Source organism: Anaerosporobacter mobilis DSM 15930 (genome assembly GCF_900142955.1).
Taxonomy (GTDB): domain Bacteria; phylum Bacillota; class Clostridia; order Lachnospirales; family Lachnospiraceae; genus Anaerosporobacter; species Anaerosporobacter mobilis.
Genome location: NZ_FRCP01000020.1, coordinates 57,672 through 115,342, shown reverse-complemented (window position 1 = coordinate 115,342; position 57,671 = coordinate 57,672). Strand labels below are relative to the sequence as shown.

General features: G+C 34.6%; 45 protein-coding genes and 1 pseudogene (2 of these 46 cut by a window edge). 12 read left to right on the top strand and 34 right to left on the bottom strand.

What is annotated here, in order from left to right:
- From glgB to BUB90_RS18505, 3 genes are all read right to left on the bottom strand, one after another.
- Nucleotides 1-1,572 carry the 5' portion of a 1,4-alpha-glucan branching protein GlgB gene (glgB, locus tag BUB90_RS18515; RefSeq protein ID WP_073290148.1) on the bottom strand. The gene continues 645 nt to the left of window position 1, outside the view, so 1,572 of the gene's 2,217 nt are visible here — the first part of the coding sequence; the start codon lies at nt 1,570-1,572; its stop codon lies beyond the left edge, outside the window.
- Between the two features lie 57 nt (nt 1,573-1,629).
- A complete protein-coding gene (locus tag BUB90_RS18510; protein ID WP_242952573.1) occupies nt 1,630-3,003 on the bottom strand; it encodes an alpha-amylase family glycosyl hydrolase in 1,374 nt (457 codons plus the stop codon).
- Nucleotides 3,004-3,092: 89 nt separating this feature from the next.
- Nucleotides 3,093-3,689, bottom strand: coding sequence for a TetR/AcrR family transcriptional regulator (locus BUB90_RS18505; protein ID WP_073290146.1), 597 nt, complete (start codon nt 3,687-3,689; stop codon nt 3,093-3,095).
- Between the two features lie 222 nt (nt 3,690-3,911).
- Between BUB90_RS18505 and BUB90_RS18500 the strand changes: the two genes are divergently transcribed.
- The 6 genes from BUB90_RS18500 (at nt 3,912) to BUB90_RS18475 (ending at nt 11,180) form a co-directional block, all read left to right on the top strand.
- Nucleotides 3,912-4,274 carry an ArsR/SmtB family transcription factor gene (locus BUB90_RS18500; RefSeq protein WP_073290144.1) on the top strand — a complete coding sequence of 121 codons (363 nt, stop codon included), beginning with the start codon at nt 3,912-3,914 and terminating at the stop codon, nt 4,272-4,274.
- 64 nt (nt 4,275-4,338) lie between these two features.
- Nucleotides 4,339-6,687 (top strand): heavy metal translocating P-type ATPase, encoded by a 2,349-nt coding sequence (locus BUB90_RS18495; RefSeq protein WP_073290142.1) that lies wholly within the window; start codon nt 4,339-4,341, stop codon nt 6,685-6,687.
- A gap of 33 nt (nt 6,688-6,720) precedes the next feature.
- Nucleotides 6,721-6,873 (top strand): cold-shock protein, encoded by a 153-nt coding sequence (locus BUB90_RS23820; RefSeq protein WP_073290229.1) that lies wholly within the window; start codon nt 6,721-6,723, stop codon nt 6,871-6,873.
- Between the two features lie 542 nt (nt 6,874-7,415).
- Nucleotides 7,416-7,655, top strand: a complete 240-nt coding sequence (locus tag BUB90_RS24465) for a VanZ family protein (RefSeq protein WP_207650256.1) — start codon at nt 7,416-7,418, stop codon at nt 7,653-7,655.
- Between the two features lie 194 nt (nt 7,656-7,849).
- A complete protein-coding gene (locus BUB90_RS18480; RefSeq protein WP_073290140.1) occupies nt 7,850-8,053 on the top strand; it encodes a cold-shock protein in 204 nt (67 codons plus the stop codon).
- 451 nt (nt 8,054-8,504) lie between these two features.
- Nucleotides 8,505-11,180, top strand: a complete 2,676-nt coding sequence (locus BUB90_RS18475; RefSeq protein WP_073290138.1) for a carbohydrate binding domain-containing protein — start codon at nt 8,505-8,507, stop codon at nt 11,178-11,180.
- Nucleotides 11,181-11,242: 62 nt separating this feature from the next.
- On the opposite strand, the gene BUB90_RS23625 is transcribed toward BUB90_RS18475, so the two are convergent.
- The gene (locus BUB90_RS23625) at nt 11,243-11,770 is read right to left on the bottom strand and encodes a hypothetical protein (RefSeq protein WP_073290136.1); all 528 of its coding nucleotides are present in this window, start codon (nt 11,768-11,770) and stop codon (nt 11,243-11,245) included.
- 378 nt (nt 11,771-12,148) lie between these two features.
- Nucleotides 12,149-12,862 (bottom strand): NUDIX domain-containing protein, encoded by a 714-nt coding sequence (locus tag BUB90_RS18460; protein WP_073290132.1) that lies wholly within the window; start codon nt 12,860-12,862, stop codon nt 12,149-12,151.
- Between the two features lie 232 nt (nt 12,863-13,094).
- On the opposite strand from BUB90_RS18460, the gene BUB90_RS18455 reads away from it, so the two are divergent.
- Both BUB90_RS18455 and BUB90_RS18450 read left to right on the top strand, forming a co-directional pair.
- Nucleotides 13,095-13,523 carry a bacteriohemerythrin gene (locus BUB90_RS18455; RefSeq protein ID WP_073290130.1) on the top strand — a complete coding sequence of 143 codons (429 nt, stop codon included), beginning with the start codon at nt 13,095-13,097 and terminating at the stop codon, nt 13,521-13,523.
- 181 nt (nt 13,524-13,704) lie between these two features.
- Nucleotides 13,705-14,655, top strand: a complete 951-nt coding sequence (locus tag BUB90_RS18450; RefSeq protein ID WP_073290128.1) for a 30S ribosomal protein S1 — start codon at nt 13,705-13,707, stop codon at nt 14,653-14,655.
- Nucleotides 14,656-14,795: 140 nt separating this feature from the next.
- Here BUB90_RS18450 and BUB90_RS23810 read toward each other — a convergent pair whose 3' ends face one another.
- The 4 genes and pseudogenes from BUB90_RS23810 to BUB90_RS18430 all read right to left on the bottom strand — a co-directional run.
- Entirely contained in the window at nt 14,796-15,689 is an 894-nt protein-coding gene (locus tag BUB90_RS23810; RefSeq protein ID WP_278277310.1) for an IS3 family transposase, read from the bottom strand.
- On the bottom strand, nt 15,689-16,375 hold the full coding sequence (locus tag BUB90_RS23805; protein WP_073290126.1) for a helix-turn-helix domain-containing protein: 687 nt from the start codon (nt 16,373-16,375) through the stop codon (nt 15,689-15,691). Before BUB90_RS23805 ends, BUB90_RS23810 begins: the two co-directional genes overlap by 1 nt.
- A 156-nt stretch (nt 16,376-16,531) precedes the next feature.
- Entirely contained in the window at nt 16,532-17,263 is a 732-nt protein-coding gene (locus BUB90_RS18435) for an MBL fold metallo-hydrolase (protein WP_073290123.1), read from the bottom strand.
- A 334-nt stretch (nt 17,264-17,597) separates the two neighbouring features.
- Nucleotides 17,598-18,210: pseudogene (locus BUB90_RS18430) on the bottom strand (GTP pyrophosphokinase); the annotation flags it as partial.
- An 821-nt stretch (nt 18,211-19,031) separates the two neighbouring features.
- Here BUB90_RS18430 and BUB90_RS18425 point away from each other — a divergent pair.
- Nucleotides 19,032-20,774 (top strand): ABC transporter ATP-binding protein, encoded by a 1,743-nt coding sequence (locus BUB90_RS18425; RefSeq protein ID WP_073290119.1) that lies wholly within the window; start codon nt 19,032-19,034, stop codon nt 20,772-20,774.
- Nucleotides 20,774-22,549, top strand: coding sequence for an ABC transporter ATP-binding protein (locus BUB90_RS18420; RefSeq protein ID WP_073290116.1), 1,776 nt, complete (start codon nt 20,774-20,776; stop codon nt 22,547-22,549). The genes BUB90_RS18425 and BUB90_RS18420 overlap by 1 nt, the downstream gene beginning before the upstream one ends.
- A 196-nt stretch (nt 22,550-22,745) precedes the next feature.
- Here the strand turns inward: BUB90_RS18420 and BUB90_RS18415 are convergent, their stop codons facing one another.
- The 5 genes from BUB90_RS18415 to BUB90_RS18395 all read right to left on the bottom strand — a co-directional run bounded on the left by BUB90_RS18415 (nt 22,746) and on the right by BUB90_RS18395 (nt 29,098).
- The gene (locus BUB90_RS18415; protein WP_073290114.1) at nt 22,746-24,518 is read right to left on the bottom strand and encodes a glycoside hydrolase family 2 protein; all 1,773 of its coding nucleotides are present in this window, start codon (nt 24,516-24,518) and stop codon (nt 22,746-22,748) included.
- Nucleotides 24,515-25,522, bottom strand: coding sequence for an ABC transporter permease (locus BUB90_RS18410; protein WP_073290111.1), 1,008 nt, complete (start codon nt 25,520-25,522; stop codon nt 24,515-24,517). The genes BUB90_RS18415 and BUB90_RS18410 overlap by 4 nt, the downstream gene beginning before the upstream one ends.
- A 13-nt stretch (nt 25,523-25,535) precedes the next feature.
- Nucleotides 25,536-26,489: an ABC transporter permease gene (locus BUB90_RS18405; protein WP_073290109.1), complete on the bottom strand. Its 954-nt coding sequence runs from the start codon at nt 26,487-26,489 to the stop codon at nt 25,536-25,538.
- The gene (locus BUB90_RS18400; protein ID WP_073290107.1) at nt 26,476-28,005 is read right to left on the bottom strand and encodes a sugar ABC transporter ATP-binding protein; all 1,530 of its coding nucleotides are present in this window, start codon (nt 28,003-28,005) and stop codon (nt 26,476-26,478) included. Before BUB90_RS18400 ends, BUB90_RS18405 begins: the two co-directional genes overlap by 14 nt.
- Nucleotides 28,006-28,072: 67 nt before the next feature.
- Nucleotides 28,073-29,098: an ABC transporter substrate-binding protein gene (locus BUB90_RS18395; RefSeq protein ID WP_242952572.1), complete on the bottom strand. Its 1,026-nt coding sequence runs from the start codon at nt 29,096-29,098 to the stop codon at nt 28,073-28,075.
- Between the two features lie 282 nt (nt 29,099-29,380).
- Between BUB90_RS18395 and BUB90_RS18390 the strand changes: the two genes are divergently transcribed.
- Entirely contained in the window at nt 29,381-30,352 is a 972-nt protein-coding gene (locus BUB90_RS18390) for an ArsR/SmtB family transcription factor (protein ID WP_073290104.1), read from the top strand.
- Between the two features lie 623 nt (nt 30,353-30,975).
- Nucleotides 30,976-34,113, top strand: a complete 3,138-nt coding sequence (locus tag BUB90_RS18385; RefSeq protein ID WP_073290102.1) for a X2-like carbohydrate binding domain-containing protein — start codon at nt 30,976-30,978, stop codon at nt 34,111-34,113.
- 261 nt (nt 34,114-34,374) lie between these two features.
- Here the strand turns inward: BUB90_RS18385 and BUB90_RS18380 are convergent, their stop codons facing one another.
- The 20 genes from BUB90_RS18380 to BUB90_RS18270 all read right to left on the bottom strand — a co-directional run.
- Nucleotides 34,375-35,076 carry a hypothetical protein gene (locus BUB90_RS18380; protein ID WP_073290100.1) on the bottom strand — a complete coding sequence of 234 codons (702 nt, stop codon included), beginning with the start codon at nt 35,074-35,076 and terminating at the stop codon, nt 34,375-34,377.
- Between the two features lie 52 nt (nt 35,077-35,128).
- Nucleotides 35,129-35,845, bottom strand: a complete 717-nt coding sequence (locus BUB90_RS18375) for a hypothetical protein (RefSeq protein WP_073290098.1) — start codon at nt 35,843-35,845, stop codon at nt 35,129-35,131.
- A gap of 157 nt (nt 35,846-36,002) precedes the next feature.
- Nucleotides 36,003-37,703 (bottom strand): RHS repeat domain-containing protein, encoded by a 1,701-nt coding sequence (locus BUB90_RS18370; RefSeq protein WP_073290095.1) that lies wholly within the window; start codon nt 37,701-37,703, stop codon nt 36,003-36,005.
- A gap of 236 nt (nt 37,704-37,939) precedes the next feature.
- Nucleotides 37,940-38,338 carry a hypothetical protein gene (locus BUB90_RS18360; RefSeq protein WP_139241804.1) on the bottom strand — a complete coding sequence of 133 codons (399 nt, stop codon included), beginning with the start codon at nt 38,336-38,338 and terminating at the stop codon, nt 37,940-37,942.
- Between the two features lie 19 nt (nt 38,339-38,357).
- Nucleotides 38,358-38,534: a hypothetical protein gene (locus tag BUB90_RS23620; protein ID WP_170865531.1), complete on the bottom strand. Its 177-nt coding sequence runs from the start codon at nt 38,532-38,534 to the stop codon at nt 38,358-38,360.
- Between the two features lie 185 nt (nt 38,535-38,719).
- On the bottom strand, nt 38,720-38,935 hold the full coding sequence (locus tag BUB90_RS18355; protein WP_084139365.1) for a hypothetical protein: 216 nt from the start codon (nt 38,933-38,935) through the stop codon (nt 38,720-38,722).
- Between the two features lie 412 nt (nt 38,936-39,347).
- Nucleotides 39,348-39,662 carry a hypothetical protein gene (locus BUB90_RS18350; RefSeq protein WP_139241803.1) on the bottom strand — a complete coding sequence of 105 codons (315 nt, stop codon included), beginning with the start codon at nt 39,660-39,662 and terminating at the stop codon, nt 39,348-39,350.
- A gap of 80 nt (nt 39,663-39,742) precedes the next feature.
- Complete coding sequence (locus tag BUB90_RS18345) at nt 39,743-40,042, bottom strand: hypothetical protein (protein WP_073290087.1); 300 nt, start codon at nt 40,040-40,042, stop codon at nt 39,743-39,745.
- A 263-nt stretch (nt 40,043-40,305) separates the two neighbouring features.
- Nucleotides 40,306-42,030, bottom strand: a complete 1,725-nt coding sequence (locus BUB90_RS18340) for an RHS repeat-associated core domain-containing protein (RefSeq protein ID WP_073290085.1) — start codon at nt 42,028-42,030, stop codon at nt 40,306-40,308.
- 38 nt (nt 42,031-42,068) lie between these two features.
- Nucleotides 42,069-42,467, bottom strand: a complete 399-nt coding sequence (locus BUB90_RS18335) for a hypothetical protein (RefSeq protein ID WP_073290083.1) — start codon at nt 42,465-42,467, stop codon at nt 42,069-42,071.
- 6 nt (nt 42,468-42,473) lie between these two features.
- Nucleotides 42,474-45,725: an RHS repeat-associated core domain-containing protein gene (locus tag BUB90_RS18330; RefSeq protein ID WP_073290081.1), complete on the bottom strand. Its 3,252-nt coding sequence runs from the start codon at nt 45,723-45,725 to the stop codon at nt 42,474-42,476.
- 45 nt (nt 45,726-45,770) lie between these two features.
- The gene (locus BUB90_RS18325; RefSeq protein WP_139241802.1) at nt 45,771-46,265 is read right to left on the bottom strand and encodes an RHS repeat protein; all 495 of its coding nucleotides are present in this window, start codon (nt 46,263-46,265) and stop codon (nt 45,771-45,773) included.
- A gap of 906 nt (nt 46,266-47,171) precedes the next feature.
- Nucleotides 47,172-47,924 (bottom strand): hypothetical protein, encoded by a 753-nt coding sequence (locus tag BUB90_RS18310; protein WP_073290073.1) that lies wholly within the window; start codon nt 47,922-47,924, stop codon nt 47,172-47,174.
- 20 nt (nt 47,925-47,944) lie between these two features.
- Nucleotides 47,945-50,014, bottom strand: a complete 2,070-nt coding sequence (locus BUB90_RS18305) for an RHS repeat-associated core domain-containing protein (RefSeq protein ID WP_073290071.1) — start codon at nt 50,012-50,014, stop codon at nt 47,945-47,947.
- A 293-nt stretch (nt 50,015-50,307) separates the two neighbouring features.
- On the bottom strand, nt 50,308-50,748 hold the full coding sequence (locus tag BUB90_RS18300) for a hypothetical protein (RefSeq protein WP_073290069.1): 441 nt from the start codon (nt 50,746-50,748) through the stop codon (nt 50,308-50,310).
- A 445-nt stretch (nt 50,749-51,193) separates the two neighbouring features.
- On the bottom strand, nt 51,194-51,715 hold the full coding sequence (locus tag BUB90_RS18295; RefSeq protein WP_073290067.1) for a hypothetical protein: 522 nt from the start codon (nt 51,713-51,715) through the stop codon (nt 51,194-51,196).
- A 1-nt stretch (nt 51,716) separates the two neighbouring features.
- Nucleotides 51,717-51,932, bottom strand: a complete 216-nt coding sequence (locus BUB90_RS18290) for a toxin C-terminal domain-containing protein (protein WP_073290065.1) — start codon at nt 51,930-51,932, stop codon at nt 51,717-51,719.
- Nucleotides 51,933-51,970: 38 nt separating this feature from the next.
- Complete coding sequence (locus tag BUB90_RS18285) at nt 51,971-52,237, bottom strand: hypothetical protein (protein ID WP_073290063.1); 267 nt, start codon at nt 52,235-52,237, stop codon at nt 51,971-51,973.
- 533 nt (nt 52,238-52,770) lie between these two features.
- Nucleotides 52,771-53,316 (bottom strand): hypothetical protein, encoded by a 546-nt coding sequence (locus BUB90_RS18275; protein WP_073290060.1) that lies wholly within the window; start codon nt 53,314-53,316, stop codon nt 52,771-52,773.
- 11 nt (nt 53,317-53,327) lie between these two features.
- A protein-coding gene (locus BUB90_RS18270; RefSeq protein ID WP_073290058.1) for a cellulose binding domain-containing protein crosses the window boundary here: on the bottom strand, nt 53,328-57,671 show its 3' portion. 3,192 nt of this gene lie beyond the right edge of the window; 4,344 of the gene's 7,536 nt are visible here — the last part of the coding sequence; its start codon lies off the right edge, out of view — the gene reads right to left on this strand; the stop codon is at nt 53,328-53,330.

Genomic DNA, 57,671 nt, shown 5'->3' with positions numbered 1-57,671 from the left:
CATCAAACTAAATGTTAACTTGTGGTGATTAAACTGTCTAAAGTAAGGGTCTAACTTCATATATTCTAAAAAATCGTTCATCCATCCCATATTCCACTTATAAAGAAATCCAAGACCATTCGTCTTTGCTGGCGCTGTAACCCCTTCCCAGGAGGTAGATTCTTCTGCGATCATCATAGCCCATGGTAACTTTTCTTGAATAATTGCGTTCATATGGCGGAAGAATTCGACAACGTCTAAGTTTTCTCTACCACCGTTCTTATTCGGAATCCATTCCCCAGGATTCTTGCCATAATCAAGATATAGCATCGAGGCTACTGCATCCACACGTAGCCCATCTAGATGAAATTCTTTCAACCAAAACAAAGCATTGGCAAGTAAGAAGTTAATAACCTCTTTCTTTGAGTAATTGAATATATATGTTCCCCATTCTGGGTGTTCTCCCATCTTAGGGTTCGGATATTCATATAGAGGTTCTCCATCAAATCTACTTAGACCAAAATCATCCTTAGGAAAATGCGCTGGTACCCAATCAAGAATAACACCAATTCCCTTTCTATGAAGATAATCTACAAAAAACATGAAGTCTTCTGGTTTTCCATATCGTCTTGTTGGGGCATAATATCCTGTTACTTGATACCCCCATGACCCATCAAAAGGGTGCTCTGCTATTCCAAGTAGTTCAACGTGAGTATACCCCATGTTGCTCACATAGTCCGCTACTTCTACTGCCAACTCACGATAATTATAAAACCCGTCTTCTGTTCCATTATTATGCTTTCTCCATGACCCTAGATGCATCTCATATATTGACATCGCTTCTTTTCTCAAAGAGTTACGATCCTTCTTATACTTTTTCTTCTGCCATACCTTATCTTCCCATCTATAATTGGTTAAGTCTGCAACAACAGAGGCATTCCTTGGTCTCAGCTCTGATGAATTCGCATAGGGATCTGCCTTGTATAATACTCTATCATCTCTAGTCCTTATCTGATATTTATATATTGCCCCCTCTTCTACGCCCGGGATAAACAATTCATGTATACCACAGCTTTCTAACAGACGCATCGGATGAAGTCTGGCATCCCAACAATTGAACTCACCAACTACACTAACTTTTCTAGCATTCGGTGCCCATACCGCAAAATAGGTTCCCCTTACACCATTAATCGTAATCACATGTGCCCCTAATTTTTTGTAGATTTCATAATGTGTTCCATGACGAAAAAGATGTGTATCAAGATCACCAATCATAGGATCAAAAGAATACGGATCTACGACTGTAATTGTAGTATTATCTAGATATCTGGTACGTATTTCGTATGATCTAATTGCTTCCCCATCAACTAATACCACATACAATCCTCTATCCTCATAGGGTAACATAGAGTATTCTGTATTGGTTGCTTTATCAATAATAGTTACTTCACTGGCATTAATGCGATATGTAATAAATAACTGTCCTTCTTCCACCTTATGTGGTCCTAGTAATTTGTGTGGGCAATTATTGATTTCTCTATAGAGTTCCTCTAATTGAATCGGATTAATATACTTACTTACCTTCTCGATCATAGTGTAAACCTCCCCTTTTTATTCTGCTTCTGTAATGCTACAGTAGCTTAACGGTGCCTATTTCACACTTTGTAAGACAAGTCCATTATTAGGAGGTATTGTTATCTCTAATCTTCTTTTGTTAACCGGATGCTTCTCCTCCGTTATTAGATTACATACCGCTTCACAAGATACCGGTATCGGTATATTAATGGTTGCTTCTTTGTCATCATTATTAACAAGTATTACAGTTGCATCTTCCTTATATATTCTAGCAAAAGAATACTGACGGTTTGTAAGAAACAACTCCTTATATTCCCCTTGTTGTAATGTCTGTTTATCTTTTCTAATTGATGCTAGTGCTACAAGGAGTTTTATTAATTCTTCCGTTAACTTACTGGGTTTCTCTATAGTATCCGATAAAACCAATTTTGGCCTGACTCCATCATCTGAATTATTTTCTTTCTTACCCTCGATACCAAATTCCGATCCATAATAAATCGATGGAATGCCTGGTAAGGTATATAACATTATGTATACTGGTATAAGATGCGCTTTGTCCGTTAATTTGTTATAGATTCTATCTACATCATGATTGTCTACAAAGCTATAAAGATTAGCATTCTTAACGATTCCTCCATTCGAATCGAATAGTCTCTTAACAGTATGCGCTATCTCAAAGTAATTGTGATCATTGTGCCCTGAATAGAGCCCTTTATGTAATTCATAATCCGTCACACTATGTAATGTCTCCTCATTAACCCATCTGCTATAATCGCCATGGATTACTTCTCCCATTAACCAAAAATCTTCTTTCACCGTATTGCAAAAAGAACGCATCTCTTTCATAAAATCAAGATTAAGTACATCCGCACAATCTAAGCGAATTCCATCAATATCAAATTCATCCACCCAATACCTTATTACATCAAATATATATTGCTTCACCTCAGGGTTTGTTTGATTTAATCTGGCAAGTAACTGATATCCTCTCCAACCTTCATATGAAAATCCATCATTATATTCTGTGTTTGAATTAAAATTCACATTACAATACCAATCACGGTACTCTGAACTCTCCCTTTTTTCTCTTAAGTCCTTGAAAGCAAAGAATTCTCTACCCGTATGATTAAAAACCCCATCCACTACAACTTTAATTCCATGTTCATGACATTCCTTAACGAATTGAATAAAATCAGCATTATCTCCTAATCTACGGTCAACTAATCGGTAATCTGTGGTCTCATAGCCGTGCCCTACAGACTCAAACAAAGGTCCAATGTATAAAGCATTACAACCTAGTTGTTCCATATGGGGAATCCATTCTTCTAGCTCTTTCATTCTGTGGGTCATGGTAAACCCATCATTCAATTTCTCTGCTCCGCACAAACCAAGTGGATATATGTGATAAAAAACTGCCTTGTCATACCATTTTAACATTCTAACAATCATGCCCCTCTCCAAAGACCTCTTTTTCAAACGGATATATATAATACGCTACGCTATTAACGCTTAAACAATAACCTTCTCCATCTGTGTTGTTATACTACAATGCCGTGCATAAACTGGTGGACAAGCGAATAGATTGTCTTGTCATCTTCTAGCTGACCTGTAGTATCCTCTCTCTCAAAATATACGAGTATATAGTTGTTTAATATTCCGGAAAAACCTACGGCAAACTGCTCTTGCCTTCCATTCATATTACCAAGATATCCTGCTGCTTGTTCGAAGATTCCTCGGATAATAGCAAATTGCTCTTTCATGTAAGGTATAATTGCTTTATACGTTTCATTCTCCCTAGCCGAATAGAATAATGAAAGAGTGAGGTAATAGAAGCGCAAATCGGATTCTGCTATAGCAAACATAGTTTTAGCATAACGTTCTAATGTGTATACCAAGTCTCCGTTATAAAAAGCAGCCTCTCGCAATTGTTCATTCATCTTACTGCACCGTTCATGCAAAAGTGCCTCTAATAGACCATATTTACTTTTAAAATAATAATACATTGTAGGCTTCGTTATTCCAGCTAATGTAACTATTTCTTGTACCCCTACTGCATCATATCCTTTCTGATAGAACAGATTCAACGCACATTCTAATATCTTCTCCCTGTTATCTAGTTCTTGTAATTCTTCCACCACACACCTCCCATATTCCTTATAAAATCCAGTATACCAATCGGTATATAAACTGTCAATAGGTTGATAGTAATATTTGTAATTATGTAAACAAAAATCATAAAATATCTATTGACAATTAAAATTGTATCGATTATGATAAACATATGAACAATTATTCATATGTTTGTTTGAACAAGTATTTTTCTTAACATATACTATATAGTAAAAGGAGAGTTATCTATGAGCGATAATAAACACGCAGAAACCTGCTTATGTAATTGCGTACATGAAGATCTTTTGAATTCTGTTAAACCAATAATGCCCGATGAAGAGATATTATATGATTTAGCTGAGCTTTTTAAGATATTTGGTGACACTACACGGATAAAAATCCTATGTGCACTTTTTGAATCCGAAATGTGTGTATGTGATATTGCTGAGCTTCTTAACATGACACAATCTGCAATCTCTCACCAACTTCGTGTTCTTAAATCAGCCAAACTAGTTAAGAACCGAAAAGCCGGAAAAGTTGTATTCTATTCCTTAGCAGATGAACATGTAAAACGAATCTTTGACCAAGGGCTTTCACATATTCTTGAATAATGATTCTGAATAGTTACCCATACTACTTAAAACAATTGATGTGACAAAAAGAAAGGAGCCTACTATGGAATCAAAAAAGTTTTCCTTCAACTTAGAAAATCTTGGCTGTGCTAATTGTGCCGCTAAGATGGAAAAGAAACTAAAATCCTTAGACGGTATCGATGAAGTTCAAATTAATTTTGTTAATAAAAAGCTATTTCTTACCTTCAAGGAAAGCAAGCAATTAGAAGATATTCAACCTACTATTCAAAATATTTGCAGTAATATAGAGAGCGAAGTGGTTGTCTCCCCTATATTGTCTAATGCAACTTCAAAAACTACTACAAACTCTCCTATCCATAATCATGATACAGAGGAATCTTGCGGTTGCGGTGAACATCACCATGATGAACATGATTCTTGCGGCTGCAACGAACATCACCATGATGAACATAATGGACATGAAGGACACAATCACGATAAAAATTCCTCATCACACTCACATAATCATCAACACGGTGGAGAGCACTCAAAAGGAGATCTATTAAAAAAAATACTTACTCTATTAATCGGAACCGTAATTGGATTTATACCTATTGTATTCGATATACCAAGCCCATTTGGCATTATTATATTAATTGCAGGATATCTTATTCTTTCATACGAAATCCTTATTGAGTCTGCTAAGAATATTTCCCACGGCCAGATATTTGATGAGAATTTCTTAATGGTTATCGCTACACTTGGTGCCTTCTATACAAAGCAATACCCGGAAGCACTTGTCGTTATGCTCTTATTCCAAATCGGCGAACTTCTTCAAGATATTGCAGTTGATAACTCGAGAAAACAGTTAAAATCTGTTATGGATCTAAAACCAGATTATGCTAATCTACAAACTAATTCTGGTGTTGTAACAGTAGATCCAGAAGCAGTGAACATCGGAGATGTTATCGTTGTAAAACCAAGTGAGAGAATTCCTCTTGATGGTGAAATTATTGAAGGTACATCCTTTGTAGATACTTCTTCCTTAACAGGAGAATCCGTTCCTAGAAGTGCTAATATTGGAGATACTGTATTAAGTGGAAGTATTAATGGAAGCGGTACTTTATTCGTTAAAGTTAATAGTACTTACTCCAATTCAACCGTTGCAAAGGTATTAGACTTAGTTGAGAATGCCTCAAACCGTAAATCAAGTACAGAGAATTTTATTACCAAATTCGCAGCTATCTATACTCCAATTGTGGTTTTATTAGCCATATTATTAGCTGTATTCCCTCCAATTCTTACAGGTACTAATGACTTTTCTTTATGGATTTACCGTGCATGTGGATTTTTAGTAGTATCTTGTCCTTGTGCCTTAGTAATCTCTATTCCACTCGGATTCTTCGGTGGTATTGGAAATGCCTCTAAGCATGGCATCCTTGTAAAGGGAAGTAACTATCTTGAAGCACTTAATTTTGTAGAAACAGCTGTATTTGATAAGACTGGAACACTAACTCAAGGTGTTTTTGAAGTAACTAAAGTAAATGTTGCAAATGAAGCTAGCCTATTAAACATACTCCCTGACGATGAGAAGCGTACATTACAATCCGCATCGGATCAATTACTACATGTGGCTGGTCTTGTAGAGAGTTATTCCAATCATCCAATTGCTAAGTCAATTACAAAAGCCGCTAATATACCTTCTGCTTCTGATCAAGTAAGTAATTATGAAGAGATTGCAGGTCACGGTATACGTGCTACACTTTCAGGTCAAACCGTTCTCGCTGGTAGTGCTAAACTTCTTAAGAAATTTAATATCAATTTCTCGGAAGCACCTGCAGATACACTCGGAAGTATTGTATATATAGCCCTTAATGATACATTCTCAGGTTACTTAGTAATTTCTGACCAGATTAAGAAAGATTCCAAACAAGGCCTTGAAGAACTACGCAAATTAGGTATTCAGACTGTAATGCTAACAGGTGATATGAAGGCATCTGCAGAAATCGTTGGTAAAGAATTAAACCTAGATACTATCTATTCTGAGTTACTACCAGGAGATAAAGTAGATAAGATTGAAGAGTTACTTCATAAGAAGGGCAAGAATAAGAATGTAATCTTCACTGGCGATGGAATGAATGATGCACCAGTACTTGCTAGAGCTGATATAGGTATTGCAATGGGTGGTGTTGGTTCAGATGCAGCAATTGAGGCAGCTGATATTGTAATTATGACTGATGAACCTTCAAAGATCGCACAAGCAATTAAAATTGCAAAACACACTCGAAAGATTGTAACCGAAAACATTATATTATCCTTAGGCATTAAATTTATTGTTTTATTCTTAGTTGCCTTTGGTATGGGATCTATGTGGTTAGCAATCTTTGCTGATGTTGGAGTTGCATTAATCGCAATATTTAATTCAATCCGTGCTTTAAGATATAACTTATAGTATGGAAATCAAGCACGAGAAGGATTTTGATTTATTACTAACAGCGAAAATGGTGAAGATATATTCGTTCATTTCTCAGTAATCGCTACAGACGGCTTTAAGTCTTTAAGCGAAAATCAAAACGTAACTTTTGATATTACTAACGGAGCTCGCGGTTTACAAGCTGTTAACGTTGTAGTAGCTTAAGTTAATTAAACCATATAAGTAAGCAATAGCACTAGATGAAACAAATTGTTTTGTCTAGGGCTATTCTTTTGTCAGATCTAAGATATGTCTACAAAATCCTCCAGCCATCATCCATACACCTCTAACTAAGTGAAGTTTTTATGTGCGAAGTTAGTGTTACTAATTATATTAGAAATAGGCTATACTATGGAGGATGACTAACGGCTTTAGAAATAAATATTTTGGATTTATATAGCTTTATTATTAAATGAAGGAGTACGAAACATGAGTAGGAAAAGGCACACTTTGCTAGTAACGTTATTAATAATTTATACAATTATTATAATCTATTTCATGTTCTTTGGATTTGGCAGACCTCAGATAAATAACACGGTTCAAGAATATCGTTTTTCAATAATTCCTACTAGAATACCCTTATGGTATCCTAAAAACTTTTCACTTTTGTGGTTTTTTAGTTTATGTAATCTATTAGCCTTTGTACCTTTTGGAATATTAATACCTATGATATTTAATACTAGGTATCTTAAATCTATTTTTGTTTTTTGATTTCCATAACTGCATTAGAGATTCTTCAAATGATAACATATCTCGGTAGCTTTGATACAGAAGATATAATTATAAACTCCATAGGAACTAGTATAGGTTACTTCTCATACAAAATAAGTGATAAGTTTAAACTAGTATCACAAAAGATAATTAGTACTTCATTTTTCATTTTGATTTTATCTTTTGGAATGATTATTTTTGCAGAGATTTTCAATAAATTTGTATCCGGTACTTAAGTGGTCAACAAAAACTTTTTAATAAAAGTATTGACAACTCACTAAATTCATGCTATTATTAAAGAGTATTTTAGATGTAAGTTTTGATTCACATATTTTTGTAAGTCATTGATATATTTAATGATTTACAAAAATATGTGATTTTTATTTTCACCGAAGAATATACAAATAATTTAATTTAGGAGGTATCTTTCATGAATAAAGGTACAGTAAAATGGTTTAACGCACAAAAAGGATTTGGATTTATTACTAATAGCGAAAATGGTGAAGATATATTCGTTCATTTCTCAGGAATCGCTACAGACGGCTTTAAGTCTTTAGAAGAAAATCAAAACGTAACTTTTGAAATTACTAACGGTTCTCGTGGCTTACAAGCTGTTAACGTTGTAGTAGCTTAAGTTAATTAAAACCATATAAGTAAGCAATAGCCCTAGATAAAACAAATTGTTTTGTCTAGGGCTATTCTTATGTTATCTCTAAGATACGATCCTAACTCATCCACTCAACAGGTATACATTAATCTTCTAATGATGAAATTTTTTTGATTTTTCCAACATATTCATCCGATAATTTTCGAAATTTTTGTTAATAATCACTAATATCACCTTGTATTATTGGTGATTATTTGTATTGAAATATAATAACATATCTATTATTCTAAAATAAGACAATCTCTTACTAATTTCTATAAATACTCTTTTTTATTTTTGTAATACATTCATGGTTTTGATGCATTTTATCTTACCTTCGTATTAATTAAGATAAACTGCATAAAGCATATATATTATTGGCGAAAGGAGGATTTTTGTTACCAAAGATGCGGAATATAAAAATTAGGAGGTTAAGAACGTGTTTTCAACTAAGCTAAGAAAACAAAAGAGTATCTTTAAAAGACTAGTTGTCCTACTTCTTATTGTTACATTATCTATTACTTCTATTAATTACAAAATGATCTTTGCAGATTCTAATCCTGACTCCACTGATTTAACTACAGATTTATCCGAGCCACTAGCTCGTGCACTTGCTTCCACTAGTTCACTTTCGGTAGCACCAACTGAGAATATTGGTGATGGTGCCATTTTACAAGCCTTTTGTTGGAGTTTTAATACTATAAAAGCTAACATGAAAAATATAGCTGATGCTGGGTATACAAGCATTCAAACTTCACCGATTAATGCAGTAGATGATTCCTATCCCACTATGAAACTCTATGGTGGATCTGATGATGGAAAAGGTGGTTGCTGGTGGTGGCATTATCAACCAACAGATTGGACTATCGGAAATTATCAATTAGGTAACCGCGACGAATTCAAATCAATGTGTGCTGAGGCTGATAAATACGGAATTAAAATTATTGTTGATGTTGTTCCAAATCATACAGCCAATAACCAAAGCAAGGTATCCTCTAATCTAAGGAACTCCGCAGGTGGTAATCTATATCACGATACTGGCTTTATCAAATGTAACAGCTATTCCGACCGCTTTCAATGTACACGCTATTCTATGGATGGTGGATTACCCGATGTGGACACTGAAAATAGAGGATTTCAAAATTATTTTATTAAGTTCTTAAATGATTGTATTGCAAGTGGTGCTGATGGATTCCGTTATGACACAGCGAAGCACATTGGATTATCAGATGATAATTGTCCAAACGGTGTTACGAATAATTTCTGGTCTAGAGTTACGACGGAGATCACTAACGCAAGCAATATCTTTAATTATGGTGAAGTACTTCAAGGTGATAATGAACGCCTTGCTGCTTATGCTGGCGAAATCGGCTCAACTACGACAAGTTCCTATGGTAGCAAGATTCGTAATGCTATAAAAAGCAATAACCTGAACAAGTCTAGCATTCAATCCTATGAAGTTCCAAGTGGAATGGATACTTCCGATTTAGTAACTTGGGTAGAATCCCATGATAACTATATTAACGATGGAACTTGGTCACAGCTTGATGATGAACAAATAAAATTAGCCTGGTCAGTAATTACTGCCAGAAAAGATGGTGCACCATTATTCTTTAGTAGACCTTATGGTGGTGGTCCTTCTAACAAATGGGGAGCAAATCAAATAGGAATTGCCGGAAGCGACTTATACAAAGATGATGAGGTTGCTGCTGTTAATAAATTCAGAAATGCAATGGTTGGTCAAGGAGAATATCTAGAAAACCCTAATGGTGACTCTAATGTGCTTATGATCCAACGTGGAACAGTTGGAGCTGTCATTGTTAATTCCAAGTATAATGATTACTCCATCAATTGTTCAACACAATTGCAAGACGGTACATATTATAGTCTAACAGATGATCATAATAAGTTTGAAGTTAAAAATCATATCATAACTGGTACAATTCCAAGACGTGGAAGTGCTGTATTAATGAGTTATACTAATCCTACTACACCAAGTGTATCACTAGATAACTTTAAATCTACATTCTCAACAGACTCTGTAACGTTTACATTAAAAGCACAGAATACTATTTCAGCGACTTATAAAATTAACTCCAATAGTGCAGTTAATTATAATAATGGTGATTCTTTAGTAATTGGTGCTGGCGATTCTATCAATACTGAATATACAATTACCCTTACAGGTGTAGGCTCTGATGGAAAAATAGTTACACAAACCTATACAACTAAAAAAGTGGCTCAACCATTAGGAACTACTGTTTATTTTGAAAAGCCTTCCTCCTGGTCTGACTCCATCTATGCTTATATCTACGATGAAAGTGGTGCTAACGTGCAAATAGTAAAAGCATGGCCAGGCACTGCGATGCAAAAGGAAAGTAATGGTTTGTACAGTATCACGTTCACAGAAAGTTATAGTAAACCATTAGTTATCTTTAATGATACCGTAAACCAAAGTCCTGGTACTAAATTACAAGGATTCGCCGTTGAAAATAATGCTACATATGACATTAACGGAAAGAAACAAACAACCACGAATGCTATCACTATCTTCTATAAAACAACTTGGAGCACTTCCAATATTCACTATAAAATTGGTTCAGGAGCATGGACTACAGTTCCCGGTATAGCAATGTCACCTTCTAAAGTCAATGGCTACCAAACCATTACAATTGATTTAGGCACCAGCAACTCCTTAACCGCATGTTTCAATAATGGGAATAACATCTGGGATAATAATAGCACCAAGAATTATACATTCTCTAGCTCTGGTACTTATACTGTCAGCGACGGTAACGTTACCAATGGAGAGCCTACTGCTATTCCAACAAACACTATAACGGTATATTATTATACCTCTTGGAGTTCTCCAAATATTCATTACCAGATTGGTAGTGGTTCCTGGACAAATGTCCCTGGTGTTCGTATGTCATCCTCTTCTGTTAGCGGATACAAAGTAATTACTATAGATTTAGGTACGAACACTACCCTAACATGTTGTTTCAACGATGGTAATAACAACTGGGATAACAATAGCGGCAAGAATTATTATCTAGCTTCTACTGGTACCTATTCTATTAAGAATGGTACAATAACCAAGGGCACTCCTCAATAATACAAAAGGGCTATTGTAGATGAATTGTTTACACTAAACTCATCATACAATAGCCCTTATCGTTATCGAATTACCTGAATTACGAAAGCAAAAGTCTGCGGCGGAATACTTGCTGTCATAAATGTCGCATGTTCAACTCTTACCCGTAAACCTGAGAACAAATCCGATAAACGAATTCTGCGCCCAAACAAGTCTAAGATAACGGTTTCTGGTCCAACATTAAAGCGAATTATGTTATTACTTCCGCTTAGCGTAAGAATAAAATTATCACGTGTATTAACCTGTATAATTCTTCCTACGGTTTCTTGTCTCGAAACTCGGCGCTCAATTACAAATATTTCGAAGGCCCTTGCTTGTGGAGGTATACTTCTTGTCATTGCAGTTGAAATAAACGCGTCAATTACCATTCCTACTTCTAAATCTCTTGGATTTAATCTTCTTCGATTTACATCAAAAATTCTTGTATCCCTTGTTACTACTAACCTTACCGTCTTCTCTGCACTCCGTGGTCTTTCTCTATACACAACAGTTGCTAATACACCATCTCTCTCATTCGTAATCTCCTCTATAACTGCGTTAGATATCCACATTCCCTCCATAGGTGGCCTTGGTGGGTGTGGGGGTCTTGGAGGTTGTGGGGGTCTCGGAGGCTGGGGGGGTCTTGGAGGTCGTGGCCTTGGGGGTTGTGGCGGCCTTGGGGGTTGTGGGGGTCTTGGAGGCTGGGGGGGTCTTGGAGGCCGTGATGGTCTTTGGGATTGTGGTGATTTTAGAATTAAGGCATCAACATTATCCCCACCGTTTACTTCCTTATCCAAATTCGAGTTTAATTCATTATCCATAATTATCTCCAATTATATGTTCTATATAGTATATGCCCATATAGAGCTTATGGGTAACCGAACAACCGCAATAATTATTAATCTAAGATAAGGCTCTCAAAAGGTTTTAACTTTGATATACGTATGCTCTTATAATGCAGCCTCGATATGTAATAATGCTTGCACTATAAACCTTGGATGATCAAATGCAATTTTATTACAAAATAACACCTGATACTGATACTCTTTCATAATACCAGTCTTATTATAAGATACTTCAATGGTCGCACCTAACTCTACCATTCTCTCTTCATTCACAAGTCCTAGTTCATATAGAGTCTTAATTCTACTTCTCCCTTGTTTATTAACTTCTTCCACTTCTTCCTTCTTACTTAACCTGATATCAAACCAAGCAGCATCCGCTGCATCGTCTCCCGCTTTTACTTCTCTTCCTTCGTCTATCAGTGCAAGGTAAGCAACCGTAACAATTCTAGCACGAGGATCTCTCCACGCCTCTCCCCATGCGTAGAGCTGTTCAATTGCTATATCGTCTACGCCGGTTTCTTCTAACAATTCTCTCTTTACGGCTAGGTCTATATCCTCTCTTATATTGACAAATCCACCTGGTAATGCCCAATAACCTATACTCGGATGATTTCTCCTCTTTACCATTAGCACTTTCAATCCTTGTTCCACTTTACAAAACTCTTTCGGATGTTGTATTACGATCATATCCGCCGTTACACTTGGATTCTCATACTTGTTTGTATCATATTCTTCTAAAAAACTTTCTAAATCTTGTCCTAGTTCATTCTTCTCTCCAGTTCCTCGGAATGATTCTATCTCTTTTAAAAATGCTGGCATGTTGTTCCTTCTTTCTACAAAATGAATCAATTTAAAATTTATTTAATTACTCTATTATACCATATTAATACAAAAAAACATAAGTATAGACTATCTAAATTGCAACTATAAAAAATCGTAAAAGTTAATACTTTTTTTAATGAAATATTGTTTCCCCACTGTATATTTGCTATAATTGCTTTATACAACATGATGAAGTTCTACTTGTGGCTTCACAATAGGAGAAATTAATATGTTAGATTTTAAATTTGATTGGTGTAAAGAAATGGAGACGGGCATTCCATTGATGGATTCACAACATAAAGAATTATTTCACATTGGACGTAATCTGGAACAACTTGTAATCTGTCATTGTATTGGAGTTACGAACAAACAACTTCTTGATATTATTTTAGAACTAAGAGAGTATGTAGGCTATCATTGCTATCATGAAGAAGAGCTTATGAAAGAACATAATTACCCTGATATTGATACTCATAAAAAGAAACATGCTGAAATTATTCAATACATATTAGATATAGATTGTAAAAAACTTAGTGAAGAACCATATAGAATTCTGTGTGAAGTAAAAACTTACTTACAGGAATGGGTTTTCGGCCATATACTAATTGATGATGTTGCTTTTGGAAAATATCTTAGCATACATACTCTTAATAACTAATTATATACTCAAACTTTGCACTTGAAGATTCCTTGGAGTAGCTAACTGCCATATACAACTAAAAACCGCTTATCTCTTAACTTTTGACTCTCGAATCCTAAAATGTAACATATACACGATATACATATCCGTGATATAATTAACTTAGTTATACACGAAAATAAATATATGAGGTGAAATTATGAATCAACAAGAAAACATAGAAACAGAAGAAAAAGTAGAAGAAAAGAACCTTTCAATGGATGATTTTAAAGATGAATTAAACCAATCCTTTAAAAAGATAAAAGAAGGTGATCTTCTTACTGGAACTGTAATCGGTATCTCTGATACAGAAGTTACAGTTGATCTTAATTATTATACCGAAGGAATTATTCCTCTAGCTGAGTTAAGTAATGATCCACGCTTTTCAATTAAAGCAGATATACAAGTAGGTGATACTGTTACTGCTGTTGTTTTACGCGAAGACTTAAGAACTGGTAATATCGTATTGTCGACAAAGAACGCAGCCGATATTCTTGCATGGGATACTTTAAAAGAAGCAATGGAAGCGAAAAAACGTTATACTGTAAAAGTTGCTTCTTCTGTCAACGGTGGCGTTATTACTTATATTGAAGGCATCCGTGCATTCATCCCTGCTTCACAGTTAGCAACTCATTATGTGGAAGACGTAGAAGCTTATGTTGGACAAACTTTGACTGTAGTTATTATAACTGTAGATGAAGATAATCAAAAGCTTGTATTATCCGCACGTGAAGTATTAAGAGAAGAAGAATCCTTAGCAAAAACCAACAAAATCTCTCATTTACAGATTGGTTTAGTAACTTCTGGTGTAATTGAAAAGATTGCTCCATACGGTGCCTTTGTTAACATCGGTGATGGCTTATCAGGACTTGTTCACATCTCTCAAATCTGTGGAAGACGTATCAAATCTCCGAATGAAGTTGTGAAAGAAGGACAGGAAGTTACCGTTAAGATTATAGATGTAAAAGACGGCAAAGTAAGTCTTAGCATGAAGGCTGTTGAAGAAGACGCAGAAATCGTTGACGATGTAGAAGAAGTTTCTTTTGAATACTCTTCTGGAGAAGAAGCCGGTACTGGACTTGGTTCTCTACTTGCTAACTTAAAATTATAATTACTTGATATAGTGCAATAAAATGCAACCTTAAAAAGACAATCTTTCAGATGGTTTTACATTGGTGTGCTACCTGTCAAGAGGACAATAAAAAATAATAAATATTTGTATCGTCAGCCATGTATTGGCTGGCGATATTTTTATACTGCTTTTGCGTATTGATTATGGAATTCCATTGGTGTCATTACATTCAGTTTTCGTTGAAGACGTTGATTATTGTAATAATCAATATATTTACTTATATCATTGACTAGAGTCTCTTTATTAGTAAATCGGTGACCATAATACATTTCACGCTTTAAAATTCCCCAGAAGCCTTCCATTGGACCGTTATCTATACAATGGGCGACTCGGGACATACTCTGCTTCATATGATGTTCCAATAGACGATTATAGAATTGCGTACTTGTATATTGATAGCCACGATCGCTATGAAACAGTGGATGCGCATCGGGTTCCAAATGGACTGCTTCATCAAAAGTTTCCATGACTAATGGATTATTATTATGTTCACTGATTTTAAAAGTGACAATTCTACGGTCATATAAATCCAAAATGGCACTTAGATATATCTTGTGTACTTCTATTCCAATGTAATACTTAAATTCAGATACGTCCGTTAGCCACTTTTCATTAGGTTTATCAGCATGGAATTCACGCTGAAGATAGTTCTTTGCGACATGATCAGGATTTCTATCACCTCTGGTACAACTCTTTGGTTTCCATTTAATAGTGGATTTTATATCACATTTCCTACATATCCGTAGAACTCTTTTGTCATTTACATGAATTCCGTTATGTCCATCCAATTCGTCGCGAATGCGACGATACCCCATGTCTGGGTGCTGCTCATGTATCCTTTTTATTTCTGACGAGATATATTCATTTTGAATTTCACTATTACTTTGCGGATGCTTTAACCAATGATAATACGCAGAACGAGTGATATTAAGATACTTACAAAGTTTATTTACAGGATATCCTTTACTTGAACTCAATTCTTTAATAGCCTCATATGCAGCAAGACGATGGATTAATGATAAAGATCCCTCCTTTCCAGCTCTCTTACTTTTTTTAACAGATCATTCTCCATCTGTAAATCACTATTCATGCGTTCTAACTCAGCAATCTTATCTCGCAATTCTTCTTCCGGACTTCGACTTGGCAGTGAACCAATCCGATGTCCACGTCGATCTTCAAGACCTTTAAATCCGAGTTCTTCATATTTATTAACCCAATTACGAACCTGCTGATAGGAACAATTATATTTAATAGCCATTGCTCCATAATTCTTATCATTTGTCAAACAATCTTTTACTATTGTGAGCCTTTCTTCAGGCGTTGTTATTTTTGCAGTTTTCATAAATGCACCCCCGGTAGATTTTTTTAATACTCTACCAGAATTATACACCTTAATCCAACTTCTAAGTTGTTTGTTTGAACGAATATTATACTTTTTACAAATGTCGTTAAGAGACCCATTCTCATTAAGATAATCATTAACAGCATTTATCTTCACTTCTTTTGAATAACTTCGGTTTTTAGACTGATTAAGTAGGGCAGTAGGGCCTTCTGACTTGTATAAACGAACCCAACTTTGAACACTTGAATGAACAACACCTAAAATACTGCTAGCTTGGATAATGTTGAGTTCACCACAAAGATATCGTTCAACTATCTTAACCTTTTCTACTGGATCTATTTTACTTTTTCTGGACATAGAAATACCCCCATATAGGACTTTTATATTTCAGTGTCCTATATAGGGGTAGCATATCACACATTAAACCAAACCGTGAAGATTGTCTTTTTCTATGTGTGAATGTTATCTACAATACTATTTTCTCATATAAAGCAACCATATAACATGCTCTCTTTATTCTCCCGCAATAGAGAACCCATCTGCTTTTGCTTTCTCAATATCAAAATCTTGATCTAGATGCATCAATGTAATCTTTTTCTTTTGATCTTCAGGCATGTCCTTTGTTAACTCAATCAGTTTATCATATTGAAAATGAACAGTAGCACTCGTATTCGAAGTAACTTCATGATAGATATGATCAAACGCATACGTATTCAATAACTTCTGATTGAATTCACAAGTATCACCACTATAATAAAAACCAAACTCATTTTTCAAAGAAAATTCAATACTAAAACAATTTACTTGCTTGTTATAATCTAGGTCACCCGTATGAGACGTCGGCTCGAAGTTATACTCCGGTTGTTTCTCATAACCATCAATGTATAGCTCATCCCAACGATTTATAAAGAGAGTATACATATCCTGTTTAATTCCCTGTAATGTTAATAGCTCAGTGATAGCTTCTGATGGGAAGTATATACAAACTTTACTGCGATCCAGGTTGAATACTTTAATGTATAAGTAGGCAATTAACGTTCCTAAGCTTCCTGCATGATCACTATGAAGGTGCGTTATGAATATATTCACCCTTGTCTTACCTTCGAATACATTTCTTTTAACTAATTTAGGGAATACATCTTCGCCCACATCTATAATAAATAGCTCCGTGCCTAACTCAAAGTAGGCACTTGTATTACCTCTTTCTGTATTAAATGCTCCACCTGTTCCTAAAAATGTTAGCATCTTATGTCTCCTTTGCCGCTAGAATTCTATTGAGAATTGGTCATAACTTTTGTTAAGAATGAGCCAAGTCCCTTCTTTTCTTTTTTCTCTTCCTTTTTCCCATCTTTGGATTTATTCTTTGAATCCTTATTCATAATATTGTTGGTAGCCAAATCTTCCATTATGTGTTCCACTTGATAACTATCAACATCCTCTTCTGATAGTATCTCCGAACTAGCTACATCATTCTCATCCTCATCATCAATTACACTTCCGTAGGATTCTTTCATCATCTCTCTATAGTTTTCTGACATAATCTCTTTATATTCGGCTACTTCATTATGGTTGCAGACATGCACTTCTTCATTCAAGGATAACATCTTTTGGTCTAGATAATTAACAATATCCGCACACTCTTTTAATTCTTTACGGATTCTCTCCGGTGCATTACCTTCGAATTTGTAATAGATCTTATGCTCTAAGCTAGCCCAAAAATCCATTGCTATGGTACGAATCTGTATTTCAACTTTTGTATCAATAACTGTATTAGATAGGAATATTGGTACAGATACAATCATATGATAACTTGCATAGCCGTTTTGCTTCGGCTGCATAATGTAATCCTTTACTTTTAACACTTTAATATCACTTTGTTTTGTAATTAAATCTGCAATTCTATAAATATCTGAAGTAAATGAACATATAATTCTTACTCCCGCAATATCATTTATATACTTAACAATGTTTTCAACTGTTAATTCTTTTCCTTTGTGCCTGATCTTCTTCGCTATACTTTGTGGAGACTTCACACGAGAAGTTATATGTTCAATTGGATTATATTGATGCGCTAATTTAAATTCATTGTTTAGTATTTCAAGTTTAGTATTAATTTCTTTTAACGCAGAATTATATAGTAATAGTGCATTGCTCCATTCTTCTGCTTCATCATAAAAAATTGGTAATTCCATATTTGCACCCTCTTCTTGTTACACTTATTAGATACGTATACTCCCTTTAAAACTTTGTACTACTAGGCTCTTTCAGAGCTACGTTCTTTTGGTTTCATTAAGCCTTAAAAGCTTTATGTTGCTTTTCCTAACTTTTAATCACAACCATTTAAGACAGACTCGAGAAATCATTTCATAATTGCCCTCGTTGACCTATGGCTCTAGTATATCATACATTTATGAACAATTTTTGAATAATCAGAATATTAAGCAAAAGTTAATAATTGTTTTATTTTTTCCAGAAAACGTATTGACAATTACCAGATTAATGATATAATGGCAAAAGAATATTAAAGAAAGAGAGGTAAAAGTTATGTTTAGATTTAATAATTTAGTTAATGGAACATCAGAAAACTTAATACAACAATCTGTGCGTGAGATTACCTCCTCTGTCGTTTTGGTACGATTATAAAAGTGTGAAAATATTTATTTTTGTCTTTTTATATTGACTTTAAGGCCGTGGTAAACTTTACCACGGCCTATTTTTGCGCTTTTGAGGGGGAACTGTTACTACCAAACCGCCAATCTTTGTTACTGTAAGTTGGTTTGGCCGAGTAGTAACTGACTCTAGTATACAAGACATTTCATTGTTATCTTGTTATGCCATGTTCAGAGAAGATAAGTTGATTTGCACACCGATTACCGCCATGTTCGATAATCGTTTGCACCATAGAACTGGTGCTTGTGGGGCTTGTATTATGGAGGGTTGTGTTATAGCACGATGTTTAGGAACTCGTAAATTATGACTTGATGATTTTGACACCAAAAGAAGGGAGATTTTCATGAAAAAGATATCAAGATACGTTATGAAATATTGGTACGCTTATATATTTGCCATCACTTGCATGGTAATTAGTGTATCCCTTGATATGCTCACACCTAAAATTACAGGAAGTTTTATCGATGACGTCATTATTGGCGGTAAGATGGAGCTATTTAACAAACTTATCATTCTTACTCTATGTATTGGTATTGGTAGATGTATCTTTCAATACTTCAAGGAATACACATTCGATATTGTAAGTTCCAAGATTGGAATGAACATTCGCCATGATTTATTCAAACATATTCAAAGCTTATCCATTAGTTTCTTTGATAAAACCAATACCGGTGAATTAATGGCTCGTGTAAAAGACGATGTAGACCGCATCTGGGATGGACTTGGATTTGTCGGAATGCTTATTATTGAAGTTGTTATTCATACTTCAATCGTTTTATACTGTATGTTTAACATAAGTAAGAAACTATTCATAATTCCTTGTATTGCAATGCCACTTGTAGCACTCTTCGCCATCATAATGGAACGAAAATTAGATGTAATTTATGAAGAGATTAGTGAAGAGAATGCTACTTTGAATACCATCGCACAAGAGAATCTAGCTGGTGTACGTACTGTTAAAGCATTTGCTCGTGAGAAATTCGAGATCAAGAAATTCTTATCACACAATAACCGCTATTATGAACTTAATATGAAACAATCAAAAGCTTTGGTTCGCTACCAACCTTTGTTTCAATTCATAACAAAATTACTACCAATTGCAGTAATTATATACGGTGGTGTTCTAACAATCAATGGCGAAATTACCGTAGGTGAGTTAAGTGCATTCTCAATCTACTCAACGAATATCGTATGGCCTATGGAGATGCTTGGTTGGTTAACAAATAGTTTCTCATCCGCAGTTGCTTCTACGAAGAAGATTCGTAAACTCTATACCAATGTACCAGAGATTACAGATCCTGAGAATCCAGTAGCACTTGATGAAGTAAAAGGTACTATTGATTTTGAACACGTAACGTTTGAACAAGGTAACAAGACTATTCTTAATGATATATCCTTCCATGTAGAGGCCGGTAAGACAATCGGTATCATGGGAGCTACCGGAACAGGAAAATCCTCTATTATTAATATCTTACAACGCTTCTATGAAACAAGTGAAGGTAGTATTAAAGTAGATGGCATCAATATTAAGGATTTAGCTTTGAAAGACTTGAGAAGCAGTATATCCTTAGTTATGCAAGATGTATTCCTATTCTCGGATACTATCAAAGAGAATATTAAGATGGGTAAGAAATACGATATTAATAAGGAAATTATGCTTGAATCTGCATCCTATGCACAAGCAGATTCTTTCATTGATAAATTAGATAATAAGTACAATACCGTTATTGGTGAACGTGGTGTTGGGCTATCTGGTGGGCAAAAACAAAGGATCAGTATTGCCAGAGCATTAGCCAAGAAAGCACCGATTCTAGTATTAGATGACTCAACTTCCGCACTTGATATGGAGACAGAACATGCAATTCAAGAGTCTCTTTCACAATTAGAGAATACGACAAAAATCATCATAGCACATCGTATCTCAGCTGTACGTCATGCTGATGAAATCATAATTCTCTCAGACGGTGGTAACATCGCGGAAAGAGGTACACATGAAGAACTTCTTGCAAAACATGGACTCTATTATCAGACTTATATGAGCCAATATGGTGACTACTTAGAGAGCAAACAGGAGGTGACTATATAATGGCAGTTGATACTTTTAGAAATGATGAAAAATCGACGAATACCAGTAAGATTGCTACCTTACTTCGTCTTTATCGCTATATGTTAAAGTATCGTTTTAAGATTGTATTTGTATTATTCATAATGGCTATCTGTGTAGCCATTGCATTAGTAAATCCATTAATAATAGAAGAAGCTATTGATAATTATATTAAAAACGGAGATATTAAAGGATTAATCCGCCTAGGTATCTTCGCAGCTATAATCAATATCGTTATGGTCTTGTTAATTAAAGTACGTATGTATATCATGTCAAAGATCTCTAATGAGATTTTATTAGAAGTCCGACAAGAATTATATACACACATTCAGAAACTAAGCTTTAGTTTCTTCGATAGCCGTCCTACCGGCAAAGTATTATCTAGAATTATTGGTGATGTTAATTCACTTAAAGATGTACTAACAAACAGTGTTACTACCCTAATTCCTGATTTTATTACCGTATGTGCCGTAGTTGTTATTATGATAGTTAAAAACTACAAATTAGCATTGGCTGCTTTAGTCAGTCTACCTTTAATGGCTATTGGTATCTACTGCGTTCAGCGTTTTTCTCATCTACGTTGGAGAATATTCCGCAAGAAAAGTGCCAATGTAAATGCATTTATTCATGAAGATTTATCTGGTATTCGTATTATTCAAAGTCTTACTGCAGAAGGCGAAACGACCGAAACTTTTGATACTTTACTTCACGAACATCGTAACAGCTTTATTAGTGCAGTACGCTTAAACGATTCCATCGGACCTATTATTGATTTATGTTGGGGTATCGGAACTGCCTCCCTATACTTTGTTGGTATTAAACTCCTTGGTATTGGGCCTGGTTCTGTAGGCTTATTGGTAGCTTTCGGAACCTATATCTCTATGTTTTGGAGTCCAATCCTAAACTTAAGTAACTTCTACAACCAGTTAATTACTAACATCGCAGGTGCAGAGCGTATCTTCGAAATCCTAGATACACCACCTGACATCGTTGATGATAGTAATGTAATTGCATTACCAGATGTGAAAGGGGATATCCGGTTTGATCACGTAAGCTTCTCCTATGACGAAGAAACATTAATTCTAGATGATGTTAACTTCTCCGTAAAAGCTGGTGAAACCATTGCCCTTGTCGGACCTACTGGTGCTGGTAAATCAACAATTGTAAACTTAATCAGCCGTTTCTATGATATTCAGAAAGGCAATATTTACGTAGATAACTATAATCTAAAAGAAGTATCCATCGAAAGTCTAAGACAACAAATGGGTGTCATGACGCAAGATAACTTCTTATTCTCTGGTACTATTAAGGAAAATATCCGCTATGGACGACTTGATGCTACCGACGAAGAGATTATCGAAGCTGCAAAAACAGTTAATGCACATGACTTCATAATGAAGTTAGAAAAGGGTTATGATACAGAACTAAAAGAACGTGGAAATGGATTATCCATTGGTCAAAGACAGTTACTTGCCTTTGCTAGAACCATGGTTTCTAAGCCTAAGATTCTAATCTTAGATGAAGCTACTTCAAGTATTGATACACAAACTGAACTACTTGTGCAAGAAGGAATTGAAGCCTTATTAAAAGGCCGTACGTCCTTTGTTATTGCCCATCGTCTCTCTACCATTCAAAAAGCAGACCGAATCTTTGTTATTGATAATGGTAACATTCAAGAACAAGGTAGTGCGAAGGAATTGCTAGAGAAGAAGGGTATCTATTATAATCTGCATATGGCACAGTTTAAGAATATATAAGTTATAATGTTGGCTGCGTCCTTAATAAAGTGCCTAACAATAATTAATAGCATACAAACCAAAAGCAGTTCGTGATGAACTGCTTTTGGTTTTCATAATTTTACAATTTTTGTTTTATGATTTTTGTTTTACATCTTTATTTTTCTATATTTTTTTCTATATCTTTTTTCTATTTATGTTTTTCTGTTTTCTATAGTTATACTGTTCTTTGGAATATATCTTTTAATTTTTGATTTAATGCTTTCACTACTTCCTTTTTTATCTTAACTATTTCACGGTCATATGTCATTAATCCATTAATTTCTTCTTCAATATCACTTGTCTGTGTATAGATCGCGCTACATAGTCCATCTTTTATATTTGGATAAATCTCTTCTTCCCAAAGTCTTTTATAATTTTCTGTTAATTCCTCTGCGTTTTTATAAGATTTGTATCCAAATTCTTTTTCGCAAGCAACATGGTTCTCTACTGGATAAGAATATCCTCCGTATTCTGTAAGTGCTACTACACGATTACTTTGTGGCTTCACTTTCAGTTTTCGGATATAATTATGGATACTATACATATCACCACCATTTTGATCAAACCAGCCGCAGGCTTCATTAACTAGTCTTGTAGAGTCGAGTTTACAAATCTTCTTAGTCGCCATATTAGCATCAAATTGGCCCCAACCTTCATTAAATGGTACCCATACAGCGATTGACGGATGATTATATAATTGATTTACCATTCCTTCTAGATCATTGTAATATTGCCTTCTTCCTTCTTCATCTCGCCTTTTGAACAAAGAATATAAGCTATCTTTTACTCCTCTAGCAAACCAATTGAAAGCATTAGGTAAGTAAGTTACAAACACCATATTATAGTCCCCGCCACCATTGGGCATATCCTGCCAAACAATCATTCCGATTTTATCACAATGGTAATAGAAGCGTTCCGATTCAATTTTAATATGTTTACGAATGGTATTGTAACCTAATTCCTTTAGTTTAATAATATCATACTTAAGTGCATCATCACTAGGAGGAGTTAGCAAACTTTCAGGCCAGTAGCCTTGATCTAGCAGACCATTGAAAAAATAAGGCTTGTTATTTAGAAAGAACCTTAATATACCATTTTTATCTTTACCCGTTGAGAACTTTCTCATACCAAAATACGATGTTACTTTATCAGTTCCTGTATCGATTTCAATATCATATAAATTTGGTTCGTCTGGAGTCCAAGACTTAAATGAATCCAATACTATCTTAACGGTCTTATCTGTTTGAATTATTGTTTCTTCCACTACGTTGTCTTTGAATAGAATTCGTATGTTCGCTTCTTTTGGTTCCCCATTCGTTGATACTAAGACTGTAATTGCGGATTCATCAAAACATGGAGTTACCCTTAGATTTGTAATATATTCTTCGCTTACGCTTTCGAGCCATACCGTTTTCCATATTCCGCTGTTAGGAGTATAGAACAAAGAACCATATTTCCCTTTCTTGACAAGTTTTTGTTTTCCTCTTGCATGTGGCGCTTTTTCCGTCCTATCTACTACGCATAAGGTTAACGTATTTTCTCCTATTCTCATTTCATTCGTTATGTCAAAGGAAAACGGAAGATACCCTCCCTTATGTTCTCCTATTCTGATTCCATTCAAAGACACTTCACATTCTTGATCAACCGCACCAAAGTGTAAAATAAGGCGTTTCTTTATAAAATCCGTATCTAACATAAACTTACATCTGTAATGGAGATAGTCATCGGGTTGTACAATTCGTTGTACTCCCGATAAATATGCTTCTGGGGAAAATGGTACTACTATATTACCGTCATATTTCTCTATATCTTTTGATTTAGTGATTGCATATTCCCACTCGCCATTTAAGTTCAAATAACTGTCTCTCACAAGATTGGGACGTGGATATTCTTTTAAAACATCCTTATTGTCTACCTTCTTACCCCATTTTGTCATTAACTGCTTCATCTCTTATGCCTCACTATTCTTTTACTTCCTTTTAATGTTTTAAAGTAGTCAGATTGAACTCCCACCGAAATTAGAACTAGCGCTCCCATGATGATGGATTGCCAATGCACAGAAACTCCTGTTGGCAAGTAGGTAAAAATTGTATTAATAATAAAGTAAATTAGCATACCGAAAAACGTTCCCGAAAACTTACCTTCTCCTCCGGACAACTTAACACCACCAATTGCACACATGGCAATGGCATAAGTTTCATAAGTGTTACCCGCACTTAATGTAGCACTACCAGAACTTGATGCGAGCAAAACCCCTGAGAATGCAGCAATGAGTCCTGAGCAGACAAACGCCTTTACTTTGATACGATCTACATCAATTCCCATCATTCTAGCAGCCTCTCCATTGCCTCCAACAGCATAAAGACCAATACCAAACTTCGTATGGCGTGAAATATACATACATAAGAAGGTCAAAATAAATAAGATCGGAATTAAAATCGAGATACCACTTTTTAGTCCTGCAAATACACCTGGTAGTATCTTCGCATCCGCAAATGTCAGGACAGAACCTTTAATAACTACTGATTTCTCAGCTACAATCTGAATGGCACCTCTTAATGCAAATAACATAGCAAGAGATGCAATCCAAGAAGAAATTCTCATCTTTGTTACCATGAAACCAATCATATATCCTGAAATAACACCTACCAAAATTCCTGCAATAATTCCTAGGAACGGATTCACCTGTCCAACCAGTCCCATTACTACACCACTTAAAGCAAAGACTGCACCAGCAGATAAATCAATTTCACCACATAGAATAACAAATGTCATGCCAAGTGCTAAAAAGCCACCATTTTTAGCAACTTTTAATAGAATGTTAAAGACGTTAGTGGTTGACATAAAGTTTTGATCAGAAAAAACAAGACTAGCTACAATCACCAAAAGTAAAAATGCTAAGATAGTACTTTTAGAATAAAACCAGTTATAATATTTCTTTATTGTCTTCATACTTCTTAACCTCCTACTTTCTTTTTTCTCTTTGGATAAACACTGCAAAAACAATGATAATAGCTTTAAATACTTGTGCGTACTGACTTGGTATATCATTCATTACACAAGTAAGAGTAATCATCTGCATAATCAACGCACCTACTACTGTTCCTATAACCCTAGCTTTACCACCACTCATTGGAGTTCCGCCAATTACAACTGCCGCAATTGCATCAAGCTCTGCTAATTGTCCTAAAGAACTACCCGCTGCCACTGCTACCTTAGCAGTTTGAAAAATTCCCGCAAATGCCGCAAACAATGCACTCATTCCGTATACAATCATCATAGTTCTAGCTGTATTGATTCCTGACAAGGAACTTGATTTGATACTATCACCTACCGCCTGAATTCTTCTTCCCAGAACGGTTTTTTCAATAATAATCCACACTATAACTATAGAAAGGACAATTGGTATAATTTGAATTGGAACAACTTTACCTAACTTATATGTACCAAGAAAGGATAGCTGTTCTCCAACTTCACCCAGTTTATTCAGGTAGATATCACGACCTCCACAAAGAACCTGAGCAACCCCTCTAATCCCTAACATCAAACCTAGAGTTACTACCATTGCTTGTAATTTTAATTTTCCTACCATAACACCTGTGAAACATCCAACTCCTATACACACGATAAGAGAAACTAAAATGGCAGGGACTAGTCCCATACTGGTCATTAATTTGGCTGTTAGTACCCCTGATAGAGCCATAACAGAACCAACAGAAATATCAATTCCACCAGTTGAGATTACCAATGTCATACCCATACCACAAAGAATGATTGGACAAATCTGAGTTATTATATTATTTAAGTTACTCATCCGAAAGAAGTTAGGAGTTATTATACTGTTTAGAATAATAAAGAATAGTAGTAATATAAGAGCACTATACTTTTTTGAAAATACTAGCATTTTATCCTTTGACATTACTTTGCACCTCCCGACTACTACCTTTGGCAATTGTCTCCATGACTTTTTCATAACTTATGCTGTCACCAACTAGCTCACCAATTTTTTTACCTTCTCGCATAACAACAATACGATCACAATTTCTTTCTAGTTCTGCAATTTCTGAAGAAATCATAAGTACAGAAATCCCATTATCCGATAGTTCTTGAATTAATTGTTCTATTTCTGCCTTCGCTCCTACATCAATTCCTCTTGTTGGTTCATCCATGATAATCAATTTAGGGTTCATACACATCCACCGTGCAAGTAATACCTTCTGTTGGTTTCCTCCACTTAGATTACATATTGCTTGTTCTGGCGTCGGTGTTTTTATTTTTAAACGTTCTATATACTGTTTTACAATCCTATCCTGCTCTTTTTTATTTACAAAACCAAACTTGCTAATCTTAGGAAGCAAGGCAATTGTAAGATTTTCCTTTACAGAAAGATGAGGTATAATTCCCTCCACCTTTCTATCTTCTGTACAATATCCCATTCCTTTACTAATTGCATCCGCCGGAGAATTAACTTTTACAGAATTTCCATGCCAGAAGATTTCTCCTTCATCCATTGCATTAGCACCAAATATCACTTGTGCAAGCTCTGTCCTTCCCGAGCCCAATAATCCAGCAAGTCCTACTACTTCACCTTGTTTTATATCTATATCAATCCCATTCAATCGCATACCTTGCTTCACGCCCTTGACGCTCATAAGCTCTTCCGCTTTTGAAAAGTTATATCCTTCCTTCTTCCTCTCTAATTTAACTGCATCCCTTCCTACCATTAGAGAAATAAGCTTTAATTGATCAAGTTCTTTTACATCGTAATTACCAACATATTCACCATCTTTGAAAACGGTCAATCTTTCGCAGATTTCAAAAATTTCATCCAGTTTATGACTTATGAAAATTACACTAATTCCTTGATTCTTTAGTTTTCTAATGATTCTAAATAGAATTTGCACTTCATTAGCATCTAATGATGAAGTTGGTTCATCCATAATTACTAATTTAGTGTTCGTACTAATTGCTCTTGCAATTGCAACCATTTGTTGAATTGCTGTAGAGTATGCCTTCAGCGGCTTTTCTACATCAATATGAATTCCCAAATCACCAAGTATTCTATCTGCTTCGGCTATCATTTTCTTTCTGTCAATGTTACCAAATTTTGTCCTTGGCTCTCTTCCCAAAAACAAATTTTCATATACCGTCTGGAATAAAACCAAATTTAGTTCCTGATAGATTGTAGAAATTCCTTTTTCATTGGCTTCTATTGGTGTCCTCGCATTAATTTCCTCACCATCAAACAAAATTGTTCCACCGTCTTTTTGATAAATGCCTGTCAGTACTTTAATCAACGTAGACTTTCCTGCACCATTTTCTCCCATAAGTGCATGAACTTCGCCTTTATTCACCGTTAATTTAACTCCCTTAAGAGCCCTAACACCGGGGAAGGTTTTTTCCAAATTATTAATTTCTAGTAATTTTTCTGACATTTTGGCTCCTTTCTCTTATAGGACCACCTAAGGCATGCCCTAGGTGGTCCTAAATTAAAATACCGATTTAATATCCTAGCTCAACATTAACATTATCTTTTGTATATAAGACATCTTCGTTTGTAATATTCTCTGGTACAGTTTCTCCTTTGATTAGTTTTGTAATGGTATCAACAACTACAGGTCCAAAGTATGGAGAACAAGTACAAGAAGCAAGTTGCTTACCAGCTACAATATCTTCAAAAGCTGCTCTTGTTCCATCAATTCCAAGTGTCAATATATCTTTTCCTGGTTCAAAACCTGCTGCTTCAATTGCTGTTTTAGCACCTTGAATCATATCATCTGTTACAGCGAAAACCGCATCAATGTTCTCGCCACCTTGTGCTTGAATGATATTCTCCATAACAGATTGTGCTTTGTCCATTAACCATTCTCCATTTTGCTCTGCTACGATATTGTATTTAGAAGTATCCAATGCATTTACAAACCCCTCTTGTCTATCTGTAGAAGTAGAAGAATCGTATCCACCGTTAATAATTACCACATTACCTCCATCTGGCAGAGCTTCCATAAGTGCTTTCGCACACTGTTCTCCCTCCCAAACAAAATCCGACATAATAGCTGTAGTAAAATGTGTACCAACTTCACCATCTATTGCACGGTCTACAAGAATTACTGGAATTTCATTGTCCATCGCTTCCTTCAATGCACCTTGAAGCCCATTATTCTCAAGTGGTGCCACTACAAGATAATCTACCCCTGCGGCTACAAGATCACGAATATCAGTTTCTTGTGTTGCAATATCCCCACCAGAATCTTTTACAATGAATTTACCACCTGCTTCCTCAACTGCTGCTTTAATGGAATCTGTCTCCGTCGTTCTCCATGAAGACATACTATCGGTTTGTGAAAAACCAACTGTCTTTCCCTTTAATACCCCACCTGTACTACTTTCATTATCTCCGGTTGCTTGTTCAGATGCATTATCTTTGCTATCGCTCGACGTTTTGTTCCCATTTGAGCTACACCCCACTAAAGATACTGTTAAAACGGCTGCCATAATAAAAGTTGCAATTTTTTTCATTTTCCTCATATTTTACCTCCTAAAAGTGATCAATACCTTCTCCAAACACAACATAATTGTTGTTGTTTATGCTATTGATGTTTGTTTATTATGATATTTATGTTATCACTATTTATTAATAAGGTCAATAAACAGCTATTATAATATATTATTTTTGTTACTATTTCACAAACATTTAAAACATAATTTATTTAACTTTATTTTTTATTCTATAAATTATAAAATAAAGATATGCTATAGGAATCGACGTTAACAAAAAAACAAAAAGAAAGGGAATAAAGAGGAAATATTATGAAGAAAACAAAAACAACTCCTTTTAAGATTAATGGCGAAAGAGATTTTAGCTTACACCTAAGTAATCTGGATCAACATGATAAAATTGCAAAAATTGCAAAGGCCCTATCCTCACCTACTCGGCTAAAAATAATTAATATTCTAAAAAACACCACTATGTCTATACAAGAAATCTCTGATACACTTGATATACCAGCCTCTTCTACTGCTCTACATATTAAAAACCTAGAAGAAGCTGGACTTATTATTACGGAATCGCAACCCGGAATGCATGGTTCAATGCGTGTTTGTACTTGCAGTATGCAATCACTATATTTACAAACATTTGATAGCGAAACAGATTCTACTAATAATATGTTAACAATGGATATCCCCATCGGAAGTTACTTCCAATGTGAGATCTCCCCTACTTGTGGACTAGCAGATGAAAACGGAATTATTGATACTTATGATAATGTAAAGTCCTTCTATTCTCCACAGCGAATGCATGCTCAGCTTATCTGGTTTCAGAAAGGTTTTATTGAATATCGTTTTCCTAATATTGATAATCCTCTTTTAGACCTTCATGAACTTTCCTTCTTAATGGAAATCTGTTCAGAAGCTCCCGGTTATCAAGAAGTATGGCCCTCTGATATAACAATTTCTATAAATGGATATGAATTACACACTTATCGCTCACCAGGTGATTATGGAGCTAGGAGAGGAAAGTTAACTCCAAGTACATGGCCTAATGGCCGAACACAGTATGGACTCTTGAAGACCTTCAGTGTTAGGAATGATGGTGGCTATCTAGATGGTGAACTGGTAAATCGTAATATTAATATAGCTTTGTTAGATATTCAGAAAAATCCATATATTACACTCAGAATTGAAATTAAAGAAAATGCTAGATATGTAGGTGGTATTAATATATTTGGCGAAAAATACGGTGATTATCCGCAAGGGATTACCATGCAAATGGTATACTAAAATGTTATTTATCAAGACATTTATTAGACTTATTCAATAAAGAGGCTGTTGCAGAATTTATATTTTTGCATATTTTTAAGACAGAATGTTTTCACACACATGTTGTATATTAATGCATTCTGTCCAAAAAATATGTTATAGTCATTCAAACTATATTTTTCTACGGCCCCATTCTTATTCTTATAAAGCTTTCCTTTCTTTTCCTTGTATCTTGTTGTGCATTTTGTTTTTGCATTTCTAGTATAGTTGTCTTAGGTCCGAATACGATTACTTTTATCAAATGTATAGCTATCTACCGTAATTATGGCGTTTAGGCATTATTAAAAATATATACGATACTTTAGTACTTATATTAGCAACTCAAAATTGAGTAATATTTACTATATAATACATATTTCATCATTTCTTTTTATATGCTATTGACAAAAAACACAGCACATGCTACACTTTAAATGTAATTATTTTACATATTATTACGTAATCGTTTTCTGACAATTGATAACTTTTCATTACTTCTAAGTTTACTCTAATCTAACTTTCGCAGAACGTATCAAACAATGTAATCCTATTTAATACTTATTAACCCAATAACTTATTATCATAACAAGGACAAGGAGGTTTTTATGTTTAAACATGTGAGTAAACGAAAGTTTCTATCTGTTATTATGGCTACTATTTTTGTAGTCGGCTCTACTAATCCCTCTCTTTATGCTAATGCTTCTACAGCAGCCACTACTACAACCACTACTACAAGCGAAAAATATTCATGGAATAATGTACAAATCAATGGCGGTGGCTTTATTCCCGGAATTATATTCAATGAATCCGAACCTAATCTAATCTATGCAAGAACAGATATCGGAGGTGCTTATAGGTGGGAAGAGTCCACCCAAAACTGGGTTTCTATAAGTGATTCCACAGGTTGGGTAGATTGGAACAAGAATGGTGTAGATGCACTTGCAACAGACCCTATTGATACAAACCGAGTGTATATGGCAACCGGTACCTATACGAACTCATGGGATACCAATGGCCAGATCATGCGGTCTTCCGATCGTGGTACTACTTGGGAATCTACTACCCTTCCATTCAAAGTGGGAGGTAATATGCCAGGCCGTAGTATGGGTGAACGTCTGGTTATAGACCCTAATAAAAACAATATTATTTACTTTGGTGCCCGTGGAGATAACGGCTTATGGAAGAGTACCGATTACGGTGTAACTTGGAATAAGGTAAGCAGCTTTACAAACACAGGTACTTACATACAAAATCCTGGTTCCGACTATGGTTCCGATGCCATTGGTATCGCTTGGATTACTTTTGATAAATCAAGCTCTACTTTAGGTAATGCCACTCAAACTATCTATGTTGGTACAGCTGATACTGGTAACAGTGTATACCGTAGTAAAGATGGTGGTGCTACTTGGGAAGCCATACCTGGACAACCTACTGGTTTCCTCCCTCACCACGGTGTACTTTCTTCAACAGGTATGCTCTATATCTCCTATAGTAACGGATGCGGTCCTTATGACGGTTCCAAGGGCGATGTGTATAAGTTTAATACTGTAAACGGTCAATGGACAAACATCTCACCGGTCCCATCTACCAGTGAGGATAATTACTATGGATACGGTGGTCTTTCTGTAGATGCCCAACATCCTGATACTCTAATGGTTTCAACCCTTAACTGCTGGTGGCCAGATGCCAATATCTACAGAAGTACGGACGGTGGTAAAACTTGGACAAGTTCTTGGTCTTGGTCTTCTTATCCAACCAGATCCCTTCGATATAACCTTGATATCTCCAATTCACCGTGGTTAAATTTTGGTATTAATAGCGCTATTAACTCTGATTCCCCATCGCCTCAGCTTGGATGGATGATCGGTGATTTAGAAATTGATCCATTTAACTCTGACCGTATGTTTTATGGAACGGGTGCCAGCTTAATGGGAACAACGGAACTTACCAAATGGGATAGTAATCAAACCCTGACGATTAAACCATTCGCTACAGGCATTGAAGAAACTGCTGTTATTTCTCTAGTAAGTTTACCTAGCGGTTCTTCACATCTCTTAAGTGGTCTTGGCGATATTGGAGGATTTAGACATGAGAGTTTTACTACCGTACCAGCCTATGGTTACACAAGCCCAAGCTTTGTATCTACAACAGGAATTGACTATGCTGAGTCTAATCCTAATTTCGTAGTACGTGTCGGTAATGTAGATAGAGACTATACAACCAATAAAGCTTGTGCCATTAGTAATGATGGCGGAACTACATGGTACTCCGCAAACTCTGAACCAGCTGGTGTAGCCGGTGGAGGACAAGTAGCTGTATCCGCAGATGGCACTACTATTCTTTGGAGTCCTAACCCTAATAGTTCAGGAACCTCTATATCAGTATACAAATCAACGACCAATGGTAACTCTTGGACTCCTGTCACTGGACTACCTGCTCAATCTTCTATCTACTCTGACAGGGTAAATCCTAAGAAGTTCTATGGATTTAAGAAAGGCGTATTCTATATTAGTACAGATGGAGGTTCAACTTTCACTCCAACACAAGCTACTGGCCTTCCTACGGATGCCTCTTCCGTTGTACATTCACAAGCTGAAAAAGCTACCTGTACCTTCAAAACTATGCCTGGTGTAGAAGGTGATATTTGGTTTGCAGGTGGCAGTGCCGAATCAGGAACCTATGGTTTATGGCATTCAACAGATTCCGGTGCCAGCTTCACTAAACTTTCTAATGTAGAAGAAGCTGATACTATTGGATTTGGAAAAGCTGCAGAAGGCTATAATTATATGGCGCTATATACTACTGCAAAGATTAACGGAGTACGTGGTATCTTCCGTTCCGATGATGGTGGTGCTTCATGGGTAAGAATTAATGATGATAATCATCAATACGCTAAGATTAACATGTGCATTACTGGAGATCCTAGAATCTACGGTCGTGTGTATGTAGGAACTAACGGACGTGGTATCATCTACGGTGATAGCTTATCCGTTCAACCTCCAGTTAATAGCTCCGAAATTACGCCTACCTCATCTTCTTTTGATAAAAATGTTACTAATCAAAAGGATATTACAGTAACCATGACACTTAATGGTAACACTTTAAATGGTATCACAAGAGGAACTAATACACTTGTTTCTGGAACGGATTACACAGTAACAGGTAACGTTGTAACTATCAAAAAAGAATATCTTAGTACTCTACCTACTGGAAATACAACATTAACCTTTGATTTTAGTGCCGGCTCTGATAAGAATCTGACGATAACAGTGAAGGATACCAGTCAACAAGTGACATCAAATCTAGAAGTGCAGATGTATAACGGAGTAACTTCTGCTTCCAGTAATACCTTAAGTATCAAATATAAATTGCTTAACAATGGGACAACCCCTATTGATTTAACAAAGGTGAAACTTCGCTATTACTATACTATCGATAGTACAAAGAGCCAGAGTTTCTGGTGTGATTGGGCAAGTATGGGAAGTGCCAACGTAACAGGTTCCTTTACTGCTATTTCATCTTCTAATCCAAATGCCAATTACTACTTTGAAACAGGTTTTTCAACTGGTACACTTGCTCCTGGATCAAGTGCTGAATTACAGATTCGAATCGCTAAGGATGATTGGTCAAACTATACCCAGACTAATGATTATTCCTTTAGAGATACTGGTAATTCCTATGCAGCCTGGTCATATGTAACAGCATATGTAGATAATGTTTTAGGTTGGGGTATTGAACCATAATAGAATCTAAGTGGCCCCTACATATTATCTTATTGGAGATGATATGTAGGGGCCCTGTTTTAGTTAGCTGTTAATCTGCATGATTTATGTCTATATAATTTGCTTCAATAGTATTTAACCTAGTAACAGGCGTTTAATTAGTAGGCTTTCTCTACTCACCCCTATAGCTATACTCACTAGCAAACCTACTTAAAATCAGGACATTTCCCCCAATAAAGTCTAATGCTTGTTCTTTTGTATTAAATTTAACATTCTTATTAGCTAATACTTCACCTTTATTGTATCATCATTAATTATTTTTACATCCTTAAACCCAACTGAACATTCTATTATCCTGCCATCACTTAGTTTATTATCGAATAATACATTATAGATAATCATATTATTCTCCTCATAAATCTCCTCACCGATAATACAACCTAATTGCTTATCTAACACTATATGTGTATAATTTTCAACTCCTAAAAATCTTAAAATATGACTTGATGCTTCATCACCATTATAGTATTGAACAATTAATCCTTCGTCATCTTTTATAAATATTGCATTATAATTTTGAAAAGAATTTTGCGCTAATTCTTTAACTCCAATTGGATACTCTCCATTTTTTATTTTAAGTCTTTCTTCCTTAATAACGTTCTCCGCATCGTTTAATTGATTTAGGCATTTAATAGCATACATTCTTAATTTATAGAAATTGTAGTCATTTAAGGGGATAACTGTTCTTCTTTCATCTATTAAATATTTTTTTAAATCATAAAAAAATAAAATTTTTTCATTAAAGTTATTGAGAACATTTTCTTTATAATTATTTTCGACTGTTTGCTTGGCGCTCTCAAATTCAAATTCTGCTCCATTAGTATACAGTTTTTTTATTATAAACATATCAAAAGAAACTTGTGAAACAAAGTAATATGAATAAAATTGAACCGATTTATATAACTCCTCTGTATAATATTTCATACTTATGTTCTTCTCCTTAATTAATTTTCAAAAACTAAGTAATTGCACAATTCTAGGATTGTTTTTTCATACTAAATGTATCATTACAAGCTTTAATAAGGTTTATGTCCATGAACTCTATGGATATATCACTATACGGATAGCAATCCTCAAATGGACTCGGTGTTAAAATATTATATGTTATTTTACCATTTTCCTCAAATACCTCTTCATAAATAATTGAACAAAATCTTTGATCTATAATAAAATCTGGCCTGTACTGTACTTTCTCAAATCTATAAATATAGCAAGGTTCTTCTTCTCCTAAATAGTAGCTAGCAATTATTCCATCGCCATCCTCACAAAATTCAACCTCATAATCATGAAAAGTACACCTTACCAATTCTTTTAGAGCTGCTGGATAATTACCATCTTTTATTTTATTAATTTCTTCTTTAATCGCATTATCTGCTTCATCTGATTTAATTAAAACCTTCGTAGCATACATTCTCAACTTAAAAAAGTTATAGTCATTTAATGGGATAATCTCTCCCTTTTCGTTAAATATATGTTTACTTAACTCTGTATAGTAATATATTTTATCGTTAAAATAGTTTTTAACAAGTGACTCATATTCCGCTTCTAATATCCCCCTTGCTTCTTCGAATTCAATTGGGGGTTCCTCTGCAAACATCTCTTCATATACAAACTCTTTAAAAGTAATATTGGGATAATAATACCTTTGATAAAATACTTCAGACTCATTAAACTGCCCTGTTAAATACCTCATATAAGAAATTACTCCTCCTACAATCAATTTTAATCAATATTTTTATAATTATTTAAATCCCAAAAGTTAATTTTTCCGTCCTATCTGTTAAATACATCTTAAATTGTCCAAAAACATCAGACAATTTAAGATGTAAGGATTCTTCATACTTAAATCATTATCCATAAAACCAAGCATGTGCTTTTTTATGATCATTAGGATTTTTTGAATTCGTTTTCAATAAATGATAATGTTTATAAAAACCTTCATCACCATGAGGCGAATCTTCTCTATTAGGTCCTAACGAATCCATAAGTTTCTTGGTTTCTCTACGTCCAAATGAAAACACACCGTAAACCTCAGTATCAGCCAATATAATCCCCTGTGCTACTTTCATTGAAATTGGGGGACCAATGAATATATTACCGTATTTAGCACTTTTATACGCACTATAGTATGTGTTTGGCCTTAATTTAGTAACACTTACAATTGCAATTGTGTACTCAGCAGCTGGTACTTCTCTATACTTCGGTAAACTTATTGTAGTACTATATCTAACAACCGCATTTGGTATTTTTATGTGTTCTCTTACCCAACTAATAGTATTGGATATTGCTTTATCTATCTTTTTTACAGTAGTAACTATCCTAATACTAGCCCAACCTAATAATTTGGAAAATTGCTTCGCAGTATATCTTATCTGATTATAAATAGCTTCTTTAGCACTCCTTAAAGCTTGTTTTCCCTCTTCTGTTTTGAAATAATCAGCTCGCACTTTTATATATGTACATATACTACCAACAATAAATACTAGTATTATTATAGCATCTTTTGCAATTTCTAATTGTGAATTTCCACTAGGATCCATATACTTTACTGGATTGTTCTTAACATACCCATACAAATTCAAACTCGCAGGATCATTCGCTTCGCCCCTATAACTATCCTCACTTACAAACCGACCAATCTCAGCATCATAATACCTTGCCTTCGCATAATACAGCCCCGTACTTTCTTCATACACATGTCCTGTATAAGCAAAGATATTACCGCCTGTACTTACTACTTCTGGATTAGCGATTACACCGTATTCATCATGCTCAATTGTATCTTTTACCTTACCAGCTGTATCTAGGATATCCGCTACACTATGCTTTTCATCATTTCTATAATAGCTTATATTTCCAGATGTTTCAACACTGATTACTTCATCGGAGAAGGTAAAGATGGAGGTCTTTCCACCTACACTATCCTTTGCCATGATGATATCATTGTTGGAAGATTCTTCGTCTACCACATAGGTTGTATTACTTGTTACACTACCATTTAATTCAACCTTAGTATTAACACGGTTGCCTGCACCATCATAAACATACTTAGTTGTTACCGTCTCTCTGCTTCCACTTCCACTGGTATTGTCCTTATAGGTTACTACCTTAGACATCTTATTGGTAGAATCAAATACATAGGTTTGTTTTGTATTTCCGTTTTCTTCAACCTCTGCTACATTTCCTCGCTTATCATAGTCATAAGTTGTAACCTTCGACCCTTGTACTGTCTCAACTAACTGGTTTAAGTTATTATAAGTATACTGAGTAGTTTCCTTACCGATCTCTTCTTTTACCGTTCTGTTATTAAACTCATCGAATGCATAGTTTCTCGTTCCCTTCTTGTCCACTACGCTCGTCAATTGATTTAATACATCATAGGTATAACGAGTGGTTTCCGTTGTTCCAGAAGAAACCTTAGTTTCTTTTGTTCTGTTTCCATTCTTATCGTATTCGTAAGTATAGCTTTCCTTCGAAGCTCCATTACTAGTTTCTTCTCTCTGTGTCAACCAGCCGTTCTTATCCATAGGTGTAAGTAGACTCTGCTCCATTTGAAAGGTTCTTGGTCTTCACTTGATTTAATGCATCGTATGTGTAGTTAGTAACCCCACTGTTTGTGTCGGTTACTTTGGTTACTTGTCCGTTAGCATCATATTCATAGGTGATTGTATTCTTAATTTCTTACCTTGCATCAGCCAGCCTATAATAACATCGTAACAGAAAAAATTCTAACTGACATAAAAATTATCAGATAGAATTTTTCCTTCTTCAATTACTTCCTCATTGATTATATCTCTATATGAATATGCTCATCAGGTAAATAGTTTTTCTCTTCCCAATTTCCTAACTTTATAAATTGGCTAGCTATCTCCTTAGTAGGTGGGTATACATAACAAATATCTTCGTGAGAAACTGTCCCCAGCAACAACTTATTACCTGTAAAAAAGCACAAATCTTCAGGTAGATTTTTAATATTTCCCCATGTTCCGTCCAAATTACGTTCTTGTTGAAACAAATTATCAAAATAAGAAGTGTGTTCTTTTTCATAAACTATATAGGCATTTACATCATTTGATTTGCTTTCTTCTACGTTATTTATTTTAATGTCATTAGCATAGCTTGATTTGCATGCTACAAATAACATGGTCGTAACAAGGAAAAAACATATTAAAGTAGTTTTTTTCAAAATAATCAATCCCTTCTCATTACTTAAAAGCTTTAATAACTTTATCATATGCATCTTTTCGAGAATCCCAGTTAGTGGGTAGATTCCATGCTTTCCCATTAATGGTTAATGAATTACTAGTAATCCTATATGCACCGCCTTGTCTTATAGAGGATTCCCAATCACTTCTTAAAGGTAACGCTCTATCCCTTCCCATTCTAGCTGCCTCAATTGGACTATTAGTATTTCTTATTATCTCCTCCTATTGAGTACCTTTAAACTTCTGCGCTTGAAAATAATGCTCACTTGTAATCCATAACTTTCCACCTAACAGAGAACTATACTTAGAAAAATTAGAAAAGCAACCATACTCTTCATTAACTTTTTAAAAATAAACTGTGCTCATTGTTCCTCCAAACTTTTTATCCACTGTTTAAAATATTCATATTGTTCTTTTACTGTTGCAAACTCACTCGTTTCACAACTAGAAAATATATCAACTAAACGATTCATGCTTGCTTTTCTACCAAATTCCAACATATAAGCATGTCTTCCTACCCCCATATTTAAAATCATTCCAGACGGATACACCTTTTTACAACATCCTTTACATAACATTTTCACTCCTATCTTATCTAGTTCTATTCTAACTTTCACTAATGCATCAAAAAAATTTTCTGCACATTTAGTAATAATATAATTACTAAATACTAAATCTATTCAAGCCCCTCGATCTAGTTTATCGTAGGGATACGTAGTTTGGTAGTTAAACACTTCTAGACCCTATTTTTATACTATAGTAAAAGACACATTACACTGTCATCAGACAATGTAACGTGTCTTTTACTATAGATTTATTTGATTAGAATTACTACTTTTCACCGACTTTCAACATTCTACAATATGCAGCTTTATGAATAACTTTAATTCATCGCTGTTACAAAAATTCTTCATCAAAAGTTTCATTAAGCCCATTTTCAATATTAATACCTAATTAAATGCTTCCACAGGCCGTCATCGCAAATACCCCTTAGAAGCATTTATCTAGGCTTTGTTTAACAAATTCTTCTATATGATAATAAAACATATCAAACGCCATTTCTTCTCCACTAGTATACGCTAATAATATTCTAGCCCAATCAACATCCTCTGGAATTTTATAATACTCTTTTATATAATCATTAAATTCCTCTCTTAATAATTTATAATTACAACCTTCCTCTCTATATATATATCCTGTCATGTATGCTTTTAAAAGTACAATTGATTTTTGTCCAATATATATTTTAGGGTTTTTATTTATCTCTAACAATTTCTTGTATACTAAATCTACTTTTTTTTGCATTATATATTTATCATGATGCATTTACATAGAAATACATCAATACACTCCTTTCTGATATATATTATTTTTTATAATTTTGATTAATTCGGTTCCTTTTCTAAGAATTTGTCAAGTAGATAAAAAAATTTATCAAAAGCTTCTTCATCTGTTTTCGTATGTGCGGTTAATATACGATCCCAATTCATATTAATGTCATCATTATAAAAGCTTGCAACAAAATTATTAAATTTCCAGAAATTTGATTGATGGCTGGGATTTATCTCCATCTCTCGATTCACATATCCATCAATAAAAGCTCTTAAAACTACCAGTGATTTGGTCCCTAAAAACTTTTGATACTCTTTATGAATTATATATAGTGTTTGATAAAATATATCCATTATTATTTCCCCCTGTCTTAAAGTATTAATTACTTTCTTATTTCTTACTTTATTCAACCTTATAACTACTTCTGTTCCTTAGCTTATTACTATATAATATCCATTTGTACCGCCTCCTGTTTTTTTGAACTATTTTTATTTTACCTCAGGAGGCGTTTTTGTTACCATAACTGTTTCAATTTACATAGCCCATTCCAACATAATGGCTTGGGAATCAAAATTTCACCTTCGCGATTTTTATTTTATTATAGTAAAATATATTATTACTTAATAACCGAAAACTCTTTATATTCAATTGGATTCATGCCATAAAAATCATTTATCCAAGATTGTTTTACTAGACCACTCGGATGAATATTGCAGTATATTCTTTCCTTATACAACACTCCCCAATGTTCTCCGTTATCACTAACATCTTTCTTCGGTTTTGATATACTAGCAATAAAACCTCTTGGAATCATTAATAGCCTTGAAAAAGTATATTTTTTTTTCTCCTTTTTTAGAAATTTAGCCATAGCTTTAGCAGCCTCTTTGCACTTTCCATACCCATATTCACTTGCAATACCTTCCAATTTGTCTCGTATTGCATTATCTTCACTTACACCTGTATTTGGATTAGGTATGGAATCAGCTACTTTCTTATTAGACGGTACAATAGCACCCCAATCAAGTTGTGCTGCAAATTGCTGTTCAAACTTCTTTTTAAACTTTTTAACTGTGTATTTTACTTCATTACATATTACCTCTACAGCATTCTTAAATTTTTCTTGTCCTTCTTTTGAAAAGAAATAACCTATAGTAACAATAAAAGATACTCCTCCTATAATTACTTCAATTATAGTTTTTACTGTTATTACGGCACCTGCTCCGGCTGCTACTGACATATTCCCACTCGGATCACTATGCATTATCGGATTATTCTTAACATACCCATACAAATTCAAACTAGCAGGATCGTTCGCTTCACCCCTATAACTATCCTCACTTACAAACCGACCAATCCCCGCATCATAATACCTTGCCTTCGCATAATACAGCCCCGTACTCTCCTCATACACATGTCCTGTATAAGCAAAGATATTACCGCCTGTACTTACTACTTCTGGATTGGCAATTACACCATATTCATCATACTCAATGGTCGCTTTTACTTTGCCATCTGTATCTAGGATATCCGTTACACTATTCTTTTCATCAGTTCTATAATAGCTTATATTTCCAGATGTTTCAACACTGATTACTTCATCCGAGAAGGTAAAGATTGAGATCTTTCCACTTACGCTATCCTTTGCCATGATGATGTCATTATAAGATGATTCTCCGTCTACCACATAGATTATATTGCTTGTTATACTACCATTCAATTCAACCTTTGCATTAACGCGGTTTCCTGCACCATCATAAGCGTACTTAGTTGTTACCGTCTCCCTAGTTCCACTTCCACTAGCATTATCCTTATAGGTTACTACCTTAGACATCTTGTTGGTAGAATCAAATACATAGGTCTGTTTTGTATCTCCGTTTTCTTCAACCTCTGCTACATTTCCTCGATTATCATAGTCATAAGTTGTAACCGTCGACCCTTGTACTGTCTCAACTAACTGGTTTAAGTTATTATACGTATACTGAGTAGTTTCCTTACCAATCTCTTCTTTTACCGTTCTGTTATTAAACTCATCGAATGCATAGTTTCTCGTTCCCTTCTTGTCCACTACGCTTGTCAATTGATTTAATACATCATAGGTATAACGAGTAGTTTCTGTCGTTCCAGAAGAAACCTTAGTTTCTTTTATTCTGTTTCCATTCTTATCGTACTCGTAAGTGTAGCTTTGCTTTGAAGCTCCATTACTTGTATCTTCTCTCTGTCTCAACCAACCGTTCTTGTCGTAAGTGTAAGTAGACTCTGCACCATTTGGTAGTTTCTTGCTCTTCACTTGATTTAGTGCATCATATGTGTAGTTAGTAACTCCATAAAATCCACCAATCATAAATAATAAATTACTATAATGATTATTTTATTTAATTATTACATATCCCAGTATGGATTTTCTACATGTTGACCATATTCAATAACTGATTCTTCTATTTCTTTTATTACATTTTTGTTTAATATTTTACTTTTTTCCTTCACTATATAATCAAATATTATTTTTAGTCCCAATCTTGGGATGATTAACAATATACGATCCATAATAGTTTCTGATTCTAAACTAATAATATTAAATAAATACTTTACTATATTATTTTTTGTAGTTTCATCTATTATCTCATATGTATTCCATTGTCTATCTGAAAGTTCAATTAGTTCATCTAATGCGTATTCTACATTTGTTCTTGAATTTCCATACGTGTCTATAAATTCTGTAAAATATTTTTTTATATCTTCTACTTCCATATAATCCGGTAAATCATAATAATTTGTCATTTATCATTATTCTCCTTTTAGTGGAATATGTGTTAGATTACTTGGTGCTTTATAAAATTTACCATTAGCCCCTAGGACTTTTTTTCCAATCTTAATTTGCGCTGTCCAACCAGAACCCGAATTAGAACCTGGATATTTCGCTGCGGCTTTCATATCAGGAGAATGCCACTTTATTTCTATATTAGTACCATTTATTTTAAAGTTGTACTTATATCCTTTTGCTATTGTGCTTGATGGTTTAAATGTATTTGGAGTTCCTTTAGGTATTTGAGTTTTTAACACTGATGCAGACACTTTTCCTCCATCTAACATTTGTCTGGCTGCAAATTCTGGATTATATAATGTTAATGAAGTTAATTTGTTTCCCTGTTTTGCAAATATTTGCAAATCATATTTCATTTTTGTACTCTTGGTAATTTTTATTCCACTCTTTTGTGCTTTAGTAATTATTTTCTTACCAACTTTTGATTTTCCAAATTTACTTGCAATTCCCTTACCTGCTAAAATAGCAGAAACAACCAAACATATAACTCTACCTGTATGATAACCCATTTCATAAACCGTTTGATTACTATACTTTTTCCAAGGTTTAAATACATTTAAGTGTTTCGCAACATACTTAACATCTTTTACTAAATAATCAAGTCCCTGTTCTAAAACTTGTTTTACTGTTAATTCTCCACATACAAGCTGCTTAATAATAGTAATAAGTACTATTGGTGATTTTATTATGTCCCATAACCAAGAGCCCATTCCCTTTATTGCACCCTTTATTAAGTCATCGGTTTGTGTAAAATAATTCATATTTCCACTAGGATCAGTGTACTTCAATGGACTATTCATTCCATACACATACAAATTCAAGCTAGCAGGGTCTCCATGCTCGCCCCTATAGCTATCCTCACTCACAAACCGACCAATCCCCGCATCATAATACCTTGCCTTCGCATAATACAGCCCAGTACTTTCCTCATACACATGTCCTGTATAAGCAAAGATATTACCACCTGTACTTACTACTTCTGGATTGACAATTAAACCATATTCATCATATTCAATGGTCGCCTTTACCTTACCCGTTGTATCTAGGATATCCGTTACACTATATTTTTCATCATTTCTATAATAGCTTATATTTCCAGATGTTTCAACACTGATTACTTCATCTGAGAAGGTAAAGACAGAGGTCTTTCCACTTATACTATCCTTTGCCATAATGATGTCATTATAAGCTGATTCTCCATCTACTACATAGGTTGTATTAATTGTTACACTACCATTTAATTCAACCTTTGCACTAACACGGTTTCCTACACCATCATAAGTGTACTTTGTAGTTACAGTTGGCGTTCCACTACCACTAGTATTATCCTTATAGTTTACTACCTTAGACATCTTGTTAGTAGAATCAAAGACATAGGTCTGTTTTGTGTCTCCGTTTTCCTCAACCTCTGCTATATTTCCTCGTTTATCATAGTCATAGGTTGCAACCGTCGACCCTTGTACTGTCTCTACTAACTGATTCAAATTATTATACGAATACTTAGTAGTTTCCTTACCGATCTCTTCTTTTACCGTTCTGTTATTAAACTCATCGAATGCATAGTTTCTTGTTCCATTCTTGTCCACTACACTCGTCAATTGATTTAATACATCATAGGTATAACGAGTAGTTTCTGTCGTTCCAGAAGAAACCTTAGTTTCTTTTATTCTGTTTCCATTCTTATCGTACTCGTAAGTGTAGCTTTGCTTTGAAGCTCCATTACTTGTTTCTTCTCTCTGTCTCAACCAACCGTTCTTGTCGTAAGTGTAAGTAGACTCTGCACCATTTGGTAGTTTCTTGCTCTTCACTTGATTTAGTGCATCATATGTGTAGTTAGTAACTCCATTGTTCGTGTCGGTTACTTTGATTAGATTTCCATTATTGTCATAAGAATAGCTTACACTATCGCCTGTTGGATACTTGATGGACTTCTTCTGTCCTAACTTCGTCCAAGTGTATTCAATTGTTTGGTTATTACCATCAGTTACTTTGGTAACTTGTCCGTTCGCATCGTATTCATAAGTTGTTGTACCGTTCCAATCAGTCATTGTCTTCACTTGATCGGTACTAGTATAGGTATAACTTACGCTACGGTTATCACTATACGTTATCTTCTTCTGATTGCCAACCTTATCATAAGTATACTTTGTGGTTGTTCCGTCTTTCTGAACTTCCTTTGTAAGCTTTCCGTCTGCATCGTAGGTATAGCTTATACTTTCCCCTGTAGGGTCAGTTAACTTCGTTAAGTTTCCATTCTTGTCGTATTCATAGCTAGTCGTTTGATCCTTATCAGAGCTCTTTCCTACACGTGTTTGTTCTGTAAGATTGCCAACCTTATCATAACTGTATTTCGTTACATTACCTGATGCATCCGTTACTTTAATAAGATTATCAGACTTATTGTAGTCATATGAAGTTTTGTTTCCTTTGGCATCGGTCTTAACAAGTACATTTCCTCTTGCATCATAGGTATATACTGTCTTAGAGCCAAGGGCATCCACTTCTTCTATCAGTTGATTTGCTTTATCATAGGTATAACTAATTACTCCACCTAGTGCATCGGTTTTTTTGCTTAGATTTCCATTCTTGTCATATTCATAGGTTGTGATATTACCATTGGCATCCGTCTCTTTTGTTAATAAACTACTTGAATTGTATTCGTTCTTGCTTACCTTACCTAGATCATTAGTTATGCTGGTTTGGTTTCCAAGGGCATCATAGGTATAGCTTGTCTTGTTGCCTAGAGCATCGGTTTCCGATGTGGTATTACCACTTGCATCATATCCATATTGGGTGATATTACCTTCTGCATCTTTAATAGAAGTTACTTGATTCTCTTTATCATAGGTATAAGACGTACTATGTCCATTGGCATCCGTTGTACCTACTACATTACCAAGTTTATCATACGTATACTTGGTTTCACCACCTTGTGCATCGGTTTCTTTTACCGTTCTTCCAAGGGCATCATATTCATAAGTGATTGTATTCTTAGCAGCATCAGTTTGTGTAATCACGCGATCTAACTTATCATAAGTATAGGTTGTTACATTGCCTAGCTCGTCTTTTTCTTGTAGGGTATTGCCGTTCTTATCATAAGTGTACGTAATCTTACCATCTAGTGCATCGGTTTCACTCTCTACTCTTCCGAATACATCGTAAGTATAGGTAATGATTCCCCCATCTGGTGCTGTTACCTTTGACAGATTTCCCATCTTATCATATTGATAAGTTTCTTTACCTGTTAGTGCATTGGTTGTCTAGCTAAGATATCCTGTGGCCTTATCATAAGCATACGACGTTATGCTTCCATTCTGATCTGTTTCTGTTAGAACTTGACCATCTTTATTATACGCTGTTTTTGTCGCATTTCCTAACGCATCCGTAATCTTTGTAACATTACCATTCAAGGAATAAGCATACTTTGTTACTCCACCATTGGCATCGGTATAGTTGGTCACTTGGTTAAGAACGTCATAATCGTATGTTACGGTATTTCCCTCTCCATCCGTTATGGTCTCTATATTTCCTTTGCTATCATAGGTTCTTGTTTCTGTACTTCCATCTGCTCTTGTTTCCTTAGCAAGGTATCCCTTGGAATTATAGGTATACTTCGTTGTATTGCCTAGGGCATCTGTTATAGAAGTAAGGTTTCCTTTACTATCATAGTCATATGTTGTGATATTACCTAAGGAATCCGTTGTACTAGTGATTTGCCCTCTTTTATTATAGGTATTAGTCGTAGTATTCCCCATAGCATCCACTACAGAGGTAATGTTTCCATTGTCATCATAAGTATATCCCGTGGAGTTTCCTGCCTTATCGGTACTTGAACCATAGGATACCTTGGATTCCCCTGGATACTGTGTAGCTTCCTCTTCACTCGGATCTGGATCAATGATCTGCGTATAGGATAATGGGATACTACCATATGCCCAGCGGTCATCAATAAAGACAGCAATCTTTTTCCACTCTTCATAAGCTTTGCCTTCTGGATTTACAGTAATTATTGTCCCATATCAATTTTCCTTTAAATGCATTACAAAGTGAATTTCCATAGTAAGATGCCATTTCAATAAATAATTCCTTCATAGACTCATATTCTTTATCTTGCTTTTTGTTAATTATCTGATATAGTTTTTCTATTCCCTCTGTTATTTTATTTATTGAAACTTGATACACTTAATAAACTTTTCACTTAAATTATCATGATGTTTGTATAGCATTCTAAACATATCTTTCGTTATTTTACTATTAGCCCCAATTCAAATGCTTAGTGCCTCCAATGTATCTAACCTATATTCCAGAATGATTTTCAGAAACATAGTTAACACCTGTCTAAATGATTCCTTATCAGAAAAGTTCCAATAAGCATTGAACTACGAGACCACCCGATTTAATATCATAGGTATACGTAGTTCAAAGTCAACACTTCTAGTCCTTAATTTTTATACTATAGTAAAAGACACATCACACTGTCATCGGACAATATAATGTATCTTTTATTAAAATTTTATTTAATTAGAGATTACCACAAATTCATAAATGAAGCAGGATATCTTTTTACAATGCGCGGAAGAATCCTTAACTTTTCACCGCCTTTCACCATTCTAAAAAATGTAGCCTATTGCATTAACTAAGTAAACTTTCATTCATTGCTATTACAAAAATAATTCATCAAATGTTTCCTTAAGCCCATTTTCAATATTAATATCTCTCCAATTAAATACTATCTGTTGTAATGGTAGACATTCGAGTTCTTCATCATTATGATGAAATATAATGGTGCAGATATCTACATCCCATTTCCATTCTCCGTCAAACTGAAAGCAAATATGGTTTCCATAATAAGCTGCTATTTCAATTAGCAACTCTCTTATTTCTTCATAATTTTTATCCTTATTTTTTTTCAATATTGAAGAAATATCCTCTATCACTTGGTAAATATCCTCATTTTTCATATTATATGCTTTCATAAAACGACTACAATACTCCTCATGATTATCATATAAAATCTTTTGCATTTCTTTTGTTGGTCTTATCAGCTTTTCTCTCGTAGGTATACTTAATAATTCTAATTCATCCAAACCATAGTCAATTATTATTGGTGCAAATTCGTTAAGTATTTGACTAAATGATTGTGCATCTGAATACTCCCAAAAAAGTTTATTAAATTCCTGTTCCCACAATGGATAAAAAGATTTAATTTCCGACCTATCTCCCTTATCCATTGATGTATACAGCTCAACTCTCAATCCAGCACCGTATCTACTATCATATATGCATACGAATTGCTCTAGATTGTTATACTTTCTACTAAAAATCCATGAATTTGGTTCTTTTCCATAATACTTAAAACCATATGGTTTTAATTTTTTTCCTATAATTTCCTTTATTAATTTTATTTTTACCATTATATATCCTTTCTTTCTAATTAAGGTGTTACTAAGTTAGCTGGAATAGTCCACCATGCGGCAGGAAAAAGTGATGGAATAAACCTTGCCACTCTGTAAATTGCATATGCAGAAGAAACAACAACAACTCCGTCTCTTACTTTATTGTAATCAATTTTATTACCCTTACTTGGTGATTTAGCTTTACTTTTATTTGTAACAGGTTCCTCCTGAGGCTGTTTTTTTATATTAACTGTACTATAATAAATCATTCCTTTATCATTTGAATACGTATAGTATTTAATAACTTTATTAGGATTCCATGGGCATGTAAGTTCGAGTCCATTAGGGTTAAATGTAATCCCCCGCACCACACTTTTCTTTGTTTCTCTTAATGCTCTAACATAGTTCTTTAATTGAGCTCTTCCAGATTCTCTTTGGCTAAAGGGCTTTATTTCATATATTTCAAAAGTTCCACCATTTAATAGGACAATGTCTGCTCTTCCAGAGCCAGACTTATTTTTAAAGACTTTTTTCGAATATATTGGATATTCAATAAACCCTATTAAATGTGGATTATCCCTTAAATAAAGCTCTTCGAAATAAATCTGCAATTGTTTATGGGCTAATACCCCCTCTGAAAGCGAATAATATCCACTAGGATCAATAAATTTTATTGGGTTATTCAATACATAAATATATTGATTTAAGCTTATACTCTCTTTTTGTTCTCCCACGTAACTATCTAAACTTATAAACCGACCAATTCCCGCATCATAATACCTTGCCTTCGCATAATACAGCCCCGTACTCTCCTCATACACATGTCCAGTATAAGCGAAGATATTACCGCCTATACTTACAACTTCTGGATTTGCAATTACACCATATTCATCATACGTAATCGTAGCTTTTACCTTACCCGCCATATCTAAGATATCTGTTACACTACTCTTTTCGTCATTTCTATAATAACTTATATTTCCAAACGTTTCAACACTGATTACTTCATTGGAGAATGTGAAAATTGATGTCTCTCCTGTCACTCTATCCTCTGCCATGATAATATCATTGTAGGAAGATACGGGATCAATGGCATAGATTATATCACTTGTTAATCTACCATTCGTTTCATGCTTCATACCTATTTTATTTCCTGCTCCATCATAATTATACTTTGTAGTTACAGTTGAGGTTCCACTTCCACTAGTATTATCCTTATAGGTTACTACCTTAGCCATCTTGTTAGTAGAGTCAAACACATAGGTCTGTTTTGTATCTCCGTTTTCTTCAACCTTTGCTACATTTCCTCGTTTATCATAGTCATAGGTTGTAACCGTTGATCCTTGTATAGTCACAGCTAACTGTTTTAAATTGTTATACGTATACTGAGTAGTTTCCTTACCGATCTCTTCTTTTACCGTTCTGTTATTAAACTCATCGAATGCATAGTATCTCGTTCCCTTCTTGTCCACTACGCTTATCAATTGATTTAATACATCATAGGTATAACGAGTGGTTTCCGTTGTTCCAGAAGAAACCTTAGTTTCTTTTGTTCTATTTCCATTCTTATCGTATTCGTAAGTATAGCTTTTCTTTGAAGCTCCATTGCTAGTTTCTTCTCTCTGTGTCAACCAGCCGTTCGTATCATAGGTGTAAGTAGACTCTGCTCCATTTGGAAGGTTCTTGGTCTTCACTTGATTTAATGCATCGTAGGTGTAGTTAGTAACTCCACTGTTCGTATCAGTTACCTTGGTTAAATTACCATTATTGTCATAAGTATAACTTACACTATCTCCTGTTGGATACTTGATGGACTTCTTCTGTCCTAACTTCGTCCAAGTGTATCCAATTGTTTGGTTTTTACCATCGGTTACTTTGGTAACTTGTCCGTTAGCATCGTATTCATAGGTGGTTGTATCGTTCCAATCATTCATTGTCTTCACTTGATTGGTACTTGTATAGGTATAACTTACGCTACGGTTATCACTATACGTTATCTTCTTTTCATTTCCAACCTTATCATAAGTATACTTTGTGGTTGTTCCGTCTTTCTGGACTTCCTTTGTAAGCTTTCCTGAGGAACCAAGTCGGAAGGTCCTGTAAAACACAGACTCAACTTCTTGGCAGCACAAGAAATAGCGTAGCAGTCTAAAACTGCTACGCTAAAAAGTCTAACTTATAGGGGTCACCTCATAATAAGACGTATCCTACTCATTCCTAATATACTACTTACAAATGTAAATGATAACGATTACTTCAAAACCAAAATATACCTATACAATATCCACTGTATCTCAATTGTTTAACTAAATTTGTCTATTTATGTTCTATTAAACACGACAGCATTTGTTTTATGCCATATGCACTCAATGCACACTTTCTTAATTTATATTAAAACCATTTATTCCAGATTATTAATATATACTTCTTTATTTCCCAAATTTGTATTAATATTTCTCCAATAGATTTGTTCAGCTATAACAAGTGTGCCATATTCTTCAATATTGTTAATATCTAAATCTTCATAATCAGCCCAATAATATAAATTTCGCTTTTTAATTAAGCTGGAATCATAAATTACACAATCCTTATGTCCATTTCTAGGTATCATACTAAATTTATATACTCCCTGAAACATTAATTCTATAGTCGAGAAAGTGTTATATTGTCGTTGAATACAAATATATAAATTTCGTTTAGAATTATGAGCATACATGCTTAAATCTTCATTTACATATCCACCACTTACATACCTAATTTCTTTAATACAGCTATCAGAAAAACTATTTATATCTCTCATAAAATTTGAAATATCCGATTCCGTCACAATTTTATTCCACATTTTTTTCTCCTTTCAAAATTAGTAATTTTTAGTCATTTGTAATACTCTGGACCCATTGAGAACACAGGATACTTTCCTCGTAACCAAATAATACCTCCTCAAAAAATTTTATCAATCTGCTTTCAAATATCTGTTGAAATGTCTATAATTTTAATTTATGCATTTTTCAGATTAAAAATCCTATAACTTCTTATTAATTTGGGGGGAGTTGTCTGTCCACATCAATCACTTTTGAGTTTCGCAATTTCCTAATTAGCTATTTCCAGTTATGTATATGTGGAAATTTATGATTTCCACCATGGGAAAAATCAATATCAAATTCGACCTTACCATTTTTATCGTAGTACCTCCTCTGAATTAACTTCCCATTCTCATTATATAACTCTGTACTTGAATTAGCTTCTCCTTCTGTAGATAAGCTACCCGTTTTTCCTTTAACCTTACTCTATATTTTTTCAATATAAACCCCAATATTACTGCCTCTATTAATTATATCATTAGGTATCTTCGCACAAGTTATATACATATAATAGTCATAACCAAACTCTATATTGTTTTCTGTTTCCTTATCATATAAACGACACCAAAAACATTCTCTTAAAATTAATCGAACATATTCTCCTATTTGTGGATAATCAATACTATAATTATTCTTTAAAGTATTTATGATATTAATTTGTACTTCAGTTAACATTGGTAATTTATTGGTAAACATTTGATTCATCTCTGATATAGTAAAATTAATCTCTAGGTCATTGATTTGAATTCTTTTAACACCAACAGCTTCAAGAACCATCATTAATACAATAACATAATTATTCTCAACTTCAATATACTCCTCAAAGCTAATTCTATTATTATTATAATTTTTCCCTATATCCGCATATGAAGTCCATGTATCTACTGCATATTTATTATTTGAGTCTCTTTTATTAGGATTATATTTTGAAATTCTATATTTTATCATTCTAATCTCCAATTCTGACCAAATTAATGTCATATGTACCCATTCTTGTAGCCTTAGATGCCAAATTTTTTATTGAATTAGCCATTTTCCATACTCCACCATTATGTCCATCAATATCAGGTGTAATATATTTATTCCCTTTTTTATATATTGGTTGACCATGTGATTTTTCCTTTATCTTTGAAAATCCTAAATTTTTAGCCGCATCATCTGCCACCTTACCTTTTAATGGTCCACTACTTTTTGATTTTGCGCTTAACTCAGCAAACCGCTTAACATCATTACTACCGTACTTTCCTCATATACATGTCCCGTATAGGCAAAGATATTACCACTTGTACCTACTACTTCAGGATTTTCGATTACACCATATTCATCATATGCAATTGTAGCTTTTACCTTACCAGCTTTATCTAGAATATTCGTTACACTATGCTCTTCATCATTTCTTAAATAGCTTATATATCCAGTTGCGAAGGTAAAGATTGAGGTCTTTCCACTTATACTTTTCTCCTTTGCCATGATGAAACCATTTTTCGTATGTAATCAGTTGCAGAAATGATAATAAGCTAGTAATTAAAACGTTTAAAAAAGTACTTGCCTCTTATCCAAATGCAAAACTAGTCTTTCATAGCTATCGAGGGTTTCATTATACAAGCAAGGTTTTTCATAAGAAACTTAAAGAACAGAGCGTTATTTATCCTTGAAAATAAACGTGTTGTAAAATATAAAGACAAATGGTGTGCATAGAAAAACGACCACACAAAACTGATATGTGCGGTCGTTCATCAGCATCTCGTTTTTGATATTTGTCCTGTCTACTTGACAAGGGGCATATCAATTTTTAGATCTAATTTTGGGGAGCCGATTCAACAATCTAACGTATTTTTTATATAGAATCTTATACTCAATTAAATTTTTTGTATCCAAAAAGTGAGTAACTATTTTGTCTATATTTTTAGTTGCTTTCTTTGTATTACTTAGGACTAATTATAAGGGAGAACATAGCATTACTTAATATACTTAATTAAATTTAGTCATAAAACTTATTTGCTTCAAAGTTTAATTTTCTTCTCCTGATACAAGATACCCTCTTCACTTATTTTATTATATTCTACTAATAGATTATCCATGTTTCTAATTTGATTTTCTTGATATCCACTATTTTTTAAATTTTTTATTACTAGTTCTAATAATTTTTTCCATTCTCCTCTAAATTCGTTAACTTTTAAACACACCTCAGAGTTTTTATTTAATATTTTTTCTAAATCCCCTATTATTCCTCCCCACTCTGACTTTATTTTTATAGTTCCTTCATTCCATTGTAATTTCCAATCACACCTAAATGTATCCGGAAGCCATTGTATTTCCATTTTTCCCTTTTCTTTAGTTCTTATCATTAAGAGCATGTCTACAATATCATCTAACATATAGCTAATATCGTACTTATAAGATAATCGTATAGGAATATAGTTCCACATTATTATAGCCCCCTCAGTTAGTAATGGAAAAATAGTCTCCATAGCATCTGCTAAACTTTCATCTGCATTATCATAGTTATTTAAACATATTGGTTTACTTACTTGTATAAAAAATTCCATTCCTATTCCTCCTAAGGCATTGGATAGCCATGCCATGTTCCTGTCCCGTTATTCCTAAGCCACATTAATGTGGCTTGTATTACTCTTCCGTCAGGCATATAGACTATAGATTTTGACCCTTTTGGCAACTTAAAATACCCGCTTTCTTTTGGTTTTAAAGAATTTGCCATTTTAGTTGCATAATCTATATCTTCTCTTGCCCATTGTCCTTGTGGTTTATTTTCAGCTTTTGCTCTTGCTTTTCCCTCTTTCCACCTAATACCATGTTTTTTACTACCTAAGACAGCTGCTTCAGGTTTAACAGCTTTTTCTCCAGATTTTTCTTCTTTTTTATTACCTTTAGATTTAGTTACCGTATTTGCTAATTTTACACTAGGCGGTGCAATGGCTTTCCACTCAAGTTCTTTTGAAAATTTCTGCTTGAATTTTTTTACTGTATAGGTAACTCCATCACATATTACTGTTTTTACATTTTTCAACAGCTCATTAGCTTTTCCTGAACTAAAAAACTCACCTGTAACTTTCATTGATACCCCTGTATAATACAATAATAAAATGACAAGTGCACCAAATCCTACTATTACTTCTGCATAGTATCCACTCGAATCTACATAATTAACAGGATTATTCTTAACATATCCATACAGATTCAAACTCGCAGGATCATTCGCTTCGCCCTTATAACTATCCTCACTTACAAACCGACCAATCCCCGCATCATAATACCTTGCCTTCGCATAATACAGCCCCGTACTCTCCTCATATACATGTCCTGTATAAGCAAAGATATTACCGCCTGCACTTACTACTTCTGGATTTGCAATCACACCATATTCGTCATACTCAATGGTTGCCTTTACCTTACCAGTCATATCAAGGATATCCGTTACACTATGCTTTTCATCATTTCTATAATAGCTTATATTTCCAGATGTTTCAACACTGATTACTTCATCCGAGAAGGTAAAGATGGATGTCTTTCCACTTACACTATCCTTTGCCATGATGATATCATTGTAGGAAGATTCTTCGTCCACCACATAGGTTGTATTATTTGTTACACTACCATTCAATTCAACCTTAGTATTAACACGGTTTCCTACACCATCATAAGCATACTTAGTTGTTACCGTCTCTCTGGTTCCACTTCCACTAGTACTATCCTTATAGGTTACTACCTTAGACATCTTGTTGGTAGAATCAAAGACATAGGTTTGTTTTGTATCTCCGTTTTCTTCAACCTCTGCTACATTTCCTCGCTTATCATAGTCATAGGTTGTAACCGTCGACCCTTGTACTGTCTCAACTAACTGGTTTAAGTTATTATACGTATACTGAGTAGTTTCCTTACCAATCTCTTCTTTTACCGTTCTGTTATTAAACTCATCGAATGCATAGTTTCTCGTTCCATTCTTGTCCACTACGCTTGTCAATTGATTTAATACATCATAGGTATAACGGGTGGTTTCCGTTGTTCCAGAAGAAACTTTCGTTTCTTTTGTACGGTTTCCATTCTTATCGTATTCGTAAGCGTAGCTTTGCTTTGAAGCTCCATTACTTGTTTCTTCCCTCTGTGTCAGCCAACCGTTCTTGTCATAGGTGTAAGTAGACTCTGCACCATTCGGAAGTTTCTTGGTCTTCACTTGATTTAATGCATCGTATGTGTAGTTAGTAACTCCGCCGTTCGTATCAGTTACCTTGGTAAGATTACCGTTATTATCATAGGTATAGCTTACACTATCGCTTGTTGGATACTTAATGGACTTCTTCTGCCCTAACTTCGTCCAAGTGTATTCGATTGTTTGGTTATTACCATCTGTTACTTTAGTAACTTGTCCGTTAGCATCGTATTCATAAGTAGTCGTACCATTCCAGTCTGTCATTGTCTTAACTTGATCGGTACTTGTGTATGTATAACTTACACTACGGTTATCACTATACGTTATCTTCTTTTGATTGCCAACCTTATCGTAAGTATACTTTGTGGTTGTTCCGTCTTTCTGGACTTCCTTTGTAAGCTTTCCATCTGCATCGTAAGCATAGGTTATACTTTCCCCTGTAGGGTCAGTTAACTTAGTTAAGTTTCCGTTCTTATCGTATTCATAGGTAGTTGTTTGATCCTTGTCAGAGCTCTTTCCTACTCGTTTTTGTTCTGTAAGATTGCCAAGCTTATCATAGCTGTATTTCGTTACATTCCCAGTGTCAATGCCACCATTGACACTAGCATCCGTTACTTTAGTAAGATTACCAGACTTATTGTAATCATACGAAGTCTTGTTTCCTTTGGCATCTGTCTTAACAAGTACATTTCCTCTTGTATCATGGGTATAGGTTGTCTTAGAACCAAGAGCATCTACTTCTTCTATTAGTTGACTTGCTTTATCATAGGTATAACTGATTACTGCACCTAGGGCATCCGCTTTCTTACTTAGATTACCATTCTTGTCATATTCATAGGTTGTAACATTACCATTCGCATCCGTCTCTTTTGTTAATAAGCTACTTGAATTGTATTCGTTCTTGCTTACCTTACCTAGAGCATTGGTTATGCTGGTTTGGTTTCCAAGGGCATCATAGGTATAGCTTGTCTTGTAGCCTAGGACATCGGTTTCCGATGTGGTATTACCACTTGCATCATATTCATATTGAATCATATTGCCTTCAGCATCTTTAATAGAAGTTACTTGATTCTCTTTATCATAGGTATAAGACGTACTATGTCCATTGGCATCGGTTGTCTTGGTGATGTTTCCATTCTTATCATACTTCCAAGTGGTAGCATTACCCTCTGCGTCGGTCTCCTTTGTCCTTCTACCTTCTGCGTCATATTCGTAGCTAATCTTATTGCCTTCTGCGTCAGTTGTACTTTCAAGGAGCCCAACCTTATTGTAAGTGTCTTTCGTTACTTGTCCATTGGCATCCGTTGTACCTACTACATTGCCTAGTTTATCGTAGGTATACTTGGTTTCACCACCTTGTGCATCGGTTTCTTTTACCGTTCTTCCAAGGGCATCATATTCATAGGTGATTGTATTCTTAGCAGCATCAGTTTGTGTAATCACGCGTTCTAACTTATCATAAGTATAGGTTGTTACATTGCCTAATTCGTCTTTTTCTTGTAGGGTATTCCCGTTCTTATCATAGGTATACGTAATCTTACCACCTAGGGCATCCGTTTCACTCTCTACTCTACCGAATACATCGTAAGTATAGGTAATGATTCCGCCATCTGGTGCTGTTACTTTTGACAGATTTCCCATCTTGTCATATTGATAGCTTTCTTTACCTGCTAATGCATTGGTTGTCTGGCTAAGATATCCCGTAGTCTTATCATATGCATAAGAAGTGATACCTCCATTCTTATCAGTCTCTGTTAGAACTTGACCATCTTTGTTATAGGATGTCTTTGCCTCGTTCCCCAAGGCATCCGTAATCTTTGTAACATTACCATTCAAGGAATACGCATACTTTGTTATACCACCATTGGCATCGGTGTAGTTGGTCACTTGGTTAAGTACATCATAATCGTATGTTACGGTATTTCCTTCTCCATCCGTTATGGTCTCTATATTTCCTTTGCTATCGTAGGTTCTTGTTTCTGTACTTCCATCTGCTCTTGTTTCCTTCGTAAGATATCCTTTGGAATTATAGGTATACTTCGTTGTATTACCTAGGGCGTCTGTTACAGATGTAAGGTTTCCTTTACTATCATAGTCATACTTTGTTGTATTACATAGGGCATCCGTTGTACTTGTGATTTGGCCTCTTTTATTATAAGTATTCGTTGTGGTATTCCCCATGGCATCCACTACAGATGTGATATTTCCATTGTCATCATACGTATATCCTGTAGAATTACCTGCCTTATCCGTACTTGAACCATAAGATTCTTTGGATTCTACTGGATACTGTGTATCTTCCTCTTCATTCGGATCTGGATCAATGATCTGGGTATAGGATAATGGAATGCTACCATATGCCCAGCGGTCATCGATAAAGACAGCAATCTTTTTCCACTCTTCATAGGTTTTGCTTTCTGAATTTAAAGAAAAGTCATTGGATTGTACGTATTTCGTCCAAGCTTGTCTATGGATTCTTACTTTTAGTTCAAGGTACTCTCCTGGATTTATGACGATATCTTCTCTCGTGAAGCCAATATCTGCAACACATTTGGTTTCCAGATTACTATCATTTACTTCTGTGAAATTACAAGTTATATCGCTTTTGTTAACTGATGTTTGGAACCTATTTCCGATTCCTGCCCAGTCTACTTCAAAGATCTGTTCTTCTGGTCCATCTGCGGTATAATAGTAGTTTAATCTTAAGTCAGATAATTTAATTGGTTCTTCTTGTGT

Coding starts and splice junctions, on each gene's coding strand:
- BUB90_RS23625 (WP_073290136.1), bottom strand. CDS start 11,770: ATGTGGATATCTAACGCAGTTATAGAGGAGATTACGAATGAGAGAGAT.
- BUB90_RS18370 (WP_073290095.1), bottom strand. CDS start 37,703: ATGGAGCAGAGTCTACTTACACCTATGGATAAGAACGGCTGGTTGACA.
- BUB90_RS18330 (WP_073290081.1), bottom strand. CDS start 45,725: ATGGGAAATCTGTCAAAGGTAACAGCACCAGATGGGGGAATCATTACC.
- BUB90_RS18285 (WP_073290063.1), bottom strand. CDS start 52,237: ATGGCAAAGGAGAAAAGTATAAGTGGAAAGACCTCAATCTTTACCTTC.
- BUB90_RS18500 (WP_073290144.1), top strand. CDS start 3,912: ATGAGCGATAATAAACACGCAGAAACCTGCTTATGTAATTGCGTACAT.
- BUB90_RS23805 (WP_073290126.1), bottom strand. CDS start 16,375: ATGTCCAGAAAAAGTAAAATAGATCCAGTAGAAAAGGTTAAGATAGTT.
- BUB90_RS18375 (WP_073290098.1), bottom strand. CDS start 35,845: ATGAGGTATTTAACAGGGCAGTTTAATGAGTCTGAAGTATTTTATCAA.
- BUB90_RS18415 (WP_073290114.1), bottom strand. CDS start 24,518: ATGAAGCAGTTAATGACAAAATGGGGTAAGAAGGTAGACAATAAGGAT.
- BUB90_RS18310 (WP_073290073.1), bottom strand. CDS start 47,924: ATGGTAAAAATAAAATTAATAAAGGAAATTATAGGAAAAAAATTAAAA.
- BUB90_RS18400 (WP_073290107.1), bottom strand. CDS start 28,005: ATGTCAGAAAAATTACTAGAAATTAATAATTTGGAAAAAACCTTCCCC.
- BUB90_RS18420 (WP_073290116.1), top strand. CDS start 20,774: ATGGCAGTTGATACTTTTAGAAATGATGAAAAATCGACGAATACCAGT.
- BUB90_RS18275 (WP_073290060.1), bottom strand. CDS start 53,316: ATGGAATTTTTTATACAAGTAAGTAAACCAATATGTTTAAATAACTAT.
- BUB90_RS18380 (WP_073290100.1), bottom strand. CDS start 35,076: ATGAAATATTATACAGAGGAGTTATATAAATCGGTTCAATTTTATTCA.
- BUB90_RS18510 (WP_242952573.1), bottom strand. CDS start 3,003: ATGATTGTTAGAATGTTAAAATGGTATGACAAGGCAGTTTTTTATCAC.
- BUB90_RS18405 (WP_073290109.1), bottom strand. CDS start 26,489: ATGTCAAAGGATAAAATGCTAGTATTTTCAAAAAAGTATAGTGCTCTT.
- BUB90_RS18295 (WP_073290067.1), bottom strand. CDS start 51,715: ATGATAAAATATAGAATTTCAAAATATAATCCTAATAAAAGAGACTCA.
- BUB90_RS18350 (WP_139241803.1), bottom strand. CDS start 39,662: ATGCAAAAAAAAGTAGATTTAGTATACAAGAAATTGTTAGAGATAAAT.
- BUB90_RS18460 (WP_073290132.1), bottom strand. CDS start 12,862: ATGCCAGCATTTTTAAAAGAGATAGAATCATTCCGAGGAACTGGAGAG.
- BUB90_RS23620 (WP_170865531.1), bottom strand. CDS start 38,534: ATGGGAAGGGATAGAGCGTTACCTTTAAGAAGTGATTGGGAATCCTCT.
- BUB90_RS18450 (WP_073290128.1), top strand. CDS start 13,705: ATGAATCAACAAGAAAACATAGAAACAGAAGAAAAAGTAGAAGAAAAG.
- BUB90_RS18335 (WP_073290083.1), bottom strand. CDS start 42,467: ATGACAAATTATTATGATTTACCGGATTATATGGAAGTAGAAGATATA.
- BUB90_RS18385 (WP_073290102.1), top strand. CDS start 30,976: ATGTTTAAACATGTGAGTAAACGAAAGTTTCTATCTGTTATTATGGCT.
- BUB90_RS18495 (WP_073290142.1), top strand. CDS start 4,339: ATGGAATCAAAAAAGTTTTCCTTCAACTTAGAAAATCTTGGCTGTGCT.
- BUB90_RS18325 (WP_139241802.1), bottom strand. CDS start 46,265: ATGGGGAATACTACGACTAATACCTATAATAAAAGAGGGCAAATCACT.
- BUB90_RS18425 (WP_073290119.1), top strand. CDS start 19,032: ATGAAAAAGATATCAAGATACGTTATGAAATATTGGTACGCTTATATA.
- BUB90_RS18355 (WP_084139365.1), bottom strand. CDS start 38,935: ATGTTATGTAAAGGATGTTGTAAAAAGGTGTATCCGTCTGGAATGATT.
- BUB90_RS18340 (WP_073290085.1), bottom strand. CDS start 42,030: ATGATTGGTGGATTTTATGGAGTTACTAACTACACATATGATGCACTA.
- BUB90_RS18390 (WP_073290104.1), top strand. CDS start 29,381: ATGAAGAAAACAAAAACAACTCCTTTTAAGATTAATGGCGAAAGAGAT.
- BUB90_RS18345 (WP_073290087.1), bottom strand. CDS start 40,042: ATGGATATATTTTATCAAACACTATATATAATTCATAAAGAGTATCAA.
- BUB90_RS18410 (WP_073290111.1), bottom strand. CDS start 25,522: ATGAAGACAATAAAGAAATATTATAACTGGTTTTATTCTAAAAGTACT.
- BUB90_RS18435 (WP_073290123.1), bottom strand. CDS start 17,263: ATGCTAACATTTTTAGGAACAGGTGGAGCATTTAATACAGAAAGAGGT.
- BUB90_RS18395 (WP_242952572.1), bottom strand. CDS start 29,098: ATGAGGAAAATGAAAAAAATTGCAACTTTTATTATGGCAGCCGTTTTA.
- BUB90_RS18480 (WP_073290140.1), top strand. CDS start 7,850: ATGAATAAAGGTACAGTAAAATGGTTTAACGCACAAAAAGGATTTGGA.
- BUB90_RS18455 (WP_073290130.1), top strand. CDS start 13,095: ATGTTAGATTTTAAATTTGATTGGTGTAAAGAAATGGAGACGGGCATT.
- BUB90_RS18300 (WP_073290069.1), bottom strand. CDS start 50,748: ATGTGGAATAAAATTGTGACGGAATCGGATATTTCAAATTTTATGAGA.